The sequence below is a fragment of the Corynebacterium uropygiale genome (assembly GCF_021568315.1).
Taxonomy (GTDB): Bacteria; Actinomycetota; Actinomycetes; order Mycobacteriales; family Mycobacteriaceae; genus Corynebacterium; species Corynebacterium uropygiale.
Window position 1 is genome coordinate 1 of the sequence record NZ_JAKGSI010000006.1, and the last position, 57087, is coordinate 57087.

55 protein-coding genes and 4 tRNA genes (1 of these 59 only partly in view) are annotated in these 57087 nt (G+C 66.1%); 29 read left to right on the plus strand and 30 right to left on the minus strand.

Annotated elements, in window-relative coordinates; genetic code table 11:
- Both L1O03_RS10435 and L1O03_RS10440 read left to right on the plus strand, forming a co-directional pair.
- A partial coding sequence (locus L1O03_RS10435) for a hypothetical protein (protein WP_236119787.1) occupies positions 1-403 on the plus strand: 403 nt, incomplete at its 5' end.
- Between the two features lie 183 nt (positions 404-586).
- Entirely contained in the window at positions 587-2074 is a 1488-nt protein-coding gene (locus L1O03_RS10440; RefSeq protein ID WP_236119789.1) for a peptide MFS transporter, read from the plus strand.
- A 21-nt stretch (positions 2075-2095) separates the two neighbouring features.
- Here L1O03_RS10440 and lhgO read toward each other — a convergent pair whose 3' ends face one another.
- On the minus strand, positions 2096-3316 hold the full coding sequence (lhgO, locus tag L1O03_RS10445; RefSeq protein WP_236119791.1) for an L-2-hydroxyglutarate oxidase: 1221 nt from the start codon (positions 3314-3316) through the stop codon (positions 2096-2098).
- A gap of 36 nt (positions 3317-3352) precedes the next feature.
- Between lhgO and L1O03_RS10450 the strand changes: the two genes are divergently transcribed.
- Both L1O03_RS10450 and L1O03_RS10455 read left to right on the plus strand, forming a co-directional pair.
- On the plus strand, positions 3353-4063 hold the full coding sequence (locus tag L1O03_RS10450) for a GntR family transcriptional regulator (protein ID WP_236119793.1): 711 nt from the start codon (positions 3353-3355) through the stop codon (positions 4061-4063).
- Positions 4064-4117: 54 nt separating this feature from the next.
- A complete protein-coding gene (locus L1O03_RS10455; protein WP_236119794.1) occupies positions 4118-4828 on the plus strand; it encodes a FadR/GntR family transcriptional regulator in 711 nt (236 codons plus the stop codon).
- Here the strand turns inward: L1O03_RS10455 and L1O03_RS10460 are convergent.
- Genes L1O03_RS10460 through L1O03_RS10470 form a run of 3 tightly spaced genes read right to left on the minus strand, consistent with a single transcriptional unit; the run spans position 4806 to position 7467 of the window.
- Positions 4806-5495, minus strand: a complete 690-nt coding sequence (locus L1O03_RS10460; protein ID WP_236119797.1) for an N-acetylmannosamine-6-phosphate 2-epimerase — start codon at positions 5493-5495, stop codon at positions 4806-4808. The genes L1O03_RS10455 and L1O03_RS10460 overlap by 23 nt on opposite strands.
- The gene (locus tag L1O03_RS10465; RefSeq protein ID WP_236119799.1) at positions 5492-6490 is read right to left on the minus strand and encodes an ROK family protein; all 999 of its coding nucleotides are present in this window, start codon (positions 6488-6490) and stop codon (positions 5492-5494) included. Before L1O03_RS10465 ends, L1O03_RS10460 begins: the two co-directional genes overlap by 4 nt.
- On the minus strand, positions 6487-7467 hold the full coding sequence (locus L1O03_RS10470; RefSeq protein ID WP_236119800.1) for a dihydrodipicolinate synthase family protein: 981 nt from the start codon (positions 7465-7467) through the stop codon (positions 6487-6489). The genes L1O03_RS10465 and L1O03_RS10470 overlap by 4 nt, the downstream gene beginning before the upstream one ends.
- 237 nt (positions 7468-7704) lie before the next feature.
- Between L1O03_RS10470 and L1O03_RS10475 the strand changes: the two genes are divergently transcribed.
- The 5 genes from L1O03_RS10475 (at position 7705) to L1O03_RS10495 (ending at position 11846) form a co-directional block, all read left to right on the plus strand.
- Complete coding sequence (locus L1O03_RS10475; protein ID WP_420830334.1) at positions 7705-8874, plus strand: N-acetylglucosamine-6-phosphate deacetylase; 1170 nt, start codon at positions 7705-7707, stop codon at positions 8872-8874.
- Positions 8862-9638, plus strand: coding sequence for a glucosamine-6-phosphate deaminase (gene nagB / locus L1O03_RS10480; protein WP_236119802.1), 777 nt, complete (start codon positions 8862-8864; stop codon positions 9636-9638). Before L1O03_RS10475 ends, nagB begins: the two co-directional genes overlap by 13 nt.
- A gap of 37 nt (positions 9639-9675) precedes the next feature.
- Complete coding sequence (locus L1O03_RS10485; protein ID WP_236119804.1) at positions 9676-10839, plus strand: histidine kinase; 1164 nt, start codon at positions 9676-9678, stop codon at positions 10837-10839.
- A 119-nt stretch (positions 10840-10958) separates the two neighbouring features.
- Positions 10959-11111: a hypothetical protein gene (locus tag L1O03_RS10490; RefSeq protein WP_236119806.1), complete on the plus strand. Its 153-nt coding sequence runs from the start codon at positions 10959-10961 to the stop codon at positions 11109-11111.
- A gap of 57 nt (positions 11112-11168) precedes the next feature.
- Entirely contained in the window at positions 11169-11846 is a 678-nt protein-coding gene (locus tag L1O03_RS10495) for a response regulator (protein WP_236119809.1), read from the plus strand.
- Positions 11847-11888: 42 nt separating this feature from the next.
- Here the strand turns inward: L1O03_RS10495 and bsaP are convergent, their stop codons facing one another.
- The 6 genes from bsaP to L1O03_RS10525 all read right to left on the minus strand — a co-directional run bounded on the left by bsaP (position 11889) and on the right by L1O03_RS10525 (position 17368).
- Positions 11889-12116, minus strand: a complete 228-nt coding sequence (bsaP, locus tag L1O03_RS10500) for a biotin synthase auxiliary protein BsaP (RefSeq protein WP_236119811.1) — start codon at positions 12114-12116, stop codon at positions 11889-11891.
- Between the two features lie 10 nt (positions 12117-12126).
- Positions 12127-13131 carry a biotin synthase BioB gene (bioB, locus tag L1O03_RS10505; RefSeq protein WP_236119813.1) on the minus strand — a complete coding sequence of 335 codons (1005 nt, stop codon included), beginning with the start codon at positions 13129-13131 and terminating at the stop codon, positions 12127-12129.
- 135 nt (positions 13132-13266) lie between these two features.
- Positions 13267-14160, minus strand: a complete 894-nt coding sequence (locus L1O03_RS10510) for a helix-turn-helix domain-containing protein (protein ID WP_236119815.1) — start codon at positions 14158-14160, stop codon at positions 13267-13269.
- Positions 14161-14176: 16 nt separating this feature from the next.
- Entirely contained in the window at positions 14177-15517 is a 1341-nt protein-coding gene (locus L1O03_RS10515; protein WP_236119817.1) for an MFS transporter, read from the minus strand.
- Positions 15514-16725 (minus strand): cytochrome P450, encoded by a 1212-nt coding sequence (locus tag L1O03_RS10520; RefSeq protein ID WP_236119824.1) that lies wholly within the window; start codon positions 16723-16725, stop codon positions 15514-15516. The genes L1O03_RS10515 and L1O03_RS10520 overlap by 4 nt, the downstream gene beginning before the upstream one ends.
- Positions 16718-17368 carry a tRNA-dependent cyclodipeptide synthase gene (locus tag L1O03_RS10525; RefSeq protein ID WP_236119829.1) on the minus strand — a complete coding sequence of 217 codons (651 nt, stop codon included), beginning with the start codon at positions 17366-17368 and terminating at the stop codon, positions 16718-16720. The genes L1O03_RS10520 and L1O03_RS10525 overlap by 8 nt, the downstream gene beginning before the upstream one ends.
- Positions 17369-17595: 227 nt before the next feature.
- Between L1O03_RS10525 and L1O03_RS10530 the strand changes: the two genes are divergently transcribed.
- Positions 17596-18960, plus strand: a complete 1365-nt coding sequence (locus L1O03_RS10530; RefSeq protein ID WP_236119830.1) for a M20/M25/M40 family metallo-hydrolase — start codon at positions 17596-17598, stop codon at positions 18958-18960.
- Here the strand turns inward: L1O03_RS10530 and L1O03_RS10535 are convergent.
- A complete protein-coding gene (locus tag L1O03_RS10535; RefSeq protein WP_236119832.1) occupies positions 18957-19952 on the minus strand; it encodes an MDR family oxidoreductase in 996 nt (331 codons plus the stop codon). The genes L1O03_RS10530 and L1O03_RS10535 overlap by 4 nt on opposite strands.
- Before the next feature lie 42 nt (positions 19953-19994).
- Complete coding sequence (locus tag L1O03_RS10540; RefSeq protein WP_275949266.1) at positions 19995-21257, minus strand: NAD(P)/FAD-dependent oxidoreductase; 1263 nt, start codon at positions 21255-21257, stop codon at positions 19995-19997.
- 151 nt (positions 21258-21408) lie between these two features.
- Between L1O03_RS10540 and L1O03_RS10545 the strand changes: the two genes are divergently transcribed.
- The gene (locus L1O03_RS10545; RefSeq protein ID WP_236119834.1) at positions 21409-22569 is read left to right on the plus strand and encodes an MFS transporter; all 1161 of its coding nucleotides are present in this window, start codon (positions 21409-21411) and stop codon (positions 22567-22569) included.
- 46 nt (positions 22570-22615) lie between these two features.
- Here the strand turns inward: L1O03_RS10545 and L1O03_RS10550 are convergent.
- A tRNA-Leu gene (locus tag L1O03_RS10550) sits at positions 22616-22700 on the minus strand.
- 219 nt (positions 22701-22919) lie between these two features.
- Here L1O03_RS10550 and L1O03_RS10555 point away from each other — a divergent pair.
- From L1O03_RS10555 to crgA, 8 genes are read left to right on the plus strand one after another with little or no spacing between them, the layout of a single operon-like run.
- The gene (locus L1O03_RS10555; RefSeq protein ID WP_236120023.1) at positions 22920-23759 is read left to right on the plus strand and encodes a DUF3662 and FHA domain-containing protein; all 840 of its coding nucleotides are present in this window, start codon (positions 22920-22922) and stop codon (positions 23757-23759) included.
- 20 nt (positions 23760-23779) lie between these two features.
- Entirely contained in the window at positions 23780-24247 is a 468-nt protein-coding gene (locus L1O03_RS10560) for an FHA domain-containing protein FhaB/FipA (protein ID WP_236119836.1), read from the plus strand.
- On the plus strand, positions 24244-25623 hold the full coding sequence (locus tag L1O03_RS10565) for a PP2C family protein-serine/threonine phosphatase (protein ID WP_236119841.1): 1380 nt from the start codon (positions 24244-24246) through the stop codon (positions 25621-25623). The genes L1O03_RS10560 and L1O03_RS10565 overlap by 4 nt, the downstream gene beginning before the upstream one ends.
- The gene (locus L1O03_RS10570) at positions 25623-26972 is read left to right on the plus strand and encodes an FtsW/RodA/SpoVE family cell cycle protein (RefSeq protein ID WP_236119843.1); all 1350 of its coding nucleotides are present in this window, start codon (positions 25623-25625) and stop codon (positions 26970-26972) included. The genes L1O03_RS10565 and L1O03_RS10570 overlap by 1 nt, the downstream gene beginning before the upstream one ends.
- Entirely contained in the window at positions 26969-28408 is a 1440-nt protein-coding gene (locus tag L1O03_RS10575; RefSeq protein WP_236119845.1) for a penicillin-binding transpeptidase domain-containing protein, read from the plus strand. The genes L1O03_RS10570 and L1O03_RS10575 overlap by 4 nt, the downstream gene beginning before the upstream one ends.
- A gap of 12 nt (positions 28409-28420) precedes the next feature.
- Entirely contained in the window at positions 28421-29824 is a 1404-nt protein-coding gene (locus L1O03_RS10580; RefSeq protein ID WP_236119847.1) for a serine/threonine-protein kinase, read from the plus strand.
- On the plus strand, positions 29805-31688 hold the full coding sequence (pknB, locus tag L1O03_RS10585) for a Stk1 family PASTA domain-containing Ser/Thr kinase (RefSeq protein ID WP_236119849.1): 1884 nt from the start codon (positions 29805-29807) through the stop codon (positions 31686-31688). The genes L1O03_RS10580 and pknB overlap by 20 nt, the downstream gene beginning before the upstream one ends.
- A gap of 41 nt (positions 31689-31729) precedes the next feature.
- Positions 31730-31999 (plus strand): cell division protein CrgA, encoded by a 270-nt coding sequence (crgA, locus tag L1O03_RS10590; protein WP_236119851.1) that lies wholly within the window; start codon positions 31730-31732, stop codon positions 31997-31999.
- Here crgA and L1O03_RS10595 read toward each other — a convergent pair.
- From L1O03_RS10595 to L1O03_RS10605, 3 genes are all read right to left on the minus strand, one after another.
- Positions 31996-33372, minus strand: coding sequence for an HNH endonuclease signature motif containing protein (locus L1O03_RS10595; RefSeq protein ID WP_236119853.1), 1377 nt, complete (start codon positions 33370-33372; stop codon positions 31996-31998). The two genes, crgA and L1O03_RS10595, sit on opposite strands and share 4 nt — an antisense overlap.
- A gap of 471 nt (positions 33373-33843) precedes the next feature.
- Positions 33844-34503, minus strand: coding sequence for a rhomboid family intramembrane serine protease (locus tag L1O03_RS10600; RefSeq protein ID WP_236119855.1), 660 nt, complete (start codon positions 34501-34503; stop codon positions 33844-33846).
- 193 nt (positions 34504-34696) lie between these two features.
- Positions 34697-35233 carry a peptidylprolyl isomerase gene (locus L1O03_RS10605; protein WP_236119857.1) on the minus strand — a complete coding sequence of 179 codons (537 nt, stop codon included), beginning with the start codon at positions 35231-35233 and terminating at the stop codon, positions 34697-34699.
- Positions 35234-35342: 109 nt separating this feature from the next.
- Here L1O03_RS10605 and L1O03_RS10610 point away from each other — a divergent pair, with 109 nt between their 5' ends.
- Complete coding sequence (locus L1O03_RS10610; protein WP_236119858.1) at positions 35343-36032, plus strand: hypothetical protein; 690 nt, start codon at positions 35343-35345, stop codon at positions 36030-36032.
- Between the two features lie 147 nt (positions 36033-36179).
- Here L1O03_RS10610 and L1O03_RS10615 read toward each other — a convergent pair.
- The 5 genes from L1O03_RS10615 to gyrA form a co-directional block, all read right to left on the minus strand.
- Positions 36180-36253: transfer RNA gene (locus L1O03_RS10615), tRNA-Ile, on the minus strand.
- Between the two features lie 190 nt (positions 36254-36443).
- A tRNA-Ala gene (locus tag L1O03_RS10620) sits at positions 36444-36516 on the minus strand.
- Positions 36517-36526: 10 nt separating this feature from the next.
- Positions 36527-36603: transfer RNA gene (locus tag L1O03_RS10625), tRNA-Ile, on the minus strand.
- A 104-nt stretch (positions 36604-36707) separates the two neighbouring features.
- Positions 36708-37049 carry a DUF3566 domain-containing protein gene (locus L1O03_RS10630; protein WP_236119860.1) on the minus strand — a complete coding sequence of 114 codons (342 nt, stop codon included), beginning with the start codon at positions 37047-37049 and terminating at the stop codon, positions 36708-36710.
- A 311-nt stretch (positions 37050-37360) separates the two neighbouring features.
- Positions 37361-39895, minus strand: coding sequence for a DNA gyrase subunit A (gene gyrA, locus L1O03_RS10635; RefSeq protein WP_236119862.1), 2535 nt, complete (start codon positions 39893-39895; stop codon positions 37361-37363).
- Positions 39896-40013: 118 nt separating this feature from the next.
- Here gyrA and L1O03_RS10640 point away from each other — a divergent pair, with 118 nt between their 5' ends.
- A complete protein-coding gene (locus L1O03_RS10640; RefSeq protein ID WP_236119863.1) occupies positions 40014-40238 on the plus strand; it encodes a CopG family transcriptional regulator in 225 nt (74 codons plus the stop codon).
- Positions 40239-40346: 108 nt separating this feature from the next.
- On the plus strand, positions 40347-40637 hold the full coding sequence (locus L1O03_RS10645; RefSeq protein ID WP_236119865.1) for a hypothetical protein: 291 nt from the start codon (positions 40347-40349) through the stop codon (positions 40635-40637).
- A 197-nt stretch (positions 40638-40834) separates the two neighbouring features.
- On the opposite strand, the gene gyrB is transcribed toward L1O03_RS10645, so the two are convergent.
- The 5 genes from gyrB to dnaA all read right to left on the minus strand — a co-directional run bounded on the left by gyrB (position 40835) and on the right by dnaA (position 48276).
- Positions 40835-42895, minus strand: a complete 2061-nt coding sequence (gyrB, locus tag L1O03_RS10650; protein ID WP_236119867.1) for a DNA topoisomerase (ATP-hydrolyzing) subunit B — start codon at positions 42893-42895, stop codon at positions 40835-40837.
- 115 nt (positions 42896-43010) lie between these two features.
- Positions 43011-43613, minus strand: a complete 603-nt coding sequence (locus L1O03_RS10655; protein ID WP_236119870.1) for a DciA family protein — start codon at positions 43611-43613, stop codon at positions 43011-43013.
- Positions 43610-44791: a DNA replication/repair protein RecF gene (gene recF / locus L1O03_RS10660; protein WP_236119871.1), complete on the minus strand. Its 1182-nt coding sequence runs from the start codon at positions 44789-44791 to the stop codon at positions 43610-43612. The genes L1O03_RS10655 and recF overlap by 4 nt, the downstream gene beginning before the upstream one ends.
- Before the next feature lie 3 nt (positions 44792-44794).
- On the minus strand, positions 44795-45982 hold the full coding sequence (gene dnaN, locus L1O03_RS10665) for a DNA polymerase III subunit beta (protein ID WP_236119879.1): 1188 nt from the start codon (positions 45980-45982) through the stop codon (positions 44795-44797).
- 587 nt (positions 45983-46569) lie between these two features.
- A complete protein-coding gene (gene dnaA, locus L1O03_RS10670) occupies positions 46570-48276 on the minus strand; it encodes a chromosomal replication initiator protein DnaA (protein ID WP_236119880.1) in 1707 nt (568 codons plus the stop codon).
- Between the two features lie 830 nt (positions 48277-49106).
- On the opposite strand from dnaA, the gene rpmH reads away from it, so the two are divergent.
- The 7 genes from rpmH to L1O03_RS10705 all read left to right on the plus strand — a co-directional run bounded on the left by rpmH (position 49107) and on the right by L1O03_RS10705 (position 53954).
- Positions 49107-49250 (plus strand): 50S ribosomal protein L34, encoded by a 144-nt coding sequence (gene rpmH, locus L1O03_RS10675; RefSeq protein WP_236119883.1) that lies wholly within the window; start codon positions 49107-49109, stop codon positions 49248-49250.
- A gap of 31 nt (positions 49251-49281) precedes the next feature.
- Positions 49282-49704, plus strand: coding sequence for a ribonuclease P protein component (rnpA, locus tag L1O03_RS10680; protein WP_236119887.1), 423 nt, complete (start codon positions 49282-49284; stop codon positions 49702-49704).
- Positions 49661-49933 carry a membrane protein insertion efficiency factor YidD gene (gene yidD, locus L1O03_RS10685; protein ID WP_236119891.1) on the plus strand — a complete coding sequence of 91 codons (273 nt, stop codon included), beginning with the start codon at positions 49661-49663 and terminating at the stop codon, positions 49931-49933. Before rnpA ends, yidD begins: the two co-directional genes overlap by 44 nt.
- 38 nt (positions 49934-49971) lie before the next feature.
- Positions 49972-50937: a membrane protein insertase YidC gene (gene yidC / locus L1O03_RS10690; protein WP_236119893.1), complete on the plus strand. Its 966-nt coding sequence runs from the start codon at positions 49972-49974 to the stop codon at positions 50935-50937.
- 124 nt (positions 50938-51061) lie between these two features.
- Positions 51062-51736, plus strand: a complete 675-nt coding sequence (rsmG, locus tag L1O03_RS10695; RefSeq protein WP_236119900.1) for a 16S rRNA (guanine(527)-N(7))-methyltransferase RsmG — start codon at positions 51062-51064, stop codon at positions 51734-51736.
- Between the two features lie 79 nt (positions 51737-51815).
- Entirely contained in the window at positions 51816-52781 is a 966-nt protein-coding gene (locus L1O03_RS10700; RefSeq protein ID WP_236119906.1) for a ParA family protein, read from the plus strand.
- A 6-nt stretch (positions 52782-52787) separates the two neighbouring features.
- The gene (locus tag L1O03_RS10705) at positions 52788-53954 is read left to right on the plus strand and encodes a ParB/RepB/Spo0J family partition protein (RefSeq protein WP_236119907.1); all 1167 of its coding nucleotides are present in this window, start codon (positions 52788-52790) and stop codon (positions 53952-53954) included.
- A 72-nt stretch (positions 53955-54026) separates the two neighbouring features.
- Here the strand turns inward: L1O03_RS10705 and L1O03_RS10710 are convergent, their stop codons facing one another.
- The 4 genes from L1O03_RS10710 to L1O03_RS10725 form a co-directional block, all read right to left on the minus strand.
- Entirely contained in the window at positions 54027-55211 is a 1185-nt protein-coding gene (locus L1O03_RS10710) for an N-acetylmuramoyl-L-alanine amidase (RefSeq protein WP_236119908.1), read from the minus strand.
- Between the two features lie 86 nt (positions 55212-55297).
- Entirely contained in the window at positions 55298-55621 is a 324-nt protein-coding gene (gene trxA, locus L1O03_RS10715) for a thioredoxin (RefSeq protein ID WP_236119916.1), read from the minus strand.
- Positions 55622-55666: 45 nt separating this feature from the next.
- A complete protein-coding gene (gene trxB / locus L1O03_RS10720; protein ID WP_236119918.1) occupies positions 55667-56599 on the minus strand; it encodes a thioredoxin-disulfide reductase in 933 nt (310 codons plus the stop codon).
- Between the two features lie 121 nt (positions 56600-56720).
- A protein-coding gene (locus L1O03_RS10725) for a sigma-70 family RNA polymerase sigma factor (RefSeq protein WP_268914286.1) crosses the window boundary here: on the minus strand, positions 56721-57087 show its 3' portion. The gene runs 212 nt beyond the window's last position; the window shows 367 of its 579 coding nt (coding positions 213-579); its start codon lies off the right edge, out of view; its stop codon occupies positions 56721-56723.

Consider the following 57087-nt stretch of genomic DNA (forward strand, 5'->3'; position numbering starts at 1 on the left):
AAAGCAATCGCGATTCCTTGGTGAGGGCGTGTACGACGATGCCGAGCCGCACTCGGGCCATAAAGAGCGAGACCACGCCGTAATGAAAGCTCAATGGGGCATTGGGAGAAACGTTTACCGTCAGGATCATTTCGATTACCTGGAGTTGAGTCTTCACCACAACGACGAACTGCTTGCCCCAGAAGTGATGGAGGAGATCTGCCAGCGTATTCATGCGCTGTGGCGTTCACAACTTGTGGGTGTCGTGGATCTTTCCTCTGAGATTGCGCAGCGCCCAAAGCTCACATCCCTCACCGGCTCAGCAGAGATGATCACCGGAATAACGCGGTGGAATCCCTTCCACAGGGAGGAGTTCGAGGACTACCGTCAGCGTTGGGAGGAGAGAGCGTCCCAGGCTCAGTGATCTCTCACTGTGGTAGAAGGCAGCGCGGACGTTCAGAACACCCACCGACCTTCCCCTTCGTGCAGGCCGGGTTCTCCCGCTAGGCACACCGGACACACGACATCCCCCACCGTCCCCTGCTCGCGGGCGTCTCCCGCGTTAAACCGCCCACACTTGTCGGCCTCTCTCACAGAACGCGCGATAATGTGCAGCATGGCACAAGTACATTCTGATGCCCCCTCAACCCGGGAGCGCACATTCCTGGGCCACCCATGGGGGTTGGCCAACTTGTTTGGCATCGAGATGTGGGAGCGCTTCAGCTTCTACGGCATGCAGGCCCTCTTGGCCTACTACATCTACCACCCGATTGCGCAGGGCGGCCTCGGCCTGGATAAGGCGACGGCCACCTCCATCGTGGGCGCCTATGGCGGCACGGTGTACCTCTCGGCGCTGTTGGCGTCCTTCGTGGGAGACCGGCTCATCGGCTCCGAGCGCACGCTGTTCTATGCGGCGATCTCCGTGATGATCGGCCACATTTCGCTGGCCGTGGTTCCGGGGACGACGGGCCTGGCGATTGGTTTGGTATGCATCGCGCTGGGCTCCGGCGGGATTAAGACGAGCGCCCAGGTGGTGCTCGGCCAGCTGTACACCCGCGAGGACACGCGCCGCGACGCCGGCTTCTCCATCTTCTACCTGGGCATCAATATCGGCGCGCTCATTGGCCCGCTGCTCACCAACGCCCTCTGGGGCTGGGGCGGCTTCCACTGGGGATTCGGGCTCGCCGCCTTCGGTATGGCGCTGGGCCTCATCCAATACATCCTCATGCGGAAGTCCACCATTGGCGCCGCGGGGCATGAGGTCCCCAACCCGCTGCCGCATTCCTCCTACCTCAAAGGCGCGATCATCGCGGTGGTCGTCGTGGTGCTCGCGGTGGTGCTGCTCACCACGGGAATCATCCCGCTGTCGCAGCTGTCCAACGTGGTGACGGCCATCGCTCTCATCTCCGCGGTGACCATGTGGTGCCAGATGTACTTCTCGCACCTCACCACCGCAGAGGAGCGCTCCCGCCTCGTCGGCTTCATCCCGATGTTCGTCTCCTGCGTCCTCTTCTTCGGGATTTTCAAGCAGCAGTTCACGGTGCTCGCTATTTATTCCGACGTCCGCCTCGATCGCATGATCGGTTCCTTTGAGATGAAGCCGGGCGTCATCAACGCGATCAACCCGATCTTCATCATCATCTTCTCCGCGGTCTTCGCGGCGATGTGGACCAAGCTGGGGGATCGCCAGTGGTCTGCGCCGGTGAAGTTCGGCGTGGCGAACCTCATCATCGGTGTGTCACTCTTCTTCTTCCTGCCCTTCAGTGGTGCGGCCGCGAACTCGGTGCCCATGTATCCCATCGTCTGGATCCTCTTCCTCTTCACGATGGGTGAGCTGCTGCTCTCCCCCGTCGGCAACTCTCTTGCCACCAAGCTCGCACCCCACGCCTTCCCCTCGAAGATGTTCGCCCTCTGGCTCATGGCGCCGGCGACGGGCGCCTCGCTGGCCGGCACCGTGGCGAAGCTCTATAACCCGGACAACGCCAGCGCCGAGAACACGTTCTTCTTGGTCCTCGGCTGCGCCTCGATTGTCCTGGGCATCATCGTGCTGCTGCTCAAGCGCTGGGTGCTCACGCGATTCCAGGGGATCCGCTAAAGCGCGCCAACCTGAGCGACCTTAGCGCCCCTGGCCCTCGAACATCTCCCGGGTGCGCGCCACGAGGTGCTCGGCGATCGCGAGGGAGGAGGTCGCGCCCGGGGAGGGAGCGTTGCGCAGGAGGACCGCCCGGCCCACGTGGTGGATGACGAAGTCATCGACGAGGCTGCCGTCGGCATTCATAGCCTGCGCCCGAATCCCCCGAGTGATCGGGGTGGACGCGGCCCCGTGCAGGGAGGGGACGTAGGCCTCGGCGCCCGCGAGGAACGCCCGGCGCGAAAGCACCGCGCCGAGCTCCCGCTGCGCCGCCCTCATGTTCTGCGCGGCGAAACGCCAGAAGCCCGGCTCCATCGCGATGCCGAGGGAGTCGCGGGGGCTCAGCGCCCAACCGCGATAGTTCTCACGGCCGAAGGAGAGGAAGGCGTTGGGGCCGACGAGCATCTCGCCGTCCACCCGCTTGGTGAGGTGCACACCAAGGAACGGGTAGGCCGGGTCCGGCACGGGGTAGACGAGCCCGCGCAGAATGTCCCGGTGCTCGGGGGCCAGCTGCGAATACTGCCCGAAGAAGGGCACGATGACCGGGTACTTCGGCGCCCCCGCCATCCGCGCCAGCCGGTCCGAGTGGAGGCCCGCGCACACGATGACCAGGTCAAAGGTCTCCGGGCGCTGGCCCTCCCGCCCACCGTCGAGCTCGACGGCGCAGCCGTTGTCATTGTTGATGAGGTTGGTGACCGCGGCGCCGAAGAGGGTGCGCCCGCCAGCTTGGCGGACGTCCTCCAGTAGCGCGCGGGTAACGGCCGCGTAGTCGATGATCCCGGTGTGCGGGGAGTGCAGGGCCAGGCGCCCGGTGGCGTTGGGCTCGATGGCGCGGATCCCCTCGGGGCCGATGAGCTCGACGTCGGGAACTTTATTGGCGATGGCTTTCTCCGCGATGGCGCGCAGGCGCTCGTCCTCCTCCTCGCTGAGTGAGACGACGAGCTTCCCGCACTCCTCGAAGGGCAGGCCGCGGCTCGTGGCGTACTCGGTGAGGAGGTCGACGCCACGGCGGCAGAGCGTCGCCTTGAGGCTGCCCGGCTGATAGTAGAGGCCCGCGTGGACGACGCCCGAGTTGTGGCCGGTCTGGTGCGCGGCGGGGCCGCCCTCCTTATCGATGATGGTGACCTCGGCACCGGGGAGCTGCCGCTGCACCTCGCGGGCCGTGGCCACGCCGATGATGCCGGCTCCAATGACGGCGCATTTCATGATGGGTTCCCTTTCGTGGGTGGTTTACTAGTGGCTATGACGATGACGCTGACGGCCCAGGCAGTGACCGCCATCCGGCGGGGGATCCTCCGCGGCGAGCTGCGCCCCGGGGAGCTCTACACCGCCGGGGCCCTGGGCGAAAGGCTCAACATGTCGCGCACCCCGGTGCGGGAGGCCTGCCAGGAGCTCGCCCGGCGCGGGCTCGTGCGCACGGTGAAGAACCGGGGCGTCGAGGTGGTGTGCACCTCCGCGGAGGCGTTCGTGGAGATCTTCGAGCTCCGCCTCCTGTTGGAGGGGCGGCTCACCGCGCGGGCCATCGCGCTGAAGACCCCGGAGCGGGAGGCGGAGTTGCTCGCTGCCGTCGAGCACTTTCGTCAGGTGGCGGCCGCCGGCGACGCCGAGGCCACCCTCCGCGCCGACCGCGACGTCCACGACGTGCTCCTCGCCGGGGCGGGCAACGCGCGGGCCCGGCACCTCCTCGCGGAGAATCGCGACGTCGTGCTGGGGACGGGCATCGGCACGGTGCCGGCCTCCCGCTCCCCGGAGGAGTGCGTGGCGGATCACGATGACATCGTGGAGGCCTATCTGTCCGGGGACCCGGCGCGCGGGGAGGCCGCCATGACGCGCCACATCATCCACACCGCGGCGATGCTCCTGCGGCAGGAGGCGGCCCACCGACCGGAGTTCGGGGCGGTGGATGTGGAGGCGTCCCTCGGCTGGCTGAGGCATGGCCCAACCCTAGCCTAGGTTGCATGCAACCCGCAATGACCGGCGGGAAAGCAAAGGTCCTACACTGGAGGGGTGCGCACTCCAGACTTCCCCACGGGCCTCAAAAGAACTGAGGCGACGATGGCCGCCATCAAGGAGCTCATCATCTCCCAGCACCTCCGGCCCGGCGATCCCCTCCCCACGGAATCCTCCCTGTGCGATCAGGTAGGGGTCTCCCGCTCCTCGGTCCGCGAGGCCATCCGCAAGCTGGAGGCGCTGCGCATCGTCTCCGTCGAGCACGGGCGGGGAACCTTCGTGGGCTCGCTCTCCATGGAGCCACTTGTCCAGACACTCGCCTTCCGCGCGATCCTCCACGCGGAGGGGGATTTCTCCGCTCTCCGCGACGTCATCGAGGTGCGCCGCTACCTCGACCTCGGCTGCGCCGAGCAGGTACTCAGCTCCCTCGCGGGCACCGAGCAGCCGGAGCTCCAAGCCTGCGTGGAGCGGATGCGCGAGCACGCCCGCGCCGGCGAGCCCTTCCCCGACGAGGACATCGCCTTCCACCTCGGACTCATGGCCCCCACCCCCAACGAGGTCATCAAGCAGCTCATCCACAGCCTCTGGATGGTCCACCAGGCGGTGGTCCCGGAGCTCGGCCTGGAGATCACCCCGCACCTCGAGGAGACCGCCGAGGCCCACCAGGCCATCCTCGACGCCGCCCTCGCCGGGGACGTCGAGGCCTACCGCCAGGCCGTGAGCGCCCACTACGAGCCGCTCGAGGCTATCGTGCAGGACCGACTGTGAGGAACTGCGCCGTAATCCACTGGGGATCCGTGATGGCCGTCCCGACGATCACCGCATCCGCCCCCTTCTCAAAAGCCTCCGCCACCTGGGCGGGGCTGTGGTAGCGCCCCTCCGCGATGAGGAAGGGCTCCGGGCCCAGCAGCTCGCGGGCTCGGCTCAGGCACTCGAGGTCCGGGCCCTCCGTGGGCGCCCGGTGCTCGGTGTACCCGGCGAGCGTCGTCGACACAATATCCGCCCCCTGCTCGGCGGCGTGGGCGATCTCCTCGGGGGTGGCGCAGTCTGCCATGTAGAGGGTGCCGGCCTCGTGCGCGGCGGCGATGCGCTCCGCGAGGGAGGAGCCGTCAGCCGGCTCCCGGAACGTGGAATCCGCGCAAACGACGGCCGCCCCCGCCTCAGCCACCGCGCGCACGGAGGCCACCGAGGGGGTGATGTACACGCCCTCGCTCCCCTCCTTGGTGAGACCAAAGACGGGCAGGCCGGTGGCCTCGGCGATGGCGCGGATATCCGCCAGGCCGCCATAGCCGCCGCAGCGGATCGCCGGCGTCCCGGCGCGCGCGCACGCCTGGGCCACGTGGGCGAGGGTGTGGGTATCGCGCATGGGGTGGCCGTCGGGGGCCTGAACGCTCACGATAACGCGGCCGCGAAGGGCCTCACGGAGATCTGTCATGATGCGGAGTCCTTTCTTATGGATGTGCTTCCGACGCCGTGGTCGACGGCATAGCGGGCGGCACCGACAAGCGGTGCCCGGCCGCCGAGCCGGGCGCGCATGATCGGCACCTCACGGTGGAGGCTGAGGCAGGCGCTGCGCGCCCCCTCCCGCAGCGGGCCGAGCACCCGCTCCCCGAGCTCGGCCACTCCCCCACCGACGATGATCGCGCTGAGGTCCCAGGCGCTCATGATGGCGCCGAGCGCCTCGCCAAAGCCGCGGAGGTTGCCGTCGAGGATGCGGCGGATGAGCTCATCATCGCGGGCGAGGATCTCGGGAAGCGTCTCCTCCCCGGGGCTCAGCGCCCAGGGGATGGGCGCGCGGGTCTCGGGCTCGCGGCGCAGGACGTGGTAGTAGCGGCACAACCCCGTGCCTGAGCAGGAGCTTTCGCAGCGGGTGGCCAGTCCCCGGAGGTCCGCGCAGCGCAGCTCGGAGATCTCGCCCGCCGCGGCGGTAGGCCCGCCGAGCAGCTCGCCCGCATCGATGATCGCCCCGCCCACGCCGGTACCCAGGGAGACGACGAGGATCCGCGCCCCCTCCGGGAGCTCCCGCCCGGCGCCCAGGTGATACTCCCCATAGGCCATGATGCGCACGTCATTGTGCGCGGCGCAGGGGACCGGGCGGGGGCTGGCCGCCGCGGCGAGTGCGCCGAGGTCCGTTCCGGCCCAGCCGCGCAGCGTGTCCCCGTTGTAGCGGATGAGACCGCGCGGACCCTCCACCACGCCCGGCGCGCCCATCCCGATCCTCTCGATGCGCACGCCCTCCTGCTCGGCCAGCTCCCAGCCGCGGGCGATAGCGGCGCGCACCTGCGCGTGCGGGTCGAGCCCCTCCCCTTGGGTGAGGCTGCGAAAGGGCGCGAGGACGGTGGTGGGGTCGTCGTCGGGAACAAAGCCGGCGGCGATCTTTGTTGCCCCGATGTCGAGGGCGAGGCTCACGGGCCGGGCTCCGGCGCTCACGGCTCGGATACCTCGGGCACCTCGCGGACCTGGGCGGCGTCGACGATCTCCGCGATGGCAGCCTTCTCCTCCTCATTGAGGGCGACGTGCGGCGGGGCCATGAGCGCGCTGGGGAAGACGCCCAGGTGGTGGAGCGCCTCCTTGAAGCTGCCCAGCCCAGCGGAGGAGCCGCCCATCCGCGCGGGCGAGCCGACGGTCACGATCCGGAAGAGCTGGTTGATGCGGCGCTGGAGCTCGGCGCCCTCGGCCCAGCGGCCCTCGCGGAGCAGCCGGTGGAGCTCGACGTAGCTGAGGGGGTCGACGTTGCCGAGCCCGGGCACGACGCCATCGGCGCCGGCCAGGTAGGCGAAGTCCACGGTGGTCTCCGAGCCGGTGAGGATGCTGAACTCCTCGGGGCGCAGGCCGGCCTCCGCGCGCATCTCGATGAGGGTGCGCAGGTAGCCGTCGTTTCCGCCGGAGTCCTTAATGCCGCGGAGGGTGCCCTCCCGGGCGAGCTCGATGAGCATCGCGGGGTCGAGGACCGTGTGCACGGAGACGGGGATGTTGTACGCGAAGAGCGACAGCTCGGGCGCGGCGCGGTGGATGCGGCGGAAGTGCTCGGCGATCTCCGCGGGGTGGGTGCGGACGTAGAAGGGGGCCGTGGCGACGAGCCCCTGCGCGCCGGCGTCGAGGGCATCGCGGACGTGATCGAGCACGAGCGGGGTGCTCATGTCGATGACCCCGGCGGTGATCGGCACGCGGCCGGCGGCGGCTTCCCGGACGGTCTCGATGACGATCCGGCGGTTCTCCCTGCTCAGGAAGGCCGTTTCCGCGGAGGAGCCGAGGACGAAGAGGGCGTCGACGTCGGCGCGGATGAGGCGGTCCGCGTGGCGGGCGAGCGTCTCGGTGTCGATGCGCGGGCTGTCGTCGAGGAAGGGGCTGAGGACGGGCGGGATGACGCCGTGGAAGAGCGGGGCGTCGGGGGCGGGGGCGGTCATGGGAGGACTCCTTGGGTTTCGGGGGGCGCGGGGATCGCGGGCTCGCGGCTCACGAGAGGAGCGCGGCGAGTGCGGCGCGTACGCGTGCTGCCTCCCAGCCTACGCCCGGATTAATCAGACATCAGATGACTCGCTGGCTGGACTGCGTTCCCCGGACTAAGGTAGGGAACGCACCGACGATTGTTCAGCGCAATCACGGACAATCACCCAGGAGACCAGGAGACAAGGAGCCGCCTCGTGCGCACCTACCGCGGCCACATCCACACCGGGCGCGAGGACCTCGGTCCCGGCACCATCACCGTGGACGGCCAGGTCATTCACTCCATCACCCCGGACGAGAGCGGCAGCGATGACCCCACCCTGCCCCTCATCCTCCCCGGCTTCGCCGACCTCCACAATCACGGCGGCGCCGGCGGGGCCTTCCCCACCGGCACCCTCGACGAGTGCCGCCGCGCCGCCCTCTACCACCGCGCCCACGGCTCGACGACGCTCTTCGCCTCCCTCGTCTCGGCGCCGGGCCCCCAGCTGGTGGAGCAGACGGCCCGCCTCGCGGACCTCGCGGACGAGGGCCTCATCACCGGCGTGCACATGGAGGGCCCGTTCATCGCGGCCTGCCGCTGCGGCGCCCAGGACCCGGCGGCCATCATCCCCGGGGACCCGGAGATCTTTGCCCAGGTCATTCGCGCTGGCCGCGGCTACCTGCGGCAGATCACCTTCGCCCCGGAGACGGCACACGCGCTGGAGCTGCTCGACCTCTGCGCGGAGCACGGGGTCATCGCGTCGCTCGGGCACACGGACGCGGATTTCGCGACCACCGCCCGGATCATCGGGGAGGCCGCCGAGCGCGGGGTGACCGTCACCGCCACGCACCTGTTCAACGCCATGCCGCAGCTGCACCACCGCAACCCGGGGCCTATCGCGGCCCTGCTCGAGCGAGCGGGCAAGGGGGTCGCGGGCGTCGAGATCATCGCGGACGGGGTGCACCTCGCGGATGACACCGTCGATTTCCTCGACTCCGCCACCGAGCACGCCTTCCTCATCACCGACGCCATGGAGGCCGCGGGCAAGCCCGATGGGCAGTACATCCTCGGCGCCCTCGACGTCACGGTCGCCGACGGCATCGCCCGCCTCACCCCCGGCCCCGGCGAGGAGGGCCCCGGCGCGATTGCCGGCGGGACCAGCACCATCGCCTCCCAGGTGCAGCGGCACCTGGCCCGCGGATGGTCGCTCGGTCACGCGGTGGAGATGTCCTCCGCGCGCGCGGCCGCGGTCCTCGGGACGGCCGCCCCGGTGCTCGCCCCCGGCGAGCCCGCCACCTTCGTTCTTCTCCACCCTGCCGGCGGGGTGGAGCGCTGCGTCGCCGCCGGCACTGATCTTTCCCCGGAGGAGGAACCATGGAGATTCTGATTCGCCCCACCGCCGCCGATGTGGCCACGCAGGCCGCCCGCATCCTCGCCCACTACGCGCGCGAGGGCGCCACCCTTGGGCTCGCGACGGGGTCGACGCCCGTCGCCACGTACCAGGAACTCATCCGCATGCACCGCGAGGAGGGGCTGAGCTTCGCGCAGTGCCGCGCCTTCCTCCTCGACGAGTACATCGGCCTGCCCCGCGAGCACGAGCAGTCCTATTACCGCACGATCCGCCGCGAGTTCACCGAGCACATCGACATCGAGGACGCCAACGTCCACTCGCCCGACGGCCTCCTCCCCGACTCCGACGCCGCCGGCCGCAGCTACGACGAGGCCATCCAGCAGAGCGGCGGGGTGGACATCCAGCTGCTGGGCGTCGGGACCAATGGGCACGTGGGCTTCAACGAACCGGGGAGCTCCCTCGCCTCGCCGACGCGCCTCAAGACACTCCACCCGCAGACCGTGAAGGACAACGCGCGCTTCTTCGACTCCGCCGATGACGTCCCCCGCCACGTCCTCACCCAGGGCCTGGGGACCATCTCCCGGGCCCGCCACCTGCTGCTTCTCGCCACCGGCGAGGGCAAAGCCCCGGCGGTCCACGCCCTGGCGGAGGGGCCCGTGAGCGCCCACTGCCCGGCGAGCATCCTGCAGCTGCACCCGCACGCGACGGTGATCGTCGACGAAGCGGCGGCCCGCGACCTCCAGGAGTCGGAGTACTACCGCTACGCCGACGCCAACAAGCCCTCCTGGCAGCGCCACTAGCCCGGCGCCCCACGCGGGACGTAATACGCTAGAAGCTATGCCACGCACAACGGAGCAAGGAAGTATCCGCGCTGCCTTCCGCGCCATCCGGCACTTCCGGGTGGAGATCGCCATGATCTGCTGCGGGCTGGCGCTCATCGGGGTGACGATGCTGCTGCGCCCCTATGACGTCAACCCGCTGTCGTTGCTCTTCGCCGTCGCGTTCACCGCGTCGATGGCCCTCGCCGTGCGCTATCCGCTGCCCGGCGCGCTGCTGTTTACCTCGCTGTTCGCGGTGGCGACGATCTACCCCGAGCACCGCATCGCGGCGTTCACGTTCATGGCCCCGCTGCTCTGCGCGGTGGTGATGCGCGCTGGGGCGACGCGCCTCGCAATCATCACGGCGGCGATCCTGTGGCTCTGCGGCCTCGTCGAGCGCCAGGCGGACCGCCCCTTCTCCTTCGACCCGCTGCCGGCCTTCATCTGGGCGGGGCTTTTTGTCATCTTCCTCCTCATCGGTTGGGAGGCCAGCCGCTCCCTCCGCCAGCGCCGCATGCTCTACGAGCAGTGGCAAAACGACATGCGGGATCGCCGGCGCACCCTCGCGGAAACCCTGCACGATTCGGTGGCGTCCTCGCTCACCTCGATCGTCATGCGCTCGGAGGCGCTAGCCCTCTCCCCGCCCGACGAGGAAACCGGCAAGGAGCTCGAGGACATTGCCGACGCCGCCCGCCAGAGCATGCAAGAGGTGCGGGCCCTCCTTCGGATCCTTGACACGGAGGAGCGGGAGAACAACGGGGCCACGGAGACCACCCCGCCCTCAGTGGTCCAGGCCGTGCAGAATGCCGCGCAGAAACTCCGGTCCTACCAGCTCAACCCGCACACGGAGATCTCCACCGGGCTGCTCGACTTCAACTCCGCCCGCCTCGAGGTGGTGGACAAGATGCTCAACGAGGCGGCGCTCAACGCCGGCAAGTACGCCGTCCGGCGCTCGAAAGTTGACATTCGCGTTTCTTCATATGAGGATTTCGTGCGCGTGTCGATGACGAACCTCGTGGCCAACCGCCCGCACGACCCCACAATGAGCTCTGGCATGGGAATTCCCGCCCTGGTGCAGATGGCCTCGAACGTCGGCGGGAAGCTCAGCACGACGTCCGACGGCGACACCTGGACCGTCTCCCTCGACGTGCCGATGGCGGGCGTGAGGCGTCGAGGCCTCTAAATTACCCCCATATGGGTGTCCTCTTTCGACCACTCTTCGGCCCCAGCGGTATCCCCGACCGGCCGCACCGCGTACCCTACTATCTGAGAGAACGCTTTACCCTCTGGAAGGAACCAACCATGAAGCGCTTCCACCGTCTGGCAATCGCCGCTGCCCTTGTCGTCTCTACGACGCTCCTGCCCGCCACCGCCCACGCCGATGAGCGTAACTACGGAGCCGCCTACAAGATCTTCAGCTGCTCCACCTACTGGTACCCGTGGTGCCGCCACTAATCTGCTCGGCTTCGGCCGGGCTGCCCCATCCGGGAACACCCACTAAACTGATTTCTTATGAGTGATCCGGAGTCACAACCAACCCAACTTCTCATCGTCGATGATGACTCCCTCGTGCTCGGTTCGCTGCGCCGTTATTTCGCCAGCGTCGATGACATTGAGGTAGTCGCGGAAGCACACAACGGGGTCGACGCCCTCCAAGCCATCAATGACCTCAGCATTGACACCGTGCTGGCTGACATCCACATGCCCGAGATGGATGGGTTAGAGCTCCTCCGGAAGATCCAGAAGATGGCCAACCCGCCGACGTTCATCGCGATGACCGCCCTGGACGCCGACGAAACCATGCTCGACGTGCTCTCCCACGGCGGTGCCGCCTACGTGGTCAAGAGCGCCAAGGCCAGCTTCATCATTGACACCGTCCGCCAGGCTGCCGCCGGTGGCACGGTGATTTCTTCGCGCTCCCTTGGCCGCCTCATCGACGACCTCCCCGACCGCCCCACCCGCAAGCTCCCCGAGCTCAGCAAGGGCGAGGCGAAGGTCCTGGCCATGCTCTGCGAGGGGCTCTCCAACGCCATGATCGCGAAGAAGCTCGGCTACGCCGAGGGCACCGTCAAGAAACACGTCTCGACGCTCATCCACCGCTTCGGGGCCTCCTCGCGCCTCAACCTCGTCGTCATTGCGCTGCGCCGCGGCTTCATCCCCGAAGAGGTCCTCGACCTCCCCGAGGACTAGGGGCGCTGCGGCGCGGGGGCGGGGGGCTCTGCGCCGCCCCGCCTACCGCAGCTCGAACTCCATTGAGTCGATGCTCCCGTGGCGGGAGCAGGTGGCCGTCCAGCCGTCGGGACGAATCTTCACCACCATGCGGCGCCCACAGATGGTGCAGTAGCGCGGGGCCTCGAGGCCTGCCGCGGCGGAGGGGGACAGCCGGATCTGGGTGCCCTCCTCGATGAGTTGGCCCGTGTTCGGGTGATACATGCCGGGGGTGAGTGTCGGCGTGCTCATGGGGTTCTCCTTAGACGGCGGAGTTGAGCGCCTTAATGGGAAGGCGAAGGCGGTCCATCATGTCCAGGTCGCGTTCCATCGGACGGCCGAGCGTCGTGAGGTAGTTGCCGACGATGATCGCGTTAATGCCGCCGAGGAGACCCTGCTCGGTGCCTTCATCGCCGAGGCTGAGCTCGCGGCCGCCCGCGAAGCGGAGCGTGGTGCGCGGCATGGCCAGACGGAAGGCCCCAACGGCGCGGAGCGAATCCTCCACCGGCAGCACGTCCATGTGCTGGAAGGGGGTGCCGGGCCGGGGGTCGAGGAAGTTCATGGGCACCTCGGTGGGGTTGACCTCCGCGAGCTGCACGGCGAACTCCGCCCGCTGCTCGAGCGTCTCCCCCATGCCGACGATCCCCCCGGAGCACACCTCCATGCCGGCCTCGCGCACGTACTCGAGGGTCTCCCGGCGCTCCTCCCACGTGTGCGTCGTGACGACGTTCGGGAAGTAGGAGCGGCAGGTCTCGAGGTTGTGGTTGTAGCGGTGAACCCCCAGGTCCTTGAGGCGCTGCGCCTGCTCGCGCGTGAGCGTGCCCAGTGAGGCCGCCACCTGGATGTCCACCTCGCTCTGGATGGCGGCGACGGCGTCACCGACCTGCGCCATGAGCTTCTCGTCGGGACCCTTCACGGCGGCGACGATGCAGAACTCGGTGGCGCCGGTCTTGGCCGTCTGCTTCGCGGCCTCGACGAGCTCCGCGATGTTGAGCCGCACCGCGCGAACGGGGGACTCGAACAGGCCCGACTGGGAGCAGAAGTGGCAATCCTCGGGGCAGCCGCCGGTCTTGAGGGAGATGATGCCTTCCACCTCGACGTCCTCACCGCACCAGCGCAGACGCACCTCGTGGGCGAGTTCCATGAGTTCGGGGATGCGCTCATCGGGGAGCTGGAGGACCTCCAGCACCTCCTCCTGCGTGAGCCCCTCCCCCTTCTCCAGGGCCTTGGCGCGGGCGCGGTCCAGAATGTCCAGTTCGTCAGTCACAGCGGGTCTCCTTGGCTGGGGAGGGTGGGCGGCGCCGCCCACAGGTGAGTGCAGATGAGTGTGGTGAAGCGCAGAATTGAACGCTGTTTAAGCTTATCCCGCGCGGTGAACAGCGTTCAAGTGCCGCGGGGGTGCTCAGGGGACGCGCCCGATGAGGGCGCGGATGAGGCCGTCGTCCTCGCACGCGGCGAGAAGGCAGTGCAGGGCGGCGGATCGGGCGGGCTCCTCCTCGCGAAGCGCGTGATCGAGCACGAGGATCGCCCGGTCGCGCGCGCTCCGGTGCGGGTGGATGCGGGCGGTCCGGGGCGGCTCGAGGCCACTATGGATCAGCACCCAATACGTGCTGAGGCTGACGGCTGGCGGCTGGAGCCTCTCCACGACTCCCCGGGCGCTCACGGGCATGTCCGCCAGAACGAGGGTGAGAACACAGAGCTCAATGGCCCGACGGCGGATCTCCTCCGGCGCGTCGGTGGTCCACATGAGGGCGTCGGCGAGCTCCTCCACCGTGTGGAGGCTGGGTTCATCACAGAGATCGAGGATCTTCTCGAAGAGGACGACGCTCTCCACCGCCGCGGGCGTGAGCTCCGTCAGAGGGGAGAGCGCGAGCTCAGTGAGGGCGCCGCGCAGGTTGTCCCATGGTGACCAGGGGTCGGCCTGCTCGAGGATGCGCCTCGCGAGCCGCACCCACCGGGCAATGTGCGACCCGGCTTCCGTCGAGCCCTCCCCAAAGGCCGCCTCGATGATCTCGCAGAAGCCCTCCGGGGACTCCGCCAACCGGGACGCGAAGCCCTGCCCCGTGAGAGTGGAGACGTGGATGCCCAGCCTGTCGGCGAGGCGCTCGATCACCTCCGGATCGGGAACGCTCTGTCCCGCCTCCCAGCGGGAAATCGCGCTGGTCGAGCAAATCCCCGAGGCCAGCCATTCCTGCGACACCGCCCGATCACGGCGGGCATGGCGCAGCCGCGCGCCGAAGCTCCGCGCGTCGGGGGTGCCGGTGGGGTGAGCTCCCTCGGGCTGGCTGTCCTCCATACCCTGGCATCTTAGGTCACGACGCCTGATGCTGGGCCCGCACAAGCAGCCCGGCTCCGCACGCACCGATGAGAGCGCACACAGCCACGCCCAACCCCAACCCGAGCGCCGAACCGTGCCACACACCGACGCCCGCCGCGCCCAAGGCCCCGCCCAGCTGCAGCATGAGGCGAGAGTGCGCGCCGACGGCCTGCGTCTTCTCGTGGCTCACCACCTCGTAGGCGGCCGAGAGCGCCAGCAGGGTCGCAGCACCCAGGCCCAGGCCGCGAATCGCGGAGCTCAGAAGCGCGAGGACAATGGTGCTCGCTGTCCAGGTGCTGAGGGCCTGCAGGCCCAGCGTCCCCACCGCGGCGACGAGCAAGCCATACGCGATGAGAACGAACGCATTCACCGACTTCCACCGCCCCTTAACGAGCCTCCGAACAGCCCAGGCCCCCGCACCCTGCACACCGAGGATCACTCCCGCCACCCAGGCAGGCTGGCGCAGATCACCCTGGATGTGGATGGAGGTGGACAACAGCGTGCCATAAAAGACCGCACCCACGATGAAACACAGGAGCATCGCGATGCAGAACGGCACCTGCCGGTAGACCAGGACATCGAGCAGCGGCACCGTCGCGCGGCTATCGCAGAGAACAAAAATGAGCGTGCTCACCAGCGCAATGCCGAGGATCACGAGAATCCACGGAGCTGGGCGCGCCCCGATGCTCGTGATCGCCCACAAGAGGCCCACCATGCCCACCAGCGCCGGCACCGCTTGGCCAAGCCCCAGGGGGCACCGAGCAGGGGCGGTTTTTGGGAGAGCGCCCGGCAGCAGCAGCATCGCGAGCAGCACCAGCGGGACGTTCACGAGGAACAGCACCCGCCAGCCCACCGCCCCCACTAGGAGGCCGCCGACAAGCGGCCCAAACGCCGGGGCAATCACCGCGGGAAGTCCGATCGTAGCCAGCGCGGCGCGCATCCCCTCCCTCCCGACGATCTCCGCCGCCAGCGCCTGGACCGCCGGCATGATGAAACCGCAGGCAGCCCCCTGGAACACCCGGGCGGCAACAAACACGCCAAAAGCCCAGCTCAATCCCACGACGGCGGAGGCAACGGCAAAAACGACGAGCGACGCGACGAACACCTGCCGGGCGCCGAACCTCCTCAGGCACGTCGTCGAGAGAACAATCCCCGCCGTGGCGGCGAGCATATACCCCGAGATCCCCAGCTGCGCCGTGCGCTGGGTGACCTCCATGTCCGCGCTCACGGCGGGCAGGAGAACATTGACGAGGCTCGAGTCCAGCAGCGGGAGGATCGCCGCCAGGAGCATGACCGTGGTGGTTCGACGGCTCAGGTGCGACAGTAGAGCAGTCATGAGCGGGTCCTTTCCAGTCGAAGATGAGAGGGGCCACGGGTGTATAGCCCACGTTCTTCCAAGGGATCAGCGGCAAGTTGCCAATGGTCGAGGTAGTCCATCGACACCCGAAATGCTGCTTCGAGCTGGCGTCGGGCCAGCATCGAGCCGATACAAAAATGCAGTCCGGAGCCGAAGGCCACATGCTGGGCCGAGGGGCTGAATGCAGAGCGGATGAGATTATCTTCTCTCCCGAGGACAAACACCCCGGGATCTTTGAACTGTCTCGGATCACGATGCGCTGCGCCGATAAGGCAGTAGACCATGCTGCCAGCAGGTATGGAGACTCCTTCGACCGTCTGCTCACCTACCGAGATTCTCGGGATAATCTGTACTGGTGGATGGAGCCTCAATACCTCGACGAGGAACTTGGACACTTCACGGGGATTCTCCTTCACCGTCGCGAATACATCTGGCATATTTAACATCTCAAACACCATGTAGCTCATCACCTTGTCCAAAGGCTCAGAGGCGGCGAGAAAAATGTTAAGTGCCAGAGCGACGATCTCGTTGTCCGAAAACCCGTATTCCGAACCCTGGCGCGCAAGAAAACTCAACAGATCGCGTCGCGGTTGTCTCCGCCGGACCTCAAGGAGGCGGAGAATAAACGCCCGGAAATAGCCCGCATCTGCGAGACGACGAGACATGTCATGAGGCTCTTTCTGGAGGAGCGTAATAAATTCCACGACGCTCCTATTCCACGGAACGACCCGGTTCTGCCAGCGTTGACCTATGCCAATAAGCCGACATGTCACCTCAATAGCAAAAGGATTTGCTATCTCCGAAACAAAGTCAATAGACGTCTTTCCTTCCGCTTTTTCCCACAAGCGGCTCATGGTGTGCTCCACCGCAGGTAGATAATAGCCATCCATGGCTATCTCAGCCAGCCCGCGAAGGGTAGCTACCTTCTTCTCATCGTGTTCACTGCCGGTCATCTGAGCAAGCACCCGGGCGCCCAGGACAGGCTCAGCCCTTTCTCGCAGGTGGTCGCTACTGAAACCATCAGCATCCTTAAGGACTTGACGCACTCCATCAAACGTAAGAATGCACCACGCATGAGCAAGACGGTCATAATAGACCGGCGCTTGACGCCTCATGTCCTCGTATACGGCGTATGGATCTTTGAGCGCTTCCCCGCTCAGCAGAGTTGGCGATTGAGGATCATACATGATTGTCCTCCCTTTCTGGATTAAATACGAGAAAACTGCTGTGAGGATCAATTTCCAGTGACGTTCTGCCTGATCGCATCATGTCTCCGACTAACCAGTTCTTCGGATAACAGAGTGCTGCACTCGGGTAACCGAAAAACTCGGCACAGTGCGTATAGGCGGGTATTTCATCAATGACATAGGACACGGCACGTGAGAGATTAACCGCATCGTGTGCTCCTCGAACCCGCTGCCGGGAACGACATGCAGCTTCGCTCATCGATAGGCAAGCGGATTGAAAAGATGGATTGTTTTCATATTCTCTGAGCGCAGCTGTACGGCGGTGCTGATAGTCAGGATTCTCTATCAGGTCTGAGATCAGTACTGGGGCACCTCTACTCAGAGAAACACCCGATAGCGCTTCAGCTGCATGAACGGTACGGACATCTTTATTGCATTGTTGGCGGGCTTTTCTCCGAGCTCTCCCCTCTGGGGTGCCCGTCGCGATGAGAAGAGACGCCGCGATCTCACCAGGGTGAAGCACATCCACGGTGGTGAAGCTCTCCGCGCCCCAGCGAAACAGGGCGGCGAGCCATGAGGCAGAGAAACGAGGATTGAACGGGCTCATGCCAACAATGAGGTGGTCAGTGGACGGGATCATCATTCGCGACCTCTCAGCCGGGTGAACGAGACACGCTTGAGCTAAACACAGCACCCCGGCGCACGTCCGGCTGTGAAATGCGTGCCCGGAGAGTGGTGCAGATGCCCTGGTGAGCGCTTTTTCTTGAGGTTTCTCTCAGATTGTTGTGCAGCCTCTACCCCCGGCCATCCCGCGCGGTGGTCCGCCCCCACGTTGCAGCTCCGGGGTGATCGCTCCCACAATGGGGCACTATGACCCTCTACGATGACACCCTCGCCCTCCTCCGCGACCTCGTCCGCAATGCGTGCGTCAACGAGTACGTCCCCGACTCCGGCCACGAGTCCCGCAACGCCGCCACCCTGGAGGAGTTTTTCGACGACCTCCCCGTGGACATCCAGCGCTTCGAGCCCCACCCGGGCCGCGTGTCCATCGCGTTCACGGTTCCCGGTTCTGATCCCGAGGCCGAACCCCTCACCCTGCTCGGCCACACGGATGTGGTTCCCGTGGATGAACCACACTGGAGCACCGACCCCTTCGGGGCGGAGATCAAGGATGGCCGCGTGTACGGCCGCGGAACGGTGGACATGCTCTTTATTACGGCCACGATGGCGGCGGTGACCCGGGAGGTGGCGCGCCAGGCGAGCGTCGGCAATCATCCTCGGGGCAGCCTCACGTTTGTGGCGCTGGCGGATGAGGAATCGCGCGGGGGCCTCGGGGCGGGGTGGCTCGCCGAGCATGAGCCGCACGCTTTCCCGTGGAAGAATGCGCTCTCGGAGACGGGCGGCTCGCACCTTCCGGTGGCGGATGGGAGTGATGCGCTGGTGGTCGTCGTGGGTGAGAAGGGGGCTGCGCAGCGGCGGCTCCACGTCACGGGGGAACCGGGACATGGCTCCACGCCGTTTGGCCGGGAGTCCACGCTGGTGAAGCTGGGGGAAGTGGCGCGGCGCCTGGCTGCCATCCAGCCGGAGGTGAGCAGCAGCGACATCTGGCAGGACTACGTGCGGGCCTTCCGCTTCGATCCCGAGACGGAGAAGGCCCTACTCGACGGCAGCGACCCGGCCGCCTACGAGGCCTTCGGCCCGCTCGCGGCCTATTCCCACGCGATGAGCCGACTCACGATCGCCCAAACCGTCGCCCACGCGGGCAGCGTCATTAACGTGCTGCCCTCCAGCGGCTACATTGAGCTCGATATCCGCCCCCTCCCCCGGCAGACGCAGGAGGACGTCGACGAGGTGCTGCGCCGCGGGCTCGGTGACCTCGCCGACGACGTCCGCATCGAACACCTCATCTCCGAAGACGCCACCGTCTCCCCCGCGGAGGGGCCGCTTTACGAGGCCATCGTGGACACCTTCGAGGAGTTCTTCCCCGGCGTGCCCGTCATCCCCACGCTCTCCGCGGGAGGCTCTGACCTGCGCTTTGCCCGGCGCCTCGGTGGCGTGGGCTATGGCTTCGCGCTTCACGCGCGGGAGCGCACCCTGGATCAGGTGTTCGCGGAGCTCCACTCCCACGATGAGGCCCTCTACCTGGAGGACCTCGACCTCACAGTGCGCGCCTACCAGTCCCTGGTGCAGCGCTTCTGCGGGAGTGGGAGCGGGAGCGCGCCCCGCCGCCCTTAGGCGTGGACGTCCACGACGGCCCGACCGTGGCGCTTCCCGGCGAGCAACTCCGCCCCGGCCGCCGCGACGTGGCTAAGTGGCACGGTCTCGGTGAGGTCGGCGAGCGCATCGCGGTCGAGCTCCCGGGCGAGGAGATCCCACGCCCGCTCGCGCAGCACCACGGGGGCGTCGACACTATTGATCCCCTGGAGGATCACTCCCCGAAGGATGAAGGGCAGGACCGTCCCGGGGAGGTCCGCGCCCTGGGCGAGGCCGCACGCCGTCGCCACCCCGCCCCAGCGCAGCTGCGCAAGCGCGTTGACCAGCGCGTGTGAGCCCAGTGTGTCCACCACCCCGGCGAAGCGCCCCTTCTGCAGCGGCCGGCCGCGCTCGACGAAGCCGGCGCGATCCTCCACGGCGCTCGCCCCGAGGCTGCGGAGCCAGTCCCCGTGCTCGGCGACGCGCCCGGTGAGCGCCACGGTCTCGAAGCCCCGCTTCTTCAGCAGCAGGAGGGCAATGCTGCCGACGCCGCCCGTCGCGCCCGTGACCAGCACCGGCCCATCCTCGGGGCGCAGGCCGTGGTCGAGGAGCCCCAGCACGCACAGCGCCGCCGTATACCCGGCGGTGCCGATGGCCGCCGCCTCCCACGGCGTCATGCCCTCCGGCAGCGCCACCGCCGAGGCGCTATCCACCCGCAGGCGCGTCGTGTAGCCACCGTGGCGGAATTCGCCCAGGCCAGCGCCGTTGAGGACCACGGTGTCCCCGGGCTGGAAGCGCTCCGAGGTGCTCTCAGTGACCACGCCCACGGCGTCGATGCCGGGGATGAGCGGGTTGGTGCGCATGACGCCGCGGTCGCCGGCGAGGGCCATCGCGTCCTTGTAGTTGAGGGAGGAGTAGGTGACGTCGATGAGGGTGTCCCCCTCGCCGAGGAACGCGTCGGTGACCTCCCGGATGTCCAGGGTGACCTCCGGCTCGCTTCCCTCGGGATATTCCACGACCAGTGCTTCACTCATGAATAACCGCCTCTGAGCCTTGATGTGATTGGTGCCTCCACGCTAGCGGAGCGGGGAGCAGGCTTCGATTTCTGCAGGGACCCCTCGGGTGTCGATGAGCTCCGCGAGCGCCCGGCCCGTCGCCGGCCCCAGCGCGATGCCCCACATGCCATGGCCGCCGGCCACGTACACCCCCGGGCTCGCGGTGCGCCCGACCAGGGGCAAGCCATCGGGCGTGACGGGGCGGGAGCCCACCCACTCATCGCGGCGATCCTCAAAGTCCACGCCGCGCATGAGCGGCTCGGCGTTGCGGATGATCGCCTCGATGCGGCGGGGGTGGAGGGGTTCGTCGGGGCCGCGGAACTCCATCGTGCCAGCGATGCGGAAGCGGCCCTCGTAGGGAGTGCACGCCAGCCGGTGATAGGGCAGGTACACGGGATAGCGGGCCGGCGTGGACGTGGCGACGGAGAAGGAGTAGCCGCGCCCGGCGCGCACCGGCAGCCGCACCCCGTGCTCCCGGGCCAGCGAGGGCAACCACGCCCCATTCGCGATGACCACGTGCTCCGCGCTGAGGTCCTCCCCGGAGGCCAGCTCCACGCGGGCCAAGCGATCAGCGCCCGACGCCCCGCGCACCCGGGTCACCGTCTCCCCGGTGCGCAGGCGGCCGCCGCGCTCCTCGACGGAACGGGCCAGCGCCTCCACGTAGTGCCCGGGCTCGATGAAGCGCTGGCCCTCCAGCTTGTAGGCCACGGAGACCCGCTCGGAGAGCATGGGCGCGTACTCGCTGAGGTCCGTGAGTTCCTCCAGGTCAGCGGTGAGCCCGTGGTGGCGCACCCCCTCGATTTCGGAGAAGAACCCCTCCGATTCCGAGCGCTTCTCAAAAGCCGCCACGAAGGGCACAGCGCGCGTGCGGTGTTCGGCGGGGAGGACGTCGTCGAGAACATCAAAGGCCGAGAGGGAGGCCTGCGCCAGCGGGGCGAGGGCGGCCATCGTGCGGTCCCAGCCGCGCGGGGTGGCGTAGGACATGAAGCGCGCGAAGAAGGCCCACATCCCGGGGTCCAGGCGCGGCGGCACGGAGAGGGCGGCGTCGGGGTCGACGAGAGCCGTCGGGCCATAGAGCCAGAGGGAGGTATCCGCCAGCGGGAGGATCTTCGCCGGCGTGAGCCAGCCCGCGTTCCCCCACGAGGACCCCGCCGCCGGCCCCTTCTTGTCCACCACCGTGACCTCATAGCCGCGTTCCTGCAGGTACCACGCGGTGGCGAGTCCCACCATGCCCGCCCCCACGATGATGGCGGTGTTCCTTCCGGCGCCCGTCCCCATGACCATACATCCTCCCAGATCGTGAGCTACAACACTTGGAGTGGAGGATACCAAAGCGCGACACAGCTACGACAGGGAAAAGGATTGACGGACGAAAAGGGCACCCATACTATGAGTCGCATCACAAGATGGTTCAGTGGGAAGGAGCATCATCCGCATGACCTCTCTACGGGACAGACAGCCAGCCATCGCGGTGACCGTATTCCTCCTCGGCATGTGCGCGCTGCTCAACCTGTATTCCACCCAGCCGATCCTGGGGCAGCTCTCCGTGTGGGCCGGGATTTCCGCTGAGAGCGCCGCGTGGACGATTAGCGCCGCCACCATCGGCGTGGCCGTCACCGCCCCGGTGGCGGGTCTCATCTCCGACAAGGTGGGGCGGCGGGTGGTCATACTCTGCGCCCTCGGGGCGATGGCGCTGGTGACGGTGCTCGCGTGCTTCTCCTGGAGTTTCTCCTCGCTCCTCGTTATCCGCCTGGCGCAGGGGCTGTGCTGCCCCTTCGTTTTCGCGGTCACTGTTGCCCACCTCAATGAGGTGTTTCCCGCCGAGCGGAGCCTCTCCCTCAACGCGGTCTACGTCGCCGGCACCGCGTTCGGCGGCTTCGCGGGCCGAGCCCTCGCGGCCTTCCTCACTGATGCCGTGGGCAGCTGGCGTATCTCCTTCATCGGGAATGCTGTCCTCTTCCTTGTGTCCTTGCTCTGCGCCGCGCTGTTTCTCCCCCACGATCGCCGCCAGCCCAGCGAGCACAACCCCCACGCCACACAGCCAGCGCGCCCCGATGCCTCCTCTCCCGCCCGGACTCGCTCCGTCACCAGCGTGGTGCTCACCGCGCTGGTGGGCTCTGCCCTGCTGTTCCAGCAGGTGTCGAGCTTCACGTACATGTCTCTCACCCTCGCTGAGCCTCCCTACGCCTTGAGCCAATCCGTGATTGGCCTCATCTTCGCGGTGTTCCTTGTTCCCTCGATCGTCACGCCCGTGCTCTCGCGTCTGTCTCGCGTCCTGGGCCAGCGGGGTGGCTTCCTCGCCACGCAGCTGATCGGGCTGGCGGGGCTGGGGCTCACGCTCTCCTGCGTGGCCGTGTTCGCCGGCCAATCCAGCTGCACGGCTGCGGCTCCCCAGTTTCTGCCGGAGCGGCGATCGACAGCCGTCGGCACCTATCTTTCTGGGTATTATCTCGGGGGCGCGCTGGGGGCGGTGGTCCCCGCGGGGATGTATCGGGCCCACGGGTGGGAGGGCGTGGTCCTCCTCGACGCCCTGATCGTGGCGGGGTCTGTGCTCCTCGCGTGGGTGGCGTGGCGGCGGCTTGCCCGGCGCGCCTAAAGCAAAAACCCCGGGCCCTCCCTAAGGAGTCCCGGGGTTCTCTCTGTGGGCGAGGGGGGACTTGAACCCCCACGTCCGAAAAGGACACTGGCACCTGAAGCCAGCGCGTCTGCCAATTCCGCCACTCGCCCGAGTGTGCGAACCACGGCACAAAAGCCGTGCGACTTGACCAAGATACCACGATCCCCTGGATCCTCGTCAAATCCCGACGTCATCGGCCCTTTTCGGACAGAAAAATCCGCCGCAGTGGATTCTCACGCTATCCTCCCGCCTATACTATGGCAGTATCCCGACGTACATCCGCGCCGCCCAGCTGGTGCCGCGGTACCCGAGCATCTAGGAGGTCGATGGTGTCTGTCCTCGGTCGTTTCGCCAAGATCGACAGTGCCATGCAGCGTGGCCTCGATAATGGGTTCGCCTTTGTGTTCGGCGGGCGTGTCGTTCCCGCAGAGATCGACGAGCTCATCAAGCAGGAACTCGAGGATAACCTGGTCCGCTCGGCACAGGGCACCATCTGCGCCCCCAATGTCATTCGGGTGTGCGTGAGCCACAAGGATCGTGACAACCTCGCAGAGAACTATCCACAGCTTCCCGCCTCCTATGCGGAGCAGATGACGCGGCACTGCCGCAACCGGGGCTGGGCCTTGGAGGGGCCGCCCACCGTCATCATTGAAGCGGAAGACGGGATGCGCACGGGCCAGCTCCGTGCCTCGTCGTCTTTTTCTCCCCAGCCAGCAGAGAGCAGCGGTTTTGATGCCCGCGAGTCGCTCGAGGAAGGTGAACCCATGACCCAGGAGACATCCCACGACGCCCCCGCGACGGAGTTCTTCGGCGCCGAGCGCAGCCCGGCCTCGTCGAACGTGCAGCCCTCCGCCCCCGTCGAGGAGGAGCGGCACCCCACGGTGAGCCTCCTCCTGCAGGACGGCTCCTCCCGGACGTACCTCGTCCACGAGGGATCCAACACCATCGGCCGTTCCAACGACGCCAACTTCCGGCTCCCCGACACGGGCGTCTCCCGGCAGCACGCAGAGATCACGTGGGATGGGCGCGACGCCGTCCTCGTCGACCTGCAATCCACCAACGGAACCACGGTCAACGACACGCCCGTCGAGAATTGGCTGCTCGCAGACGGTGACGTCATCACGGTGGGTCATTCCCACATCGAGGTCCGCATCACCGACGGCTCTTAACCTAGGAGGTTGCCCCGCTCATGGAATCGCTCATCATGCTGATCTTGAAGATCGGCCTCTTGGTACTGCTGTGGATCTTCGTGCTCATGGCAGTCCGCGCTATGAAGCGAGATTCCGACCGCGCCGCCGCCCTCCCCACCAGCTCCGCCACGCCGGTGCCGGCCGGGGGCGGCGGCGGAATGCGGCGCACCCCGCCGGCGGGCAAGCTGCAGATCATCGAGGGCCCCCTGCGCGGCTCCTACCTGGAGGTCACCCAGATCGATGACATCGTCATCGGCCGCAGCAAGGACTGCACCTTCCAGGTGGGCGACGATTACGCCTCCTCCCACCACGCGCGCCTCTTCAAGCGCGGCAACGACTGGTTCATCGAGGACCTCGCCTCCCGCAACGGCACCTACCTCGGCGGATACCGCATCGAGCAGCCGGAGAAGGTCGCGGTGGGCAGTGACATCAAAGTTGGACGCACGACGGTGAGGTTGGTTCCGTGACGCTCTTATTCGACTTTGCGGCGGCCTCCGACCGAGGGCTCGTCCGCGGCAATAACGAAGACTCCGCCTACGCGGGCCCCTACCTCCTCGCGCTCGCCGACGGCATGGGCGGCCACGCAGCCGGCGAGGTGGCCTCCCAGATCATGATCCGCCACCTCCAGAAGCTCGACGCCGACCCCGGCGACAACGACATGGCCGCCCTCCTCGGCTCCATCGCCGACGACGCCAACGCCGAAATCCGTGCCGAGGCCCTCGAGCACGTCGAGTACACGGGCATGGGCACCACCCTCTGCGCGCTCCTCTTCAACGGCCAGGAGGTGGCGCTCTGCCACGTCGGCGATTCCCGCGCCTACCGCCTCCGCGACGGCCAGCTCACGCAGATCACCCGGGATGACACGTACGTCCAGTCGCTCGTCGACCAGGGGCAGCTCGCCCCCGAGGACGTCTCCACCCACCCGCAGCGCTCCGTCATCCTCAAGGCTTACACGGGCGAGGACGTCGAGCCCACCCTCAAGAGTTACGACGCCCGCCCCGGCGATCGCTGGCTCCTCTGCTCCGATGGGCTCTCCGACCCCGTGACCCACTCCACCATCGAGACGACGCTCCAGGAGGGCACCCCGGAGGCGGCGGCCCAGCGGCTCATTGAGCTGGCGCTGCGCTCCGGCGGGCCGGACAACGTGACGGTCGTCGTCGCCGACATCGCGGAGGGGGACGCCTCCCGCGCGCTGGAGAGCAGCCCGCACACCGTGGGCGCGCTCGCCGGCGAGCCGGAGGAGGACCACTGGCCCGACTCCTCCGCCGGGCGGGCCGCCGCCATCAGCCGGCAGCCCCGCGAGATCCCGCCCAGCGCCGAGGCCGAGGAGCCCACAGAGGACGCGGCCGACGCGGCCCCGCGGCGGCGGCGCGTCGAGGTGTGGGTGGTGACGGCGCTCGTCGTCGTGATTGCGCTGCTCGGCGCGGGGTGGGCGGCGAACTCCTACCTCGACCGCACCTTCTACCTCAGCACCACGGATCGCGAGGAGCTCCTCATCCAGCAGGGCGCGAACTACACCATCTTCGGCCACGAGCTGCACACCCCCTACCAGGTGGCGTGCATCGACGCCGGCGGTGACCTGCGCCTGCTCAACCCGAGCGACGCCGAAAAGGACTCCTCCTGCACCGTCTTCACCCTCAAGGACCTGCCGGAATCCGCCCGCGGCTCCGTGAGCTCCATGCCCAGCGGCAGCTATGAGGAGGTCACCGAAAGCCTCCAGCGACTCGCCGGCGAGGCCCTGCCCGCCTGCGTCACCGGCAACAAGAAGCCCCGGCCCGACGCCAAGGACGGGGCACGCAGAACCCCGGGGGTGGACTGCCGAGACATCGAGAAGGAGCGCTGATGACCATCCTCCGACAACTCACCGCCCGCCGCACCGAGATGTCCCTGCTCATCATGTCAGCGGTGCTCATTGCGGTGCTCCTCGTGAACCTTGAGCTCTCCCAGGGCAACGCGATCACCACGGAAATGCTGTGGGTGATCGGCGGGTTCATTGGGATTTTCACCATCGCCCACCTGGCGCTCTGCGTGCTCGCACCCAAGGCGGACCAGGTGATGCTGCCCGTCACCTCCGTCCTCAACGGGCTCGGCCTAGTCATGATCTACCGCCTCGATCTCGCGACCAGCGCCGGCCTCGTCAACCGCCAGATCCTGTGGTCGCTCGTGGGCATCGCGCTGATGATCGGCGTGCTCGTCATCCTGCCGGATTACCGCGTGCTCACCCGCTACAGCTACATCCTGGGGCTCGTCGGGCTCATTCTCCTCGCGCTGCCGCTCGTGTGGCCGACCAGCTTCGACGCCGACGCCCGCATCTGGATTTCCATCGGATCCTTCTCCCTCCAGCCCGGCGAGTTCTCCAAGATCCTCCTGCTGCTGTTCTTCGCCCAGCTGCTGGTGAGCAAGAGGGCGCTCTTCACCGTGGCGGGCTACCGCTTCCTCGGGATGGAGTTCCCGCGGCTGCGCGACCTCGCCCCGGTGCTCGCCGTGTGGGCCTTCGCCATCCTCATCATGGCTGGCGCCAACGACTTCGGCCCCGCCCTCCTGTTGTTCGCGACGGTGCTCGGCATGGTGTACCTCGCCACGGGGCGGACATCCTGGCTGCTCATTGGCGTGGTGCTCATCGCGATCGGCGCGGTGGGGCTCTACTTCCTCTCCGACAAGATCCAGGAGCGCGTCGCCTACTTCCTTGACCCGACCTCCGGCTACCAGCTGTCGATGGGCCTGTTCGGCATGTCCTTCGGCGGGATCACCGGCACGGGGATCGGCCAGGGCTACCCCTACCTCGTGCCCGTGGCGGAATCGGACTACATCCTCGCCGCGATCGGCGAGGAGCTCGGCTTCGTCGGCCTCAGCGCGATCCTCCTGCTCTTCACCATCTTCATCACCCGCGGCTTCCGCGTCGCCATGCAGGCGAAGGACTCCTATGGCACGCTCCTCGCTGCGGGCCTCTCCCTGACGATCGCCGTCCAGGTGTTCGTCGTCGGCGGCGGCATCACCGCGCTGCTGCCCATGACGGGCCTCACCACGCCGTTCATGTCCCAGGGCGGCTCCTCGCTCATGGCGAACTACGTGCTCCTTGGCCTCATTCTGCGGATTTCGCACATCGCGCGGGCGCCCCAGGAGGAGCTCCCCGCCCCGGCGAGCATGCAGCACACCGGCCAGATCCGCATCGTCGAAGGGGGGACCCGATGAACCGCGCCATCCGGCACCTGTCGATCTTCTGCCTCGTTCTCACGCTCATTCTCATCGCGAACCTCACGTTCATTCACGGCTTCCGCCAGGAGCAATACGCGGAGAACCCGCACAACCCGCGCATCCGCATTGAGACGCAATCCATCGCGCGCGGCGCCATCACCGCCGGCGGGCAGGTGCTCGCCCAGTCCCACCCCGACGACAAGGGCATCTACCACCGCGAGTACCCCACCAACTCCCCCGCCTACGCGCCCATCACCGGCTACCTCTCCTCCATCTACGGCATGTCCGGCCTCGAGAGCAGCTACAACGGCATCCTCAACGGAACCGATGACTCCCTCATCACCAACCGCTGGCGGGAGACCTTCCTCGGCCGCGAGCACGGCGGGGCGAACGTCGAGACCACCCTCCAGCCGGCCGTCCAGGAGACCGCCTACAACGCGCTCACCTCCTCCGGCTATGAGGGCGCCGTCGTCGCCCTGCGCCCGAGCACCGGCGAGATCCTCGCGATGGCCTCCACCCCCAGCTTCGACGCCAACAGCCTCGCCAACGAGGACACCGCCGAGGACAACTGGGCCGCCCTCAGCAACGACGCCACCAACCCCCTCCTCAACCACGCCACCCAGGAGACCCTGCCCCCCGGCTCCACCTTCAAGATCATCACGACGGCCGCCGGCCTGAGCAAGGGCTTCACCCCCGACTCCATGCTCACCGGCGCGCCCTCCATCACGCTGCCCAACACGGAGCAAACCCTCACCAACTACAACGCCCAGCCCTGCGCCGGCGGCGGCGAGGTCCCGCTGCGCACCGCCTTCGCGCTGTCCTGCAACACGGCCTTCGTCCAGATGGGCATCGAAGCCGGTCAGGACGCCCTGCGCGACACGGCCACGGCCTTCGGCGTCGGCGAGAACTACGACCTCGGCATCCCCAACGCCAAGGGCGCCCTCGGTGACCTGCCCGACGACGCGGCCCTCGGCCAATCCTCCATCGGGCAGCGCGACGTCTCCATGTCCGTCCTCCAAGCGGCCGTCATGGCCGGCACCGTGGCCAACCACGGCAAGCGCATGGAGCCGCACCTGGTCTCCCGCATCACGGGCGCCGACCTCAAAGAGATCCGCTCCACCAAGCCCAAAGAGCTCAACCAGGCCATCCCCGAGGACGTGGCCGACCAGATCCGCGACCTCATGATCGCCTCCGAGCGCTCCACCTCCGGGTACGGTGGGCAGGACATCGCCTCCAAGACCGGCACCGCGGAGCACGGCGGGCCCGACGACCCCCCGCACACCTGGTACGTGGCTTTCGGCCCCTCCCAGGATGCGGACGTCGCGGTGGCCGTCGTCGTGAAAAACGGTGGCGGGCACGGGATGGGCGCCACGGGCGGATCCGTGGCCTCGCCGATTGGGCGAGCAGTCATCGAGGCGGCACTGAGGCAATAAAGGAGGTGGACAATGACACAAGCAGATACTGAAGGCCGCGACCGGCTGCAGAGGCTCATCGGCGAGGACTACCGGCTCCACTGGATCATCGGGCACGGCGGCATGTCCACCGTGTGGCTCGCCGACGACGTCCGCCACGACCGCGAAGTGGCCATCAAGGTGCTCCGGCCGGAGTTCTCCGACAACACCGAGTTCCTCCACCGCTTCCGCAACGAGGCCCACACCGCGCAGTCCATCCGGCACCCGCACGTCATCACCACCTACGACTACCGGGAAATCCCCGACCCCGCCGGGCACACCTTCTGCTTCATCGCCATGGAGTACATCCGCGGCGAATCCCTCGCCGACCTCATCGCCCGCGAGGGCGCCCTCCCCGAGGACATGGTGCTCACCGCCCTCGACCAGGCGGCGCACGGGCTCGCGGCCATCCACTCCCTGGGCCTCGTGCACCGGGACATCAAGCCCGGCAACCTGCTCATCACCCAAAGCGGGGCGGTGAAGATCACCGACTTTGGGATCGCGAAGGCCGCCGCCGCCGTGCCCCTCACCCGCACCGGCATGGTGGTGGGCACCGCCCAATACGTCTCCCCCGAGCAGGCCCAAGGCCAGCGCGTCACCGCCGCGAGCGACGTGTACTCGCTGGGCGTCGTCGGATACGAAATGCTCTCCGGCCACCGGCCCTTCAACGGGGACAGTCAGGTGTCCGTGGTTCTCGCGCACATCAACGAGGCCCCGCCCGCGCTCTCCACCACCATCTCCGCGCCCACCCGCGAACTCATCGGCATCTCCCTGCGCAAGGACCCCACCACCCGCTTCGCCGACGGCGCCGAGCTGGCCACCGCCGTCACCGCCGTCCTCCACGGGCACCGGCCGCCGCAGCCCGCCGCCACCCGCGCGGGACGCGCCGCTGCCACCCCCGCCGAGCCATCCCCCTCCGCCGCGACCTCCTCCCTCGGGGCCGTCACGCAGAACCGCACGGCGTACCCCATGTCGGCGCAGGGGGCGGCGGGGCGTGCGGGGGCGGGCGGGCGCGCGGGGCGTGCGGCAGCGCGGCCGCAGCGACGCAAGCGCGGCGCGGGCCGTGGCTTCCTCATTGGGCTGCTCGCGACCCTCATCCTCGTGCTGCTCCTCGGCGGCGGCATTGTGCTGGGAAGCCGCGTGAGCACCACAACGCCCACCACCACCCCCGTCGTCACCGAAACAGTGGAACCCAGCGAGCCCTCCGAGTACACCGAGTACACGCAGGCGCCGGTGGAGCCTGAGGACACGGTGGAGACGTCGGAGTCGGAGGAAACCTCGGAGCCCACGTCGTCGGAGGCGCCCCCGAGCACCACCAGCACCACGAGCCCCCTCTTCCCCGAGTACAGCACCACGATCATGACAACGGAGGCCACCAGTGAACAGGCTTATCGCTGAACGCTACTCCCTCGGGGAGATCATCGGTAGCGGTGGAATGTCGGAGGTCTTCGCGGCGGAGGACACCCTCATCGGGCGCGACGTCGCCATCAAAATGCTGCGCACCGAAATGGCGCGCGACGTCAACTTCCGCGAGCGCTTCCGCCGCGAGGCCCAAAACTCCGGGCGCCTCAACGACCCCAGCATCGTCGCCGTCTACGACACCGGCGAAACAGAGGTCGACGGCATCATGGTGCCGTTCATCGTGATGGAACGCGTTCACGGCCGCACCCTCCGCGACTTCGTCCGCGAGAGCGGCCCCCTCAGCCCCACCGAGGCGGCCTCCCTGCTCACCCCCGTGTGCCGGGCCCTCCAGCACTCCCACGACGCCGGCATCATCCACCGCGACATCAAGCCCGCCAACATCATGATCACCAACAGCGGAGCCGTCAAGGTCATGGACTTCGGCATCGCGCGGGCTCTCGACGACTCCACCTCCGCCATGACGCAGACCTCCGCCGTCATTGGCACCGCCCAGTACCTCTCCCCCGAGCAGGCGCGCGGCAAGAACGCCGACGCCCGCTCCGACCTGTATGCGCTGGGCTGTGTCCTCTACGAGGCAGTCACCGGGCAGCCGCCCTTCCAGGGCGAGACGCCGTTCGCCGTCGCCTACCAGCACGTGCAGGAGACGCCGACGCCCCCATCCGAGATCATCAACCTGTCTGGACAAGAGGCGCTCAACATTGACGCGGTGGTGCTCACCGCCATGGCGAAAAACCCCGCCGACCGCTACCAAAGCGCCGCCGAAATGGCCGATGACCTGGACCGACTCAGCCGCCACGCCGTCACCCGCGCCGCGAGTGCCCACGTGCAGGAGACGCCGACGGCGCTGCACCCTGCCGTGGTGCCGGAGGAGCGCGAACACGGGGGCGCCCCACGCTGGCTCGGGACGCTCGCGGGCATCCTCACCGTGGTGGCGCTGCTGGTGGGTGGTGCGTTCGCGTGGGACTACTTCGACTTGGGCGCCAAGCTGGGCATTGGGTCCTCGCGGGAGCTCGTAGAGGTGCCGGACGTCACCGGGCAGCAGCAGGCTGAAGCGACCACCGCCCTCGAGCGAGCGGGGCTGCACGTCGAGGTCAGCGAGGAGCCGAACCCCGACACGCCGCGCGGCACGGTGCTGCGCACCAACCCCGGCGCCGGTTCGGAGCTGCAGCGCGGCACGTCGGTGACGCTGGTCGTGTCCGCGGGGCGCGAGGTGACCGAGGTGCCGGACGTCCGAGGGAAGACTGTCGATGAGGCGGCGAACATCCTCAAGGACGTGGAACTCGAGATTGATTCCTCCGTGCGGGAGGAACCCGACGAGGAGGTGCCCGAGGGACACGTCTCGGAGCAGAACCCCGCGGCGGGGGCACAGCTGTCCAAGGGCTCGAAGGTGCGGCTGACCGTATCCACCGGGCCCGAGAAGGTGCGTATGCCTGATATTTCCGGCATGAAGTGGGATCGGGCGCGGACCATCCTCGAAGACGTGGGGCTGCACGCCCAGCCGAACTGGGTCGATGACCGTGCAGAAGAGGGCACGGTGGTCGGGCCCATGAACGCCGGTGAGGAGATCAAGCGGGACGAACCGCTCACCATCAACGTGTCGAACGGCATGCTCATTGCGATGCCCGACATCGGCCGCATGACTGCGGGCCAGGCTGTCAGCGCACTGCGCAGTGCCGGGTGGCAGGGGCGCGCCGACCAGCTGCGAGCTGGCGAGACGGTACGGACCCCGCTGATCACGGATGAGGGGAAGATCGCTGATTTCACCCCGAAGATCGGCCAAGACCTGCGCAAGGATGCGGTGGTTGAGGTGCGGTATTGGAAGTTCGATCTTCTGCCCTAAGCTAGTGGGGTACGAAGGCGCCACGGTACGAAGGAGAGATTATGCCCAAGGCAAAGATGACGAAGCCGGAGATCCCCTCTGGCGGTAGCTCGAGTATGAATCGGGCACCGGTGAAGGTGAATGCCGATGGCACGCCGAAGTGGTACATGACCATCATGTTTTTCTTCATGCTGGCGGGGTTGGCGTGGATCATCGTGAACTATCTGGCTGGCAACCAGATCCCTCTCATGACGGAGCTGGGCGCGTGGAATTATCTCATTGGCTTTGGCCTCCTGATCATTGGTCTCCTGATGACGATGGGGTGGCGTTAGCAGCGCAAACGCGTCGAGGGGGTCATTCTCTTCCTCCGTCTTATTCGGTTCTTTGCCGACTGTGATGCCCGCACCGTGGTGTTGACCTGCAACCCGGGGTGCGGGTTTTCGTGTGTGGGTGGTGGGCGGTACCCGATGGTGCCGGTGTCGGGGTCGCGGTCAGCGTAGCCCCGGTTGCCGGCGCCGTTGCGGGCGTCATTGTTACTCATGTGGTGGCAGCGACAGAGGAGAGTGAGATTCTCGATGTCGGTTGGGCCGCCAGAGAACCAGGATTCCATGTGGTGGGCGTCGCATTGTGTGGCCGGCTGATCACAGCCGGGGTGCGTGCAGCAGAAGTCCCGCGCGAGAAGCGCGATGCGCTGGAATGGGGTGGCCAGGCGCTCGGCGCGGCCGACGTGGAGGGGATCCCCGGTGTCGGCGTCGTGAACGACAACGTAGTGGTATTTCGCGGATCCGAGGCGGAGGACGTCCAGCGGCGAGAGTTCCACGCCGGTGTTGGTCGCGTACCGGTGATGGAGCAGCGAGGTGGCGTCGGTGACATCGTCGACGTCCTCGGAGGTGAGGGACAAGACGACACTGGCCAGGCCACTGCGCTGGGTGTGAGTCCAGCTGTGCTGGCGGATCATCTGCGCAAAGGCGTCGAAGCGACGCTGCGTGAGGGAGCGTTTGTCATTCTTAGCGGCTGTTCCAAGCAGATGACCAGGACGCTTGGAGGGCGCGAGGAGGCTCTCCATAACGGCGAGCTCTGCGCGCGGCAAGTAGCCCGAGAAATAGGCGCCGCCATCAGCGTCTGGGCGCTGGATCATGAAGCGCCGCTTGCGGATGTCGGCAAAGGGATCGGTGTCGGTGGGATAGTGGGCGTTTGCCTTGCGGATCCGGGTGCGCATCCAGTGCCGGAGGTCTTCCGGAGAACGCTCGGCAGCTTCGTGGATCGACTCATGGTAGATGCGCTCTTTTTCGGCGGCGGCTTTGTCGCAGAGTCTGCCCAGTTCTTGCGTGATGATGGTGCGCTTTTCTGAGCTGAGGGTGGGCGAGTGGTCGTCGTCCTCTCTCCCATTTCCGCTGTGCGGATCTGCCATGGAAAAGGCGAGTTGGGCGTTCCTCATGCGCTGGAGGGCATCGCGACGCGACAGCCCCATTTTCTCGATGAAAAAGTCCACCGTTCGTCGTGAGCCCACCAACTGTCCCGCGCCGGCAAGATCAGCCGCATAGGTGGTGGCATTGTCGATAGCGGACTTGAGGTTGAGCACCTCCTCGAGGCGAACGATCTCTTCGTGATTGGCATCAAATAGTGCTGACGTCGGGACGCGGAAGACCGCCAGAATGGCTGCCATGTGCTGCGCAATAGCGTCGACGTGTGGGCGAATATCCACGGTCTTACCTCCCCCCTCAGTGTTCTTGAGGGCAAGAGTACCGCGGCCATCCCGTTAGCGCAAGGGTGTTCGAAAATAAATTTCGACGCATGCACTACCACTGTACAACACCAGCAGATCCCCCTCGATTCGAACACATGGACCCCCTCCACAAGTAAGTAACACCATGCGGATAAAGTTATCCACAGGTTGTGGAGTTCTCTGTGGATAATGTGCATCTCCCCACAATTCACGCAGTTTTCCCCAGCTGTGGAAAACTCTGTGCACAATTTCCACGACCTGGGGATTCTGTTCGAAACTCCATGAAAATCCCAGGTCACCGCGGAGCTTATCGGCGCCCTTCCAGTATGTGTTCGATGAATTACAATTCTGCGATTATCCACAATGTGGAAAACTTCTGTGGAGAACTCGTGCCCCTGGGGATAGTGGAAAACTCCTGAGGAATCCACAAGCCCCCATCAGCTCCCCCTCTCACACCGCCAGCGTGAGCACCACGATCCCGTACACGACGGCGAAAAGCCCCAGCATCGCCCAGGGGAGCGCGCGGAGAAAGCGCGGGTTCCCGCTAAGTTGTATGTACAACCCCGCAATGATCGCTCCGCCAGCAAGTCCCCCCAGGTGGCCGGCCACGGAGATGGAAGAGACCAGGAACGTCCCCACCACGTTGATTCCCAGAAGGGTGAGGGGCGTGGCCAGGCTGAGGCCCTTCTGGTGATAAATCACGATGAGGATCGCCATCAGCGCAAAGATCGCGCCGGACGCGCCGAGCGTCGGCGTAAGGGGCTGGAAGTACAGGATCGCCGCGGAGGATGCGAGCCCGCCCGCCAGGTAGAGCGCGAGGAAGCGGGCGCTGCCGAAGGCGATCTCCGTCGCGCCGCCGACAAACCACAGCATGACCATGTTGAGGAGGAGGTGCTGGATATCGACGTGCATGAAGAGCGCGGTGATCCCCCGGAGGGGGCCGGTGGCGTCGTGAAGGACGGCAGGGCCCCAGAGCAGTGTGGATTCGCCCAGCGGGCTCCACGCCGTGCCCGAGATCCCGCGCGCCTGGAGCGCCGCGAGCAACCAGAGCAGCGTGGTGGCGAGGATGATGGTCACCGTCGCGGGCACTCGTTGAATTGTCGTTCTCATGGTCAATCCTTCCAGTCAGCCCCCACGCTCCCCCCATGCGCCGCGCAAAGCCGCGCAAAGCCGCGCGCCCCACGCCCCACCCCTGTGGTCCCGACGCAAAACCCCCGCCCGGGTTCGGCGCGGTGCGCGCAGCTCAACCCAGACGGGGGTAGTGGCGTCGGCGGGAAACCGGGGCGGGCTTCCCGCCTCACGGCTATTCGGTGATCTCGACGGACTCGATGACCACGGGGTCGATCGGGCGGTCCATGCGATCGGTGGGCGTCGAGGCGATGGCGTCGACGACCTTCTTGGACTCCGCGTCAGTGACCTCACCGAAGATGGTGTGGTGGTTGTTGAGGTGCGGGGTCGGCGCGACGGTGATGAAGAACTGCGAGCCGTTGGTGCCGGGGCCGGCGTTGGCCATGGCCAGGAGGTACGGGTGGTCAAAGCGCAGTTCGGGGTGGAATTCGTCGTCGAACATGTAGCCGGGGCCACCACGGCCGGTGCCGGTGGGGTCGCCGCCCTGGATCATGAAGCCGTCGATGACGCGGTGGAAAATGGCGCCATCGTAGAAGGGGCCCTCGGTGGATCCGCTGGCGTTTTCCGTGCGGTAATCCGCGGAACCGTCGGCGAGCCCAATGAAATTACGCACCGTGGCCGGGGCGTGGTTTCCAAAGAGCTCAATGATGATGTCACCGCGGTTCGTGTGCAGTGTCGCGGTAGCGGTCTTCTTGGTCATGCGGCCCATCATAGGTCATCGCTTCAGTGGAGGCACCCCAAAGCGGGGCAGTTTAGACGTAGTCTAGAAAGGGACAAGAGCGCATTTCCCGCGCCCACACTTAGCCAAGATGAGGAGAGAGATGAATCTCAGCACCATCCGCCTGGCGAGCAGTGGTATCCACACCGCCTGGACGAGCTTCAACGACTATCGTCGCCGCAAAACCGCCGAGGCCTATGACGCCCTCGCCGACGCCACCGGCGACATCGACCTCGAGGCCCTCAAGGACCGCGGCTCCAGCCTTCTCGACGACTCCCGCAAAGAAGCGGGCCGCGTCACCCAGGCCGCTCGGATCCGTCTCTCCAAGGCGCTCGACGCGGCCAGCGAGCAGGGCAAAGAGCTCGCCGAGCAGGGCAAGGATCTCGTCGCTCAGGCGGACAAGTCCAGCAAGAAGCTCACCAAGAAGGCCCGCAAGAAGGCCAACAAGAAACTCGGGAAGAAGGACAAGAAGCGCTGCTGGCTGACGTGGCTTATCGTTCTCGCGGTGAGCGCCATCGCCGGCGTCCTGGCCTGGGTGTTCTTCGGCCGCAAGGAGCAGCCCGGCACCACCCCGCCGCGCGTGGAAGAATACGGCAGCGACGAGGACACCTCCTCGACCCTCGTCTACAGCACCTCCACCCCCTCTGAGGGCTCGACGGAGGACCAGGAGCAGGAGATCGACTCCGAGGAATTCCTCGCTGACCTCGACGAACAGCTGCAGCAGCACCAGGAGACCACGGGCCGCCACGCGCTGATCGAGGACCCCGAGGAGGACGACCAGCCGAAGAACTAACACCCCGTTTAGTGCTGAACCCCACCCGCGTCACCGTGGGTGGGGTTTTTCTGCGAGTGGCGCGGATTGGCCATCGCTAAAAATGAACAGACACCTTTTCGGACACCGCGCTACTGTGGCCACATGACTGTGCATCATGCCTCTTCGTGGGGCCACCGGGGCTCGAACCCGGGACCAGCAGATTATGAGTCTGCGGCTCTAACCGACTGAGCTATAGCCCCGCGAACATCTTATACAGAAGACGTGTCCCATGCCATGTGCGGGGTGGGATTTCGGGGCCCCTATTACGTCGGGGAAATCTTCGTGGAGTGCGGGTACAAAACTGCTGGATAACCCGCGTGCAGAACAGCACTGTGGCCTGCGCAGATATGCAAAAACCCCGGCCTAAAAGCCGGGGAAAACGTGACAAAGTGGAGCATAGGAGAATCGAACTCCTGACCTTCTGCGTGCAAAGCAGACGCTCTACCAATTGAGCTAATGCCCCAAGTCTGTGGTGGTGGGCCTAGCAAGAATCGAACTTGCGACCTCATCGTTATCAGCGATGCGCTCTAACCGACTGAGCTATAGGCCCTGGCAACGAGAAGATACTTTACAGCGCGTTGACGAATGTGGCAAATCGCCCCGTGACCTGCGGAAAGTCAGACAATGAGAGCCCGTAGGTGGCGCTTGTTGTGTCTAGCTACCGGAGTGGAACGTCACCACGATGCCACCGAAGAGATCCACCACAGCGTTGTAGATGAGGGCCATGATCGGGGCGAGAATGGTCATCGCAATCGCACCGATCGCGCCCACCAGGGCCGAGACCGCCATGGCCATACCAAAGCTAATGACCTGCTCACTTCCCACGCCTGATACCACCGAGTTGAACTTGTCCCAGACGCCCACGAAGTCGAGGCTGATGTAGAGAATCGCCGTGGCGAGGATCCACGCGACGAGCCCCACGAGGGAAAAGGCCAGCGCAACTCGAAATGCCGATTGGGGCGAGATCCGGGTCAGTGCTTGTTCTCGGGCTGCCATGGGGTCTCCTCTGTCGTTTCTTCTCGGATGGGCAGGGCGATGCCCCACGCTGCTCAGCACGCTCAGCCAGCAGGGCAGGACAGAAGCTACGGTATCCTCCGTTCGCGCTCGTATTCTACTCTCCCCCTGGTATCTCAGAAGAACATGGAGCGCGCGGCCCGGGCCTACACCGGCCACCACGCAGGGCACCCGCGGCATGAGAAAACGGCCCGGGGTTTCTCCCGGGCCGTTTCACGTGAAACATCGGATGGCGCGACCCCCCCGGTCTAGCCGGGAGAGCCATGCGGGATCATCCTCGAAGGGCCGTTGATTTAGTCCTTCGGCTTATCCGCAGGGCCGTCGAGCTCGCCCTTGGCCACTGCCTCGGCGGTCTCTTCGCCCTCGCCTTCCACGTTCTTGTCGATGGCCAAGACGGTGACGTCCTTCTCCAGGTTGACCAGTCGCACGCCCATCGTTGCACGGGAGGACGGGCGAATCTCGTTAACCTGGGTCCGGATCACGCCGCCAGCGGAGGTGATGGCGAAGATCTCGTCATCCTCGTCTACCGCGAGGGCGCCGATGAGCTTGCCTCGCTTCGGCGAGTACTTGAACGTCACGACGCCAACGCCACCGCGGCCTTGGACGTTGTAATCGTCCATGCTCGTGCGCTTGCCGTAGCCGCCCGAGGTCGCAACCAGCAGGTATTGGCCATCGCGGACCACGGTCATCGCGAGCATCTGGTCTTCACCGCGGAAGCGCATGCCCTTCACGCCGGCAGTCGCGCGGCCCATGGGCCGCAGCTGGTCGTCGTCGGCGGTGAATCGGATGGCCTGACCCTCCTCGGAGACGAGGAGGAGGTCATCCTCGTTGGAGCACAGCGCGGCCCCGATGAGGCTGTCGCCCTCGTTGAGGTTGATCGCGATGAGCCCGCCGGAGCGGGCGGACTCGTAGTCGGCCAGCCGGGACTTCTTCACGCGGCCATGCGCCGTGGCCAGCACGAGGTACGGCGCATCCTCGTAGGACTGGATCTGGATAACCTGCGCGATCCGCTCTTCCGGCTGGAACTCCAGGAGGTTCGCGACGTGCTGGCCGCGGGCCGTGCGGGAGGCCTCCGGCAGCTCGAAGGCCTTGAGGCGGTAGACGCGGCCGAAGTTCGTGAAGAAGAGAATCCAGTCGTGCGTCGAGCAGATGAAGAAGTGCCTGACGACGTCGTCCTGCTTGAGCTCCGCGCCGCGCACGCCCTTGCCGCCGCGCCGCTGGGACTTGTAGGCGTCCACCTTGGTGCGCTTGGCGTAGCCCGTGGACGTAATGGTCACGACGACGTTCTCGCGGGCAATGAGGTCCTCCTCAGAGACCTCGCCGGTGGCCGCGACAATCTGGGTGCGGCGCTCATCGCCGAACTTGTCCACGACCTCCTTGAGCTCATCGTGGACGATCTGGCGCTGGCGTTCGGGGCGGGCCAGGATGTCCTTAAGGTCAGCGATCTCGCGCTCGATCTCGGCCAACTCGTCGATAATCTTCTGCCGCTCGAGGGCCGCCAGGCGCCGCAGCTGCATGGCCAGAATCGCGTCCGCCTGGACCTGGTCCACGTCGAGGAGGTCCATGAGGCCCGTCCGCGCAATGTCCACCGTCTGCGAACGGCGGATGAGCGCAATGACCTCGTCGAGCATATCCAGGGCCTTGACCAGGCCGCGCAGGATGTGAGCGCGCTTTTCCGCATCGTCGAGGCGGTACTGGGTGCGGCGCACGATGACGTCGATCTGGTGCGCCACGTAGTAGCGCAGCATCTGGTCGAGGCGCAGCGTGCGCGGGACGCCGTCGACGATCGCCAGCATGTTGGCGCCGAAGCTCGTCTGCAGCTGGGAGTGCTTGTACAGGTTGTTGAGGACGACGCGCGGCACCGCGTCGCGCTTGAGGGTCACAACGATGCGCAGGCCCACGCGATCAGAGGACTCGTCCTCGATCTTGGAAATGCCCGCGATCTTGCCGTTGTTCACCTGCTCCGCGATGTTGGAGATGAGGCGGTCAGGGTTGACCTGGAACGGTAGCTCCGTGATGACGATGATCTGTCGGTTCCCGTGCTCCTCAATCGTAGAGACACCGCGCATGCGGATGGAGCCACGGCCTGTCGTGTAGGCATCCTTGATGCCCTGGTCACCGACGATGAGGCCGGCCGTCGGGAAATCGGGGCCCTTGACGCGTTCCATGCACGCCTCGAGCGCCGTCTTCTCATCGGCCTCGGGGTTATCGAGGAGCCAGTAGATGGCCTCCGCAAGCTCGTTGAGGTTGTGTGGCGGGATGTTCGTCGCCATACCGACGGCAATACCGCCCGAGCCATTCATGAGGAGGTTCGGCACGCGCGAGGGCAGGACATCCGGCTCGAGGGTCTTCCCGTCGTAGTTCGGGGAGAAGTTGACCGTGTTCTCGCGGATATCGCGCACCATCTCCATGGCCAGCGGAGTGAGCTTACACTCCGTGTAACGCATGGCGGCGGGGCCGTCGTCACCGCGGGAACCGAAGTTCCCCTGGCCGTCGACCAGCGGGTACCGCATGTTCCAGTCCTGCGCGAGGCGGACCAGGGTGTCATAGATAGCGTAATCGCCGTGGGGGTGGAACTGACCCATGGTGTCCGACACCGGGCGCGCGGACTTCACGTAGCCGCGCTCCGGCCGGTAGCCAGAGTCAAACATGGCGTACAGGATGCGGCGGTGGACCGGCTTCAAGCCGTCACGAACCTCCGGCAGCGCACGACCCACAATGACGGACATGGCGTAGTCGATGTAGCTCGACTGCATCTCCTCATTGATATCAATGGGCTGAATGCGATCAAAGAGGTTCTCGCCCGAGCCATTATTATCTTCGCTCAAAGCTCATTCACCTTCGATTGAGTGGACGGAACGGTCCTAGTCTATCGCACAATCGCGATTCTGAGGGCGCTGAGCGCTTTGTCCGCCCAGCGTGATACCGCGGTGATACCATTTGCTCATGGCTATGACCCTCCGCCTCCGTGCCGACGAAGACCGCGCCCTCGCTCTCCTTGCGCGGGCCCACGGCTGCAGCAAGCAGGAAGCCGCACGCCGAGCCATCATTTCCGCCGCTGCCCGCATGCTTGAGGATGAACAGGTCCACGAGCTCGCCCAGCAGCGCCTCGCGGAGTACCGAGACATCGCGCAACGGCTCCACCCCCAGAGCCGCGAGACGCCCCGCTAAGCACAGCACAGCAGCACACCCAGCATCACATCCCCTCCCCCACCCCGGAGGTTTCACGTGAAACACGAACAACCCCACGCCCCCGCCTGCGCCCCCATCCTCCGAGGCGTGAGCGCTGATGCTCTCCTCACCATCGCGGAGGACGTCTGCGCCGCCACGGGGACAAGGATTAAGAACTATCCGGCCCTGGTGAGCCTCGCGGCCCTCAGTGCCCCCCGCCTTCGCGGATGCCCCCTCTACGCCACCGAGCACGAACAGGCCCGGACGATCCGCCTCGCCCTCCGCAGCTTCCCGCCCCTCGAAGAACATAATGACATCTTCGCGGACGTCCTCTTCAGCGTCCTCGCCGAACGTCACGCTCACGCCGCCCAGCCCCCGACACGCGGGGGTACCCCTTGACGACAGCGGCCGAAAGACTGCTAGGATATGTGACTGTTGTGGTTACAGTGACTGATGTGACTGTGGAGGAAGGACTGCAACGTCTGTAACAACGAGTGAAGGCGGTGCCGCCCCGGAGGGGATGAGCACCGCCTTCATCGCATAAGGCTCACGCCGTGGCCTTGGCTTCGCGCACAGCGAAGCCGGACCATCTCCACCTAGATATCCAGGAAGCGAACGTCCTTCGCGTTGCGGGTGATGAAGGAGCGTCGGGCCACGACGTCGTCGCCCATGAGGATGCTGAAGAGCTCGTCGGCTCGCTGCGCGTCCTCAATGTCCACGCGCCGCATGACTCGGTGTGCCGGGTCGAGGGTGGTTTCCCACAGCTCGCTGGCGTTCATCTCACCCAGACCCTTGTAGCGCTGGATGCCGTCGTCCTTGTTGATCTTGCGGCCCTCGGCGAGGCCCTCCTCCAGCTGAGCGTCGCGCTCGGCGTCGGAGAAGGCGTAGCCGGGCTCGCCCTTTGCCCACTTGAGCTTGTACAGCGGCGGCTGGGCGAGGTAGACATAGCCCTCCTCCACCAGCTGCGGCATGAAGCGGAAGAGCAGGGTGAGCAGCAGCGTTGCGATGTGCTGGCCGTCGACGTCGGCATCCGCCATGAGCACGATCTTGTGGTAGCGGAGCTTGGAGATGTCGAATTCGTCGTGAATGCCCGTGCCGAGGGCGGTGATGATCGCCTGGACCTCGGCGTTCTTCAACACGCGATCGAGGCGCGCCTTTTCCACGTTGAGGATCTTGCCTCGCAGCGGAAGAATCGCCTGGTACATGGAGTCACGGCCACCCTTCGCGGAACCGCCAGCCGAGTCGCCCTCCACGATGTAGAGCTCCGAGACCTTCGGATCCTTGGAACGGCAATCCGCCAGCTTGCCAGGCAGACCGCCGACGTCGGAGGCGGACTTGCGGCGCACCATGTCGCGGGCCTTGCGCGCAGCCTGGCGCGCATGAGCGGAGGACAGCGCCTTGTTGACGATGGCCTTCGCCTCCGCCGGGTTGGCCTCCAACCAGTGCATGAGGTGCTCATTCGTCATCTTCTGAACGAAGGAGCGCACGTCGGTGTTGCCCAGCTTGGTCTTGGTCTGGCCTTCGAACTGCGGGTCGGCGACGCGAACGGAAATCACGGCGGCGAGCCCCTCGCGACAATCGTCGCCCGTGAGGTTCGGCTCTTTGTCCTTGAGCAGCCGGTGTTCGCGCGCGTAGCGGTTCATCAGGCTGGTCAGAGCGGAGCGGAAGCCCTCTTCGTGGGTACCACCCTCGATGGTGTTGATCGTGTTCGCGAAGGTGTGGACGGACTGCTTATAGCCCTGGTTCCACTGGAGCGCGATCTCCAGCTCGTGGTTCTCCGCCTTCGCGTCGAAGGAAATGATGGAGGGGTGGATCTCCGTCTTCGACTTGTTGAGGTAGCGCACATAATCTTCCAGCCCATTCGGGTAGTGGAAGGTCACCTTCTTCTCGCGCTTCTTCGGCGCCTTGGGGGCCTCCCCCGCCGCCTCCTCGGGCTTCTGGGTGTCGTCGAAGGAGAGCTCCTCGCCGTCGACGGACTCCGCGGTATCGCCGCCCTCCGCGATGGCCTCGAGCTCAAGCTCCTCGTCGGTGACGCGCTCGTCCTTCAGCGTGATGGTCAGCCCCTTGTTGAGGAAGGCCATCTCCTGAAGGCGTCGAGAAATAATGTCGAACTTGAACTCCGTGGTCTCGAAGACCTCGGGGTCCGGCCAGAAACGCACGGTGGTGCCGGTGCCGCGGGCGTTGCCGCCCTCGACGAGGTCCTCCGGCAGCGCATTGTTGAAGTTCTGGTACCAGTGCTTTCCGTTGCGCTTGATGTCCGCCTCCACGCGGGTGGACAGCGCGTTGACCACGGAAATACCCACACCGTGCAGACCACCCGAGACCGCGTAGGACTCGGAGTCAAACTTGCCGCCGGCGTGCAGCTGGGTCATGACCACCTGCACCGTGGGGGCACCCGACGCGTGCATCTCCACGGGAATACCGCGACCATTATCAACAACCTCAACCCCGCCGTCGGCGAGAAGCGTGACGTCTACGCGATCGGCGTAGCCCGCCATTGCCTCATCGACGGAGTTATCGACGATCTCCCACACCAGGTGATGCAGGCCGCGCTCCCCCGTCGAACCGATGTACATACCGGGGCGCTTGCGCACCGCCTCGAGCCCCTCGAGAATAGTAATCGATGAGGCGTCATATTGGTGTTCGCTGCTAGCCACGTGAACGAGCACTCCTCAGTGAGCCGGAAAATTACCGTTTCAGTCTACACCCTGGCATCCCCCTACGTACTGCACCACTCAGCCAACGAGAGGCCCGCTCAGCGCCGCTGAGCGCCTATCCATAGGTATCGCGCGGGCCGCGGCCCTTCACATGCAAGCGGCCCTTCCGCCACGAAGGCTGCGTCGGGCCATAGAGTTTGAGCTGCTTAATCTCATCATGGCCGATTTTCTCCGCGATGCGCGCGAGGATCTGCCGCTGCATGAGCCGCAGGTTTGTCGCCCACGCGGTCGAATCGCAGCTCACGATCACCACGTCCTCCTTGATCATCTCCACCCGCGTGTGCTTGGCAATCTCCTCCCCCACCAGGAGATCCCAGTGGTTCATCACCCAGCCGCGCGCCAGCGGCGTATCCCAGCCGCTCTGCGTGACCGTGGTGGTCATCGCACTTTTGAGGGAATGAATGTTGAGCGCTCGCGGGAGCCGACGCCCATCCGGCCCCGTTTTCTGCAATCCACGCACCCCGCGGATCCACGCCGACGCCTCGCCCTGCTTCTTCCGCCGCCGACGCAAAGGCTGAGCGCCACTTCGGCGCCCGCTCACCCGCCCCTGCGCGTGCGCCAGCTTCTGGGTGCGATCGTAAACGGCATCCACCAGGTCGGCCGGCCCGGCCGCGGAGTCCGGCTGGGGCGCGTCCTCGGAGCGGCTCGGGTCGCTCATTCGTCCTCCTCCACCAGCACGGACACGCGCCCCTCTTCACGCTGCTCCACCCCAATGGTGAAGCGCCCGCTCACCCGTTCCTCGAGGTTATCGGGGAGATCCTCGTCGACGGCCGCCGTGATGAAGACCTGCTCCACCTCGGCAGCGACCTCCACGAGCTTCTCTCGCCGGCGCCGGTCTAGCTCCGCGAAGACATCATCGAGGATGAGGATGGGCTCCGCCCCCTCCGAGGCCAGCAGGGAAAACTCCCCCAGGCGCAGGGACAGCGCGAGCGACCACGTCTCACCATGGCTGGCGAAGCCCTTGGCCGGCTGGTCACCCAGGAGGAGCTCGACGTCATCTCGGTGCGGGCCGACGAGGGATACCCCGCGCTCGATCTCTCGTCGTCGAGAACGCCCCAGCTCAGCGAGCATTTCTGCCTCGATGATCTCGGGCTCGGAGGGGAGTTCGCCGGCGGGATCCACCGTGCCCTGATAGCGCAGCGACGCGGGCCGGGACTCCGGGGCGATGCCGGCATAGGCGTCGTGGACGTGGGAGTCCAGGCGCTCAACGAGGTTCCGCCGGGCACAAATGATCTGCGCCCCCAGCCGGGCGAGCTGGGAATCCCACGCATCGAGGGTGGCCAGCGCCCCGGCGCCCTCCGAGGAGTCGTAGCCGCGGCGCAGGGCCATCGTCGAGGACTTCAACAGCGCATTCCGCTGGCGCACCACCTTGTCATAGTCCGAGCGCGCGCCAGCGAGCCGCGGCATGAGGGTGGAGAGGATGGCGTCGAGGTAACGACGGCGCTCCGCCGGCTCACCCCGGACGAGGGCCAAATCCTCGGGCGCGAAGAGGACCGTGCGCACCACCCCGAGCACCTCCCGGGGCGAGGACAAACGGGTTCGATTGATCTGCGCCATGTTCGCCCCGTGGGGCTTGATGAGCAGGTGGGCGGTGAGCTCGCGCCCTTCATTGACCGCCGTCGCCGACACCCGGGCATTCGCCGCCCCCGCCCGGACCAGCGGAGCATCATGGCTCACCCGATGGGAGGACAGGTGGGCGCAATAGCCCAGCGCCTCGATGATGTTGGTCTTCCCGAAGCCATTGCGCCCAACAAAGAGCACCACCCCCGGCTGGAGATCCAACTCCAGGCTGGGCCAGGATCGGAAATCTCGCAGACTCAGCTGGCGGATATACATGCTCTAGCCCGGGAGGCGAACCGGCATGAGCAAGTACAGGAAGTCCGTGTCCGGCGTCGCGTAGGTTCCGTCCTCGGTCTGCTCGGGGAGCTCCTCGGGCTCGGGCAGGAGAATCGCCGGGCGGGAGGACTCGACGAATCCGAAGACCACACGATCCGTGTCGATGACGGACAGGCCGTCCTTGAGGTATGCCGGGTTGAAGGCAATAACCATCTCATCGCGGCCGCGGAACGCGCAGGGCAGGGTTTCCTCGGCGTGGCCGGCGTCGCTCCCCCCAGCAGAAAGGGTGAGCTCCTCGGCAGTAAAACGCATGCGGATCTGGGAATTCCGCTCCGTGACGAGGCTGACGCGGCGGATGGCTTCCTGCAGCGGCGCGATCTCGACGGTAGCGATCGCGTTGTGCACCTTCGGGAGCAGCGGCTGGATGTTGGGGAACTCGGCGTCGAGGAGGCGCGTGGTGGTCTCACGATTCTCCGCGTGGACACCAAAGAGCCCGTCCGCTCCGACCTCGTCTCCCGTGCCGACGGCCAGCTCGACGGGATCCGTCAGGTGAGGATCAACACTCCGCGCGTTTTCCAGGAGCGTTTTGGCCGGGATGAGGAGCTTGGCCGTGATGCTTTCGGAGACCGGCTTCCATTCGAGGTTGCGCACGGCGAGGCGGAAACGGTCCGTCGCGACGAGACGCAGACGACGGCCGGTGATCTCCATGTTCACACCAGTGAGCATCGGGAGCGTGTCATCCTTGCCCGCCGCGGAGGCCACCTGGGTGGTGGCGCGGGTGAAGAGCTGCGGGTCAATGGACCCGGTCACCTCAGGGAGCGTGGGCAGCTGCGGGTAATCATCCAGCGGGATCTGCGGGAGCTCGAAGCGGGAGGAACCACAGCGAAGCTCCACTTTCGAGCCGTCCAGCGAGATCTCGACCGGCTTGTTCGGCAGGGTGTTCGTGATTTCAGCGATGAGCTTGCCAGCGACGGCGATCCGCCCGGGCTCGATGACCTCGGCGGAGATCCGCACCTTCGTGGACACCTCGTAGTCAAAGCCCGCGAACTCCAAACCATTGTCATCCGCGGTGATGACGATGGCCCGCAGAACGGGCTGAGTGACACGATTGGGCAGGCTGCGGGCGACCCAGGTAACGGCGTGCGCCAGGTCGTCTTTAGCAACCCGGAAGGACACTTGCTGTGACTCCATGCGGTGGCTCCTCGAAGGTACAAAACGGCTCTCTGGTGAATGACATGATCCAAAGTACCCGGCGGGCCGGGGGACCGGAAAATGTGTCATTCCCTCGGGGCCGGGCGCGGCGGGGCCGCCGGCCCGGAGTTTTTCGCACCCCCTCTTTCTCCTCACATTCTTTCCAGAGATTCAGGGAGGAGAAGCAGTAGGTCCTGTGCAATCTGGGGATAGAGGGTGAAATGACAAGGTCCGGCCACGAAAACGAGCTGTGAGTCTCGGTGTGGATCACGTGTGGAAAACAGAGGCCGGGTGTGGATAACTTTCGGGGTCTCTGCCTTCTCCACAGTGGCCTCGACGTTATTCACTGCTTCTCCACACCGCAACGAGGGCTTCTCCACAGGGTCTCTGAGCAGCGTGAATGGCAAAAGTATGGGCAAGATCTCCGAATTACAAGAATGGAATTACACAAGTGTGGATAACCATGTGAAAAACCCTCCAGGTGGGTCCTGGAGGGTGATGGGCTGCTGCCCGGGAGGTCGGGGGTTGCGCCGGCGAGGACCGCGCGGCAGACCGAGCTGCGCTACCCAGCGTCGATCCTTCTCGCGTTAGCCCCGCTCAGAGGGGCGATCCTGGTTCTTCACCATCTGGGTGAGGGTCTGGATCTCGTGGTAAGTGTCGCGCTTCTCGGTCATCTCCTTGCGGATCTTCCGCTCGGCGTACATGACCGTGGAGTGGTCCTTCCCGCCGAAGTGCTTGCCGATGGACGGCAGGGAGAGGTCCGTGAGCTCGCGGCAGAGGTACATGGCCAGCTGCCGGGCGTGGGCCACGGCGCGGGTGCGCGTCGCACTGCGAAGCGTATCGACGTCGATGTCGAAGAATTCCGCGGTCACCCGGAGGATGGAGTCCGCGGTGATTTCGACGTCGTGATCAGGGATGATGTCGCGCAGCGCGGAGGTTGCGTTTTCGAGGGTGATGGGCTCGTCATTGATCGAGGAGTAGGCGGCGACGCGGATGAGCGCGCCCTCGAGTTCGCGGATGGAGGTAGAGACGTTCGAGGCAATGAGCTCGAGCACCTTGCGATCCACGGGCGTGTTGTCCGATTGCGCCTTCTTCATGAGGATCGCGATGCGCGTCTCAAGGTCCGGCGGCTGGATATCCGTGATGAGTCCGCCCTCGAAGCGGGTGCGCAGGCGGTCCTCGAGGGTGGTCAGCTGCTTCGGCGGACGATCCGAGGTGAGGATGATCTGCTTATTCGCCTGGTGGAGCGCGTTGAAGGTGTGGAAGAACTCCTCCTGGGTGGTCTCCTTGTCCTGGAGGAACTGGATGTCATCGACCATGAGGATGTCGAGGTTGCGGTAGCGCGCCTTGAAGGATTCCTGGCGGTCATCGCGGACGGAGTTGATGAAGTCGTTGGTGAACTCCTCGCTGGAGACATACTTAATCCGCAGCTCAGGCTGCAATTCCAGCGCATAGTTGCCGGTGGCATGGAGGAGGTGCGTCTTGCCGAGCCCCGAGCCACCCCAAATGAACAGCGGGTTATAGGCCTTCGCCGGCGTCTCCGCGACCGCAACCGCCGCACTATTCGCGAATTTATTCGAGGACCCAATGACGAAAGACTCAAAGGTAAAACGCGGGTTGAGCGACTGTTTCCGGTCAGGATCGACGGCCGGCCGCTCCCTCCTCATCCTCTGCCCCGGCTGGTGATGGCTCGACGACGTCCCCGCCGCCGCCGGACCCTGGTTGGGGTATCCCGCCGGGGTCTGAATATGGGACACCTGCCAGTCATCATTGCTGTGGAAAGAGAAACGGGACTGGTAGCCGCGCTGGTCCTCCCTGTCCAGGGACGAGGAGGACGGTGCCTGCCCGGAATGGGCGGGCGCGGAGGATCCAGCACCCGGGGTTCGAGGCGGCTGGGCGGTGGCGCCGGAAGGCTGATTGTGCTGTTCAGCGCCGCCCACGGGCTGCGTTGAGGAGGGCGCAGCCGGCGAGGCGGGGCGGGAGGAGGTGGACGTCGTCGAGGGAGAGGGCTCCGCATTGAGGGACACCGCGAGGGAGCAGGGCATGCCCTTGAGATCGCTGACGACCTCGACGATGGAGCGGCTCAGTTCCTCCTCGATGACGCGCTTGACCCACTTGCTGGGGGTGGAGAGCACGACGTAGCCGTTGACGATCGCGACCGGGGAGACCTGGGTGAGGATACCGCGCTGCTGGTGCGTCAGCCGAGGGATGGGGGACGTTGGGGTCTCGGAGCGCAGCAGGAGCTCGTTGACAACGTGCTGCCATTCTTCGTGCAGAGCGGCATTGTCAGTCAATGTTTTCCTCAGTTCACGGTCGGCGCTGCACCTGTGGGAAACAGGGCAGCCGGGCACATAGGACAGGCAGCGAGAGGGCTAGCCATGTGGACAACGGGCGTGATTATCCACGTCGGAGTCCACAGGATATCCACGCCGATGACCTGGACATCCACAGGTTTATCCACACCTGTGGAAAACGGCCCGCGGTCAAACTATCCACAGCCTAGCGCATCGGCTGTGGAAAACATTTCTCAGGCTGCGACAGCCTGTGACCTGGCATTTTGTCGAGATCTTGGGAAACCTTCAAGTTTTACTCGAGAGTTATCCACAATCTCGATCGTCCACAGGATGTGGAAGAAAACGACAATCTTCATAACTACCCGCCGGATGGGAGCAGTGTCGAACTCGGTCCGCGAGGCTCTCCGGCGGGGAGGATCGCGTGTCAGCAAGACGGACGTACTGTCATGCCTGGCGCCGCTGTTGAGGGGCCATTCACGGGCGGGAAATGAGGACTGACCTGGCGAAAAAGACATTCTTGTAATTCTGGGGGTAATGGTGTTCACCCCCGGGAGAATGGGGCGTGTCGATTTGTTTGCAGGGGTGACTGTCGCGTACGCTTGACCCGTCTGTCGTACCGCGGGGATGACTGTGTCACGGTGACCTTCTCCCCGCGTGTATGCGTGAGAGCAGTCTGGCGTTGAGTTCCGGGCCAGCTCAGCCCGAGGGCCCTGCGGTTCTCAGGCGTGAAGCGGCGTCGCCGGCACTGCATATCTCAAGTGAACGCCAAGCGGATAGTGACTGATCCCGGTACTTCGGTCACCGTCCCCACAACCTAGAGGAGAAACATCGTGGCTAAGGGGAAGCGGACCTATCAGCCCAACAACCGCCGTCGCGCTCGCGTGCACGGCTTCCGTACTCGTATGCGTACCCGTGCTGGTCGCGCCATTGTCTCGGCCCGTCGTCACAAGGGCCGCGCTCGGCTGACCGCCTAGTCGCAGATACCACCCGGAGGGCTCTCACAGCGTGCTACCACGTGCCAACAAGCTCACGTCCCCGGCCCAGTTCTCTCGGACCATTAAGGGAGGTCAGCGTGCTGGCGCTCGGAGAGTGGTTGTGCACTACCTCGACCACGCTGGAGAGGATGTCGCCCAGATGGGCGGCCCGCGTTTCGGGTTGATCGTATCGAAAGCCGTCGGGAATGCGGTGGTTCGTCACCGCACCTCCCGGCGGCTACGTCATATCTGCCTCAGCCTTCTCCCCGAGGTACCGCCCACGGCTGACGTCGTCATCAGGGCGCTGCCCCGGGCAGGAGACAGCACCTCCGCCGAGCTGGCCCAGGACATCACCAAGGCCCTCGCCCACGCGCGGAGGAAGCAGAGCCGCGCCTTCGAGAAGGACAATCATGTGCCCTCCGCAGCAGCACAGCCACGACGTAACAGGGGATGACCCTGCGCCCCGGGGTGTCGCCCGGGTGCTCGTCGGCGGGGTGCGGCTGTACCAGCGCTGGCTCTCACCCCTTAAGATGGGACCCACCTGCAGGTTTGAACCGACCTGCAGTGCCTACGCGGTGGAGGCGCTGAGGCGCCACGGAGCAATCAAGGGAACACTGTTGAGCTTGGTTCGCCTCGCGAAATGCGGGCCGTGGCATCCTGGCGGATATGATCCTGTGCCCTAGGGGTTGCTCGCACTACCACTGAGTCAAGGAGCTTGTCAGTGCTCAATTTCATCTACTACCCGATCTCGGCGGTGCTATGGTTCTGGCACAAAGTCGCTGGGTTCATCTTCGGAGAGAACTCAGGGATTTCGTGGATCCTGGCCATCGTGCTGCTGACATTCACGCTGCGTGCCCTGCTCTATAAGCCGATGGCGAACCAGATGCGTTCGGCACGCAAGATGCAGGAGATGCAGCCCCGGATGCAGGAGATCCGGGCGAAGTACAAGAACGACCAGCAGAAGATGATGGAGGAATCGCGCAAACTCCAAAAGGAGATGGGCGTGAACCCCCTCATGGGCTGCCTCCCCATGCTGGCGCAGATCCCGATCTTCATTGGCCTGTTCCACGTGCTCCGCAGCTTCAACCGGACGGGCACGGGCGCCGGCGGACTGGGGATGAGCGTCGAGCAGAACATGAATACGCCGAACTACATCTTCGGCGTCGACGATGTTCGCTCCTTCTTGGAAGCGAAGTTCTTCGGGGTGCCGATTTCGGCCTACATCTCCATGCCGGAGGACATGTACAAGGCCTTCCCTGACGCGGGTGATCTCACCAAGATCAAGATCATCTGCGTGGCCGCGCCGCTCATCGCGATCATCGTTCTGGCGACGCACTTCAACGCGCGGATGTCGCTCAGCCGCCAGAAGAAGCGTCAGGCTGCCGGGAAGGCGAACGCCCCGGCGAACGACCAGATGCAGATGCAGACCGAGATGATGAGCAAGATGATGCTCTGGTTCATGCCTGCCACCATCCTCTTCACGGGTGTCATCTGGCACATCGGTCTTCTCTTCTACATGGTGTCCAACAACGTGTGGACCTACTTCCAGCAGCGCTACCTCTTCGCCAAGATGGATGCCGAGGAGGCCGCCGAGGAGGAGGCGAAGAAGGCCGCCAAGCGGACCTCCGCCCCCAAGCCTGGCGTTAAGCCCAACAATCCGAAGAAGCGGAAGAAGAAGGGCCACTAGAGTTCTGAGCTCCTGGCGCGAGACCCCATCTCGAGAATGATCTCGGGGTGGGGTTTCTGCGTTCCGGCGTCGCGGATGGTTTAGGCTAAGGGGGCTGTCAGCCGACACGAGGAAGGTGTTTCACGTGAAACCTGCGCCCGAGTACCGCCCCGAGGACTACCCCACTCCCCCCGCAGCGGAGAGGATCTTCGGCGAACGACTCCCGCTGGCCGAGGCCTATCATCGCTCCCTCGCGACCGACGGATTCACCCGCGGTTTCATCGGGCCGCGGGAGCTTCCCCGGCTGTGGGACCGGCATATCCTCAACTGCGCGGTGATCGCCGAGGCCATGCCCGAGGGCTGCTCCGTCGCGGACATCGGATCTGGTGCCGGCCTGCCGGGGATTCCGCTGGCCATCGCGCGCCCGGACCTGCGGATGTGGCTCATCGAGCCCCTGCTCAAGCGGTCCGTGTACCTCCGGTCCGTGGTGGAAGAACTCCACCTGGATAATGTGCAGGTGATCCGTGGTCGGGCGGAGGAGAAGTCCGTGCGCTCCGCTGTGGCGCCGGTGGACGTCGTGACCTCGCGGGCGGTCGCCCCGCTGGGGAAGCTCACGCGGTGGTCGCTGCCGCTCGCCCGGCGGGGAGGGGCGATGATCGCGATGAAGGGATCGAGCGTCGGGGAGGAAATCGAGCGCGACGCCGCAGACATCCGCAACGCCGGCGGCGAGAAGCCGGAGATCCTCCATGTTGGTGAAGGATTGCTCGAGCAGCCCACCACCCTCGTCCGGATCCGCCGCCACGCAGAGCGGGCGCGGTAGCCACTACAGTAGAAACCATTGCCGGGGTGGGCCGGCACGCCAGAGGCAACCTGCAAAGGAGAGAGGGCGTTTGACGTCGATGGCTGAGCATACACACGAGGATGAGCACCGCGAGCGCGTGAACCTTCGCGGTGACCTGCCCGCGCCGGAGCAGCCTCGTCTCATCACGATCGCCAACCAAAAGGGCGGGGTCGGAAAGACGACCTCCTCGGTGAATCTTGCGGCGGCGCTCGCCGCGCAAGGGCTGAAAGTGCTGGTCATTGACATTGACCCCCAGGGCAATGCGTCGACGGCTCTGGGCGTCGAGCACCGTACCGGCACAACGTCGACGTATGAGCTGCTCATCGGGAACGCGACGGCCGACGAGGCGCTGCAGCAGTCCCCGCACTTCGACAATCTCTATTGCATTCCGGCGACCATCGACCTCGCCGGCGCGGAGATCGAGCTTGTGAGCCTCGTGCGACGCGAGTACCGCCTCTACGACGCCGTGCGCGGTGACTTCATCGAGCGCCACGGCTTCGACTACATCATCATCGACTGCCCGCCCTCCCTCGGCCTGCTGACGATCAACGCAATGACGCTCGTTGATGAGGTCATCATCCCCATCCAGTGTGAGTACTACGCCCTCGAGGGCGTGGGCCAGCTGCTCAACAACATCAGCATGATCCGGCAGTACCTCAACACGGACCTCCACATCTCCGCCATCCTCCTCACCATGTACGACGGGCGGACCAAGCTCGCCGAGCAGGTGGCCGAGGAAGTCCGCGGGCACTTCGGGGACGTCGTCTTGCGGACGCTCATCCCGCGCTCCGTGCGCATCTCGGAGGCCCCGGGCTATGGGCAGACGATCCTCCAGTACGACCCCTCCTCCCGCGGGGCGCACGCGTACGTGGACGCCGCCCGGGAGCTCGCCGAGCGGGGCGACTACCTGCCCGGCCCGGAGACGGGCCCCATTGGGGTGAGCCCCACCGCCGCCGCGGAACTTCAGGAGACCGTGGCGCAGTCAGAGAACACAGAATCCGATCACAACACCGAGGCGAGGTAGAGGGACATGGCACACAAAGGAGCTCGTCAACGCGGCGGACTGGGGCGTGGCCTCGCCGCCCTCATGATCTCTGATAACCCCGACCCCACGCGGGGGCGCGCCCCCGCCAGGGATCCGCGCGAGGCCGCAGGCTCCCAGCAGCCCGCCCCCGGCTCGACAGACACAGGCGCCGCGCAGACCCAGGGTGAGAGCCACGAGGCGGCCTCCCCCGTCGAGAGCGTTGCGGAGAAGCTCAGCGCCTCCCGCGGCCTTGGGGGCGGGGCGGCCGACGTCATCCTCGGCGGCGGGCACCTTAATCCCCGCGACCGCCGCGACGGGCCCATCCGCACGCCCGCGCCGGCCGAGGGCGCCGAGGTGGGGGCGCGCTACCAGGAGATTCCCATCGGGGAGATTGTCCCCAACCCGAAGCAGCCGCGCACGGTCTTCGAGGAAGAGGCGCTGGCCGAGCTCGTGCACTCCATCCGGGAGTTCGGTCTCCTGCAGCCCATCGTTGTGCGGCCCCACCCCGAGGGCGAGGGCTACGAGCTCATCATGGGCGAACGACGCTGGCGGGCGGCCTCCAAGGCGGGGCTGAAATTCATCCCGGCGATCGTCCGCGACACGGAGGATGACACCCTCCTGCGCGACGCCCTCCTGGAGAACATCCACCGCGTGGAACTCAACCCGCTGGAAGAGGCCGCCGCGTACCAGCAGCTCCTGGAGGAGTTCAAAGTGACCCAGGCGGAGCTGGCCGAGCGGCTGGGCCGCTCGCGGCCGGTCATCACGAACATGATCCGGCTCCTCGCCCTCCCCGTCGCGGTCCAGCGACGCGTCGCGGCCGGGGTGCTCTCGGCGGGGCACGCGCGCGCCCTGCTGGGGGTCAAGGCGGAGCCCGTCGCGGAGCATCAGGATGAGCTGGCGGGGCGGATCGTCTCCGAGGGGCTCTCCGTTCGCGCCACCGAGGAGGCCGTCACCCTGCTCAACCGGGGCGATGAGGCCCCGAAGCGCGGGCGCCGGGAGAAGACTCCTCCGCCGGAGTACCTGCGCACCGCAGCCGATCACCTGGCCGATACCCTCGACACGCGGGTCACCGTGAGCATGGGCAAGCGGAAGGGCAAGCTCACCGTTGAGTTCAGCGATCAGGATGACTTCGAGCGCATCATGAGCCTGCTCGGCGCGCAGAAGGGGGACTAGGAAGAAGCGCCCGGGCACAGGGGGATGGCCATGGCCGGAAGGGCCGGCGCCCGGGCGCGCTGTGAGGGGGTTTTAGAGGCCCTCGGCCTTGAGGAGCTCGTCGAAGCGGAAGGTGCCGGTGGGCTGGTCATCGCCGCGATCGAGCAGGTAGAGCCGCTTGACGGCGACGAGGATGGCCTCCACGATGGCCTCGCGTCCCTCGGTGCTCGTGAGAACGGCGACATCGTCGGGATTCGTGAGGTAGCCGGTGACGACTTCGACGGTGGGCATGGTGGTGAGCCGGAGCATGTCCCACGTCCGGGCGTGATTACCGCAGTTGATGAGGCTGGTCCGCGCGACGATCTCACGCTGGATGTAGCCCGAGAGCATCTCACCGGTCAGCGAGCTATTGCCGATCTCGCTCCCGAAGTAGAAGGTGGCGACGCCGGAGGCCTTCTCGTTGGGGTAGCGATCGCACTGGAGGCAGATCATGAGGTCGGCGTCGAAGGCGTTGGCGATCTCCGCGCGGGACTTGTGGTCCGGATCGTCCATCCGCGGGCGGGAAATGATGGTCTCGATCCCCAGGGCGATCATCCGGCCCTCGATGCGGGTGGCCAGGTCCCAGAGGATCTCCTCCTCCGTGATCTCGCCATAGCGGCCCTGGACGGAGAGGCCCTTGTGCTTGCCGCCGAGTGCCGGGTCAATGACGACGCGCTTGCCCGCCAGCATGGGGCCAGCGGCGCGCATGTGCTCGCGCTCGCGGATGGCCTGCGGGGAGCCGCCCGTGATGCGCCGGCCGAGGAGGCTCAGGGCGCGGATGGTCTCGGGGCCGCACATGCCGTCGGCCCGGAGGCCGGAATTGTGCTGGTAGTTGACGAGGGCATCGTGGGTGAAACGGCCAAAGTGGCCGTCGACCCGATGCGAGTAGAAGCCGAGCTCCTGCAGCTGGGTTTGGAGCTGCCCGACGTCGTCGCCAATGAGCTCGTGGTTGACCTGATAGGACAGGACGCGGGCGCCGAGCCGGTAGCTGGCGTGGCGGAGCTCCCGGAGCGTGGCTTCCTCGATCTCGCCCGAGGGGATGATCCCGCGGGATTGCTGGAAGGCCTTGAGGATCTCCGAGAGCTCGGCGTCGAAGGCCATGTCGGCGTCGGTGAAGCGGTCGGAGCGCTGGGAGCCGAGGTCGCCGTGGAAGTGTGTGAGAAGTCCCAGCCGCGCCAACGTCATCCGTACTTCAGCGACGCGCGGGCTGTGGTCACCGACCTTAAGGACGTCCGCCACGGTTCTCCTTCCGGCTATTCAGCATCAATGTGAAGCCGACTGTACTCGCCCCAGCGGCACCGCCGACTTCTCTTAGAGACTACCAGTTAGACGTACGTGTTCAGTGCAGCGACAATCTCCGCGGCCTGGCGAACTCCGACCATCTCCTCCACCTTCTTGCCCTCGTGGAACACCATGAGGCAGGGGATGGACATGATCTGGTAGACGGCGCCCAGGGTGCGCTCCTCATCGAGGTTCACTTTGCCGACGACGGCCTTCTCCCCCATCTCCTCGGCGACGGCCTCGATAACCGGGGCGAGCTTGCGGCAGGGGCCGCACCAGGAGGCCCAGAAATCGACGAGGACGGGGCGATCGGACTCGAGGACTTCCTGCTTGAAGGTGGCCTCGGTGAAATTCTTCACAGTGCTCACTGCGTGTCTCCTTGTTGGTCGGTGTTGGTCGGTTGAGGGGTGGGATCAGAGCTCAGCGAGGTAGTGCTGGGCGTCGAGGGCCGCTCGGCAGCCGGAGCCGGCGGCCGTGATGGCCTGCTGATAGTGGGAGTCGACGAGGTCGCCGCAGGCGAAGACGCCGGGCACCGAGGTGGCCGTCGACGGATGCGAGACGGTGACGTAGCCGGCGTCGTCGCACTCCACCTGCTCGCGGACGATCTCGGAGCGGGGATCATGCCCGATGGCGACGAACATGGCGGTGACGTCGAGGGTCGAGAGCTCATCGGTCTGGGTGTCGCGGAGCTCGAGGCCAGAGACCTTCTCCTCGCCGAGGACCTTGTTCACCGTGGCGTTCGTGATGAAGCGGATCTTCTCGTTGGCGCGGGCGCGCTCGAGCATGATGGGCGAGGCGCGGAACTCCTCGCGGCGGTGGATGATGGTCACGCTGCGGGCAAACTTCGTGAGGAAGGTGGCCTCCTCCATGGCGGAGTCGCCGCCGCCCACCACGGCGATGTCGTGGTCGCGGAAGAAGAAGCCATCGCAGGTGGCGCAGGAGGAGACCCCGCGGCCAAGGAGTTCCTGCTCCCCCGGGACGCCGAGGTAGCGGGTGGCGGAGCCCATCGCGAGGATGACGGTGCGGGCCTGGAACTCCTCCCCCTCGGAGACGACGGTCTTGATGTCGCCGTCGAGGCGGACCTCGTCGACGAGCTGCATCCGGAGGTCGGCGCCGAAGCGCTCCGCCTGGGCACGCATCTGGTCCATGAGCTCGGGGCCCATGATGCCCTCGCGGAAGCCGGGGAAGTTCTCCACCTCCGTCGTGGTCATGAGGGAGCCGCCGAACTCGATGCCCTCAAAAACCAGGGGCGAGAGCTCTGCGCGGGCCGCATAGACAGCGGCGGTGTAGCCGGCCGGGCCGGAGCCGATGATGATGACATCGTGAACCGTGTGGGGTTCCGCCATGATGAATCCTCTTTCCTCGAGTATGCTCGAATCCGGGGGTTAATCTTATCGCAACAAGGGCGATTATAACGCTTTCCCTATCATCCGCGGAAGAGGCAGGCGGAGCCCCGGCGAGAGGACGTCAGCAGAGGCCGTCGGCTCGCGCCTCTTCGAGGATACGCCGGAGCTGTTCCCGCGCCCGCCCGCGTCGAGACTTAATGGTCCCCGGCCGGACGTTGGCGATTTTCGCGGCGGAGGCGATGTCGAGGCCGTAGAGGTCGACGAGGATGAGGGCGTGGGATTGGTCGGGGCACAACTGCGCGAGCGCGGCGCTCAGGGTGAGCGAGAGGTCGAGGTGCCCGAAGGGGTCATGCGTGAGATCCGGATGGGTCTCTCTAGAAGAGTCCTCGGTGTCATCGAGGTGCGGGCTCTCCCGGCGCTGGCGGTGCGTGATGTAGTCGTGCCCACTGTTCATGACGAGGCGGTGGAGCCACGTGCTGAGCGCCGCC

Coding starts and splice junctions, on each gene's coding strand:
- L1O03_RS10440 (WP_236119789.1), top strand. CDS start 587: ATGTGCAGCATGGCACAAGTACATTCTGATGCCCCCTCAACCCGGGAG.
- lhgO (WP_236119791.1), bottom strand. CDS start 3,316: ATGAAATGCGCCGTCATTGGAGCCGGCATCATCGGCGTGGCCACGGCC.
- L1O03_RS10450 (WP_236119793.1), top strand. CDS start 3,353: ATGACGATGACGCTGACGGCCCAGGCAGTGACCGCCATCCGGCGGGGG.
- L1O03_RS10460 (WP_236119797.1), bottom strand. CDS start 5,495: ATGACAGATCTCCGTGAGGCCCTTCGCGGCCGCGTTATCGTGAGCGTT.
- L1O03_RS10470 (WP_236119800.1), bottom strand. CDS start 7,467: ATGACCGCCCCCGCCCCCGACGCCCCGCTCTTCCACGGCGTCATCCCG.
- nagB (WP_236119802.1), top strand. CDS start 8,862: ATGGAGATTCTGATTCGCCCCACCGCCGCCGATGTGGCCACGCAGGCC.
- L1O03_RS10485 (WP_236119804.1), top strand. CDS start 9,676: ATGCCACGCACAACGGAGCAAGGAAGTATCCGCGCTGCCTTCCGCGCC.
- L1O03_RS10490 (WP_236119806.1), top strand. CDS start 10,959: ATGAAGCGCTTCCACCGTCTGGCAATCGCCGCTGCCCTTGTCGTCTCT.
- L1O03_RS10495 (WP_236119809.1), top strand. CDS start 11,169: ATGAGTGATCCGGAGTCACAACCAACCCAACTTCTCATCGTCGATGAT.
- bsaP (WP_236119811.1), bottom strand. CDS start 12,116: ATGAGCACGCCGACACTCACCCCCGGCATGTATCACCCGAACACGGGC.
- L1O03_RS10510 (WP_236119815.1), bottom strand. CDS start 14,160: ATGGAGGACAGCCAGCCCGAGGGAGCTCACCCCACCGGCACCCCCGAC.
- L1O03_RS10515 (WP_236119817.1), bottom strand. CDS start 15,517: ATGACTGCTCTACTGTCGCACCTGAGCCGTCGAACCACCACGGTCATG.
- L1O03_RS10520 (WP_236119824.1), bottom strand. CDS start 16,725: ATGTATGATCCTCAATCGCCAACTCTGCTGAGCGGGGAAGCGCTCAAA.
- L1O03_RS10525 (WP_236119829.1), bottom strand. CDS start 17,368: ATGATGATCCCGTCCACTGACCACCTCATTGTTGGCATGAGCCCGTTC.
- L1O03_RS10530 (WP_236119830.1), top strand. CDS start 17,596: ATGACCCTCTACGATGACACCCTCGCCCTCCTCCGCGACCTCGTCCGC.
- L1O03_RS10535 (WP_236119832.1), bottom strand. CDS start 19,952: ATGAGTGAAGCACTGGTCGTGGAATATCCCGAGGGAAGCGAGCCGGAG.
- L1O03_RS10540 (WP_275949266.1), bottom strand. CDS start 21,257: ATGGTCATGGGGACGGGCGCCGGAAGGAACACCGCCATCATCGTGGGG.
- L1O03_RS10545 (WP_236119834.1), top strand. CDS start 21,409: ATGACCTCTCTACGGGACAGACAGCCAGCCATCGCGGTGACCGTATTC.
- L1O03_RS10560 (WP_236119836.1), top strand. CDS start 23,780: ATGGAATCGCTCATCATGCTGATCTTGAAGATCGGCCTCTTGGTACTG.
- L1O03_RS10570 (WP_236119843.1), top strand. CDS start 25,623: ATGACCATCCTCCGACAACTCACCGCCCGCCGCACCGAGATGTCCCTG.
- L1O03_RS10575 (WP_236119845.1), top strand. CDS start 26,969: ATGAACCGCGCCATCCGGCACCTGTCGATCTTCTGCCTCGTTCTCACG.
- L1O03_RS10580 (WP_236119847.1), top strand. CDS start 28,421: ATGACACAAGCAGATACTGAAGGCCGCGACCGGCTGCAGAGGCTCATC.
- crgA (WP_236119851.1), top strand. CDS start 31,730: ATGCCCAAGGCAAAGATGACGAAGCCGGAGATCCCCTCTGGCGGTAGC.
- L1O03_RS10600 (WP_236119855.1), bottom strand. CDS start 34,503: ATGAGAACGACAATTCAACGAGTGCCCGCGACGGTGACCATCATCCTC.
- L1O03_RS10605 (WP_236119857.1), bottom strand. CDS start 35,233: ATGATGGGCCGCATGACCAAGAAGACCGCTACCGCGACACTGCACACG.
- L1O03_RS10610 (WP_236119858.1), top strand. CDS start 35,343: ATGAATCTCAGCACCATCCGCCTGGCGAGCAGTGGTATCCACACCGCC.
- L1O03_RS10630 (WP_236119860.1), bottom strand. CDS start 37,049: ATGGCAGCCCGAGAACAAGCACTGACCCGGATCTCGCCCCAATCGGCA.
- L1O03_RS10640 (WP_236119863.1), top strand. CDS start 40,014: ATGGCTATGACCCTCCGCCTCCGTGCCGACGAAGACCGCGCCCTCGCT.
- L1O03_RS10655 (WP_236119870.1), bottom strand. CDS start 43,613: ATGAGCGACCCGAGCCGCTCCGAGGACGCGCCCCAGCCGGACTCCGCG.
- recF (WP_236119871.1), bottom strand. CDS start 44,791: ATGTATATCCGCCAGCTGAGTCTGCGAGATTTCCGATCCTGGCCCAGC.
- dnaN (WP_236119879.1), bottom strand. CDS start 45,982: ATGGAGTCACAGCAAGTGTCCTTCCGGGTTGCTAAAGACGACCTGGCG.
- yidD (WP_236119891.1), top strand. CDS start 49,661: ATGTGCCCTCCGCAGCAGCACAGCCACGACGTAACAGGGGATGACCCT.
- L1O03_RS10700 (WP_236119906.1), top strand. CDS start 51,816: ATGGCTGAGCATACACACGAGGATGAGCACCGCGAGCGCGTGAACCTT.
- L1O03_RS10705 (WP_236119907.1), top strand. CDS start 52,788: ATGGCACACAAAGGAGCTCGTCAACGCGGCGGACTGGGGCGTGGCCTC.
- trxB (WP_236119918.1), bottom strand. CDS start 56,599: ATGGCGGAACCCCACACGGTTCACGATGTCATCATCATCGGCTCCGGC.